Source organism: Pseudomonas sp. GW821-FHT02A08 (assembly GCF_059422045.1).
On sequence record NZ_JBWKWD010000005.1, the window covers coordinates 57,672 to 115,342 of the forward strand.

A 57,671-nucleotide genomic window follows, 5' to 3' on the forward strand; every position below is an offset into this window, starting at 1 on the left:
GCTGCTGCTGACTGTCGTACTGGCGGTGGTTATCCGCATCAACCGCCGCTTGAGCTCGGAAATCGCCCGCCGAGTCGACCTTGAACAGGAACTGCGCAGCAGCGAATACCACTACCGTGGCCTGGTGGAGAGCCTGTCGGCCATCGCCTGGGAAGCAAAAGTCACGGACTTCACCTACAGCTATGTATCGCCCCACGCCGAAGACCTTCTCGGTTATCCCCTGTCCCACTGGCTGATTCCGGGCTTCTGGCGCAACATCATTCACCCCGCCGATCTGACCCGCGCCCAGACCTTCTGCGACCACGAAGTGCTGGCAGGGCGCGACCACCGCCTTGATTACCGAGTAATCACCGCCGACGGCCGTTGCCTTTGGGTGCGCGACATCGTCAGCCTGATTGAACACGGGCATGAACCGGTGTTGCGCGGTTTGATGATCGACATCACCGACGCCAAGCGCACCGAAGAAGCGTTGCGTCTGTCGGAACAGAAATTCGCTTCCGTGTTCCAGCAGTGCCCGGACATTCTGGTGATCGCCCGCCTGAGCGACGGTTGCCTGCTTGAAGTCAACGAAGCGTTCGAAGAACAGATCGGCCTCAAGGCCGAGGACGTCATTGGCCAGACCGCCACCAACCTGAACATCTGGGGAATTCCCGGTGTCGGGCCGGGCCTGCTGCAACGTTTGCAGGCCGGCAGCATCCGCAACCTGGAAATGCCCTTTCGTCGCAGCAACGGCCAGGTGTTTACCGGCCTGATCTCCGCCGAACCGTTCGACCTCGACATGACACCGGCGCTGGTGGTCGTGGTGCGGGACATCACTCCACTCAAAGAAACCCAGCAACAGCTGCAAACGTCTGAAGAGAAATTCGCCAAGGCCTTCCACGCCTCCCCCGACGGTTTGCTGCTGTCGCGCCAAAGCGATGGCTTGCTGTTGGAGGTCAACGAGGGTTTCAGCCGCATCACCGGGTTCAACAGCGCCATGTCGGTGGATCGTTCGGCGCTGGACCTGGGGATCTGGGTCAACCTCAATGAACGCAAGCAAATGCTCGACCTGCTGCACCGCGACGGCTTTGTCCGTGACTTCAGCTGCCATATCCGCCGCAGCGACGGGCAGATCCGCCTCTGTGAAGTATCCAGCCGTCCGCTGCCGATTGGCGATGAGGACTGCATGTTGACCATCGCCCGGGACATCACCGAGCGGCACCTGATGCAGGAAAAACTGCAACAGGCCGCCACCGTGTTCGAAAGCACCGCCGAAGGCGTGCTGATCACCGATACCCAACAGCACATCAGCGCGGTCAACCGTGCATTCAGCGAAATCACTGGTTACAGTGAAAGCGAAGCCCTGGGCCACACGCCACGCCTGCTCGCCTCGGGCCTGCATGACAGCGCGTTCTACGCCGCCATGTGGCACCAATTGACCGCCGAAGGCCACTGGCAAGGTGAAATTTCCAACCGGCGCAAGAATGGCGAGCTGTACCCCAGCTGGTTGACCATCAGTGCCGTGCGCAACCGCGAGAAGTTCATCACCCACTTTGTCGCGGTGTTCGCCGACATTTCCAGCCTCAAGCACGCCCAGGCCAAACTCGACTACCAGGCGCACCACGACCCGCTGACCGGCCTGCCGAACCGCACACTGTTCGAAAGCCGCCTGCTGACGGCGCTTAACAGCCAGCAGGAAAACGGCGGCCAGGGCGCGGTGCTGTTCCTCGACCTCGACCGCTTCAAGCACATCAACGACAGCCTCGGCCACCCGGTCGGCGACCTGTTGCTCAAGGGCATTGCCGTGCGCCTCAAGGAGCAGCTGCGTGACATCGACACCGTGGCGCGCCTGGGGGGTGACGAGTTCATTATCCTGCTGCCGGGCCTGCAACAATCCAGCGATGCCGACCACATCGCCACCAAACTGCTCAATTGTTTCGCCGCGCCGTTCCAGGCCGGCGAACACGAGTTCTTCATCAGTGCCAGCATCGGCACCAGCCTCTATCCGAAGGATGGCTGTGACGTTGCCACACTGATCAAGAACGCCGACGCCGCGATGTACCGCTCCAAGGCCAAGGGCCGCAACCGTGTCGAAAGCTACACCCGCGACCTCACAGCCCAGGCCAGCGAACGCGTGGCGCTGGAACACGAACTGCGCCGCGCCATCGAGCGCAACGAATTGCACCTGTACTACCAACCGAAAATCAGCCTCGAAGACTACAGCCTGGTCGGCGCCGAAGCCCTGATCCGCTGGCGTCATCCGACCTTTGGCGACGTGCCGCGGGAACACTTCATCCCGTTGGCTGAAGAAAACGGCATGATCCTGCAAATCGGCGACTGGGTTCTGGAAACCGCCTGCCGGCAGATGGCCGAATGGCACCGGCTGTACGAAAGTCCCGGCCCGCTGTCGGTCAACCTGGCCGGCGCCCAACTGCGCCAACCCAACCTGGTGGGCCGCATCGAACAGTTACTCAAGGACAACGGCCTCAACCCCGGTTTCCTGCAACTGGAAATCACCGAAAACTTCATCATGAGCCAGGCAGAAGAAGCGCTGGCGGTGCTGCATCAACTCAAACAACTGGGCGTGCAACTGGCCATCGACGACTTCGGCACCGGCTACTCGTCCCTGAGTTACCTCAAGCGCCTGCCGCTGGACATCCTCAAGATCGACCAGTCCTTCGTCCGCGGCCTGCCGGACGATCCCCACGATGCGGCGATCGTACGCGCCATCATCGCGCTCGGGCGCAGCATGCAATTCACCGTGATTGCCGAAGGGGTCGAGACCCTGGCGCAACAGCAATTCCTCGCTGCCGAGGGTTGCGAACAAATCCAGGGCTACATTGTCAGCCTGCCCCTGCCCCCCGACGAATTCGCCGCGACGTTTCTTCGTACAACCGTAATGGCTTTTTCGGATGGCACAGCAGCGAAACCGTCGTTATAATCCGCGACCTACTGAGGGCCTATAGCTCAGTTGGTTAGAGCAGAGGACTCATAATCCTTTGGTCCACGGTTCAAGTCCGTGTGGGCCCACCAAACAAGAAAGCCGCGTTTTTACGCGGCTTTTTCGTATCTGGTCGGTGGGAGCGACTGGAACTCTTCAGCTGGAATAACTACAGCCCCATTTCAAGCCCTTCGGCCCACTTCGTACGCAGCTGGCGCGCCACCAATGAAAAACCGGCCAACTCGCATGTTTTACAGCCTCACATCAATCCAAGTCACATCATCGTCTACATCGGTGATTTCAATGGCAGGAGCTGCAAGCACGCCATCCTGTCGAGCATCGGTCAGCTCCGCCCAAAAGCCATCCGTTGCGAACACCAGGCGCTCGCCTGCAGCCACTGAACGGAAAACAAAATCTGGATCCGGGGAACGGTTGGCCCTATAGCAACGGGTAATCAGATTGCGGGCCGGATCAAGCGCCAGCTCCCGATGTGATCGGTCACGCTTCCAGTTCGCCTTGCAATGCGGCGGTGTGAACCACTCGATTCCAGCCTCCGCGCTGGCAAAGCCACATGAGCAGTCACCCTCATATGCAAGGGTGAGCTGCCCATGAGAAACAACACCGACCAAGTAGCTTGTTGTACCGGTCTGCTTAGCAAAAAGGGGGGGGGTGTAAATCTGTAAGCACAGACCTTAGCAACTGCTCGACGGCACCATGAGTAGAATCTTCAACACCCTGATTGATAAGGGCCTGGTAGGCATCCATCACTGCTTGCACAAATCCATGAGCCAACTGGCCACTACCTGGCTGCGAAGTGCCATCCACGACAACAAACAACCCCCTGACGCCATCGAATACCGCGCCAGCGCAATCATGGTTGGCTTCCCGGGCTCGCCCTTTTACCGATCTGATTTCGTATCTCATGCGAGCAGGCTCAGATCCTTCATACGCTGATGGATGAGCCTGCCACGAGCGGGGTTTGCCCGAACCGAGCCTGAGCTTTGAATCGCATAGTCGATACCACTGAGCCTAAACAGGTCGCCAACTCCCTTGGCGATGAACTGCAGCAATTCAGTCTCCGCCCCTCGGACCTCCTCCAACAGCTCCGGACGTCCATCAATCAGGATAACGATGTCCTCGACATCCTTGTGATAAGGATCGCCTTCTCCGCGCCCACTGAAGGCTTCCAGCTTCGTAGCAAGAAAGTAAGTCGACTTGAAGATCTGTATCTCTAGACCACTGGGCAGCGCGAACTTCACAGCTTGAGCGAGCCCTTCCACGAACCAGCGGTTCGCATAGCCGAGAACAGCCGGATCTGAAGGCATCACGTCGACGATGACATCGTTGAAACGAAATCGACAGTTGACCTCGTCCTCCCCTGTGATTTTGAATTTTTTGGCCGCCAGGCGCTCTGTGAGGCGTTGCCAGGCACTTACACCAGCCAACTCGATTACCAAGTCAACGTCATCAGTAAACCGGATGTCATCCATGACAGCGGTGTCGGTCACCAGCATTGCCGTCGTGCATCCACCAACAAAGGCAACTTCAGCCAATAAATCTTTGCCCAGACCTTCAGCCACGTACTCGATCAGCTCGTAATTGTGGTCAGCATTTGATGCCATCTTATTTCAGACCCATCCCTGCCTTGAGTATGTTGACCGCTACTGCGCACTCTCTCGGTCCACCAACGCGGATCGCATCAACGAGCGCCAAGTAATGATAAAGCGTCCTGTCCTTCTTCACCGCGTCTGGAACGGTTTTGTAGAGCGGCTCAATCGCCTGACCGCGCTCACTCCCAAAAGCATCAGGCCAAACTGGAATGAGCCCACCAGCGCTCTTGAGGTTCTTGGACAGCGCTGGCGCTGCAAAGCCGGTGGGAATGCCGCGAACAATTGCACCTAGCTTTACCGGGTAAAAGTATTTGAGGGCATGCTCCGTGATTTTCACGAGCTCTCGGCGGTTCACCTTCGGGAGAGAGGTGTCGTAGTCGTTGGTGAGCAACCCCGCCTCACGACACCGTGCCATTGAGTTCGAAACCTCACTTTTACTCAGGCCAAGAGATGCCGAGAGTGCACGCAAGGAGTAACTTTCAATCCAGCTTGACACTTGGGGGGACGGAACCGCGTCCGACCACCCCTCCCACTTGTCAGCATCACCCATGGGGGTATCAAGCTCCTGCACGCGATAAACTGTGTCTTCAGGGTCTGGATTGTGAGCAGCCAATGCGCGCCCCACCGGATCGCCAGCCACCATTGATGGACTCACACTGGGTTCCAGTAGCGTTTCAAATAAATCCGCCATTGACTCCGATTCCATTCTTCCAAATAGCTTCTCCTCCTGCGCGTGAAGGCTAGCCATTTTAAAAAGAAGCAAAATATCTTGACTCTTCATGAACTCAAAAAGCCCCACTGTCCACATTCCATAAAACGTGGACACTTATCGCATAAGAAAAGTTTTACAGTCAAGCCATTTTACGACCACCCTGATTATTGTGCTGGTACTCAATGGAGGCTGTACGACCGACCTGGGCTTACACGTCAAACTAAAAGGCCGCATTCAGATGTGGCTTTTTTGCCTGATTGTTTGGTTTTGTTTACTTAAGGTGTCGAAATATCGGATGACGCCTTAGGACCTTGTAGGCAAACTCCGAATCTTGCTTTTGGGCACTTTGCCGCCTTGTTGCGCTTTTCTTTGACGGGATAGTCTCCGGACGTCGCTGACCAATCAGCGATCGGGCTTGGAAACCCGTCGAACCTTAACGCAACAGCGCGCAATCATGACAACAGGCGTTTTTACGCCTGCAATCGTGTGTCATGGCGGCTGTGCGTGGGACGCCTTCGGGCGTGCCGGTTCCTTGGTTCCCGGTTTTCCAACCTGCGTACAGCTGCCACCCATTCGCTTGGAAACGAACGTGACAGCTCCTCGAACCTTGGAGTGACACCATGACTAAAACAGATGCATCTGCAATTTCAGAACTAAAAACCGTCGGCTTCACCCCCTTCCTGTTTCTCTCGGACCAACCACTATTCCACGTCTGCCGCAACGTCCCCATCGCCGACGCCCTGGCCCAAGCCTCCGACCTGCTCTACCTCGCCAAATCCCTGACCGTGGACGCCGCCTACGCCCAAGACTCCGACCGCCACGCCTGGGCCGCGCACTACCTGACGACGATGAGCAAAGCGGTGATTGATGATGTGGTGAAGGTGCTGACGCGCAGACCTGCCGGAGCAAGCAAGTAAGCAAACCAATGAACGTGTAGGAGCGAGCTTGCTCGCGAAAAAACCACTGGCGATGCTGATACCTGGTTTTTCGCGTTATCGTTCACGACCTTCGCGAGCAAGCTCGCTCCTACAATGTATGCACGCGCTGCTCGGGCCAGATCCGCTCAAGCACCTCACCCATCAACACCACCTCATACGTATCCGCCGCCCGCCCCCATTGCTCCACAAGAACCATCCCGTCCACCAGCGCCGCAGCCAATTCGGCAATCGTCTCGGCCTGGTCCTCGATAATTTTTTGCGTCCGCCCCCACACCCGATCAGTCGTCGCTTTAAGCTCCGCCGTTATGCGCTCGCTCGACGCTGGATCGGTATCCGGGTAGACGATGTTGCGCAGCAGATGCTGAAGCTCCCTGATTTTTGCGTAGTCCTGCTCCGCCCCCTGCTCACCTTTGAGGATGGCGGTGGCTTTGGGCTTATCGACGTGTTTTGCGGCTGAAGGTTTTGAGGGGAATGTCTGCGCCATGGCGCCAGCCAGGAGCACCATCATCCGGGCTTCCAGATGTTCCTTCATGGCATCTATCGACGAAATCGGCCGCACCAGGGTAATGGAGGCCCCACCCTGGTGGCGCAAATCCTTGGTCACTGTCAGGGTCACGCCGCCCGTTTCAAAGCCCAGGGCGCGGGCCACCACGTAGTGCCCCATTTCGTGATGGGCGATCTGCAATGCGCGGTCGCGTACAGCGGCAGGCAGGTTCGTCGTCATGTCCATTGCCTCGGATCCTTCGTTCTCGCATTCGACTACGAGTGACGGTCGCTGTCCATCCTGTCGCCCCGCACAATCAATAATGTAGGAGCGAGCTTGCTCGCGATGGACTTGAACACGCCGCGTCCATTCAGACAGCACGCGTTATCGTTAACGTCCATCGCGAGCAAGCTCGCTCCTACGTCACCTTACTTGGGCAAAGCGTAGGCAATCACATAATCCCCACGATCCGTCGACTGACGCGCACCGCCCACCGTCAGCAGGATGTACTGCCTGCCGGTTTTCGGTGAAACGTAGGTCATCGGCCCGGACTGGCTGCCTACCGGCAAGCGCGATTTCCAGATTTCGTTGCCGTTGCCGGTATCGAAGGCGCGCAGGTAGAAGTCCTGGGTGCCGGCGAAGAACAGCAGGCCCGACTGGGTGGCCAGCGATGCGCCGAGGGTCGGCATGCCGATCGGGATCGGCAGGTGCATGCGGATGCCCAGCGGGCCGGTGTCTTGCACGGTGCCGACCGGGACTTGCCACATCAGCTTGTGGGTCTTGAGGTCGATGGCGGACATGGTGCCGAACGGTGGTTTCTGGCACGGGATGCCAACCGCCGAGAGGAAGCGTTCGCGCATGGCGCCGAATGGCGTGCCCTCCTGCGGTACCACGCCCATTTCGATGCCGCTGGCCCCGGCTTTGATCTTGTCGCGCGGGATCATGTAGTTGGCCAGGCCCAGGCGCATGTCGTTGACGAACATGTAGCTGGTGTTCGGATCAACCGAGACACTGCCCCAGTTCATACCACCCAACGAGCCGGGGAACTGCAGGGCGCGGTCCATGCCCGGCGGGGTGTAGACGCCTTCGTGGCGCATGCCTTTGAACTGGATGCGGCACATCAACTGATCAAACGGCGTGGCGCCCCACATGTCGGACTCGGTAAGGGTCTTGTTGCCGATTGACGGCATGTCCACCGAGAACGGCTGGGTTGGCGAGTAGCGTTCGCCAGGAACCTTGCCTTGCGGCACCGGGCGCTCTTCGACCCGGGCAATCGGCACGCCGGTTTCGCGGTTGAGCAGGAAGATCTCGCCCTGTTTGGTGACTTGCGCCAGGGCTGGCTGGGTGCCGCCCTTGTCGTCCGGCACGTCGTACAGCAGCGGTTGCGCCGGCAGGTCGAAGTCCCACAGGTCGTGGTGAGTGGTCTGGAAGTGCCAGCGCACCTGACCGGTTTTCACGTCGATGGCGACGATAGACGAGTTCCACTTGTCGTCGAACTCGGTGCGTTGACCGCCGAAGAAGTCTGGCGTCGCGTTGCCGGTCGGCAGGTACAGCAGACCGAGTGTGGCGTCGTAGGACATGGCCGACCACACGTTCGGCGTGCCACGGGTGTAGGTCTCACCAGCGGGCGGACGTTTGGTGGTGTTCGGATTGCCCGGATCCCACGCCCACACCAGTTCACCGCTGCGCACGTCGTAGGCACGCACCACGCCCGGCGGTTCGCCGGTGGAGTAGTTATCGGCCACGCGGCCGCCGACGATCACCACGTCCCCTGCGACCAATGGGGTCGAGGTTTGCTGGTAGTAACCGGGCTTCACTTCGCCCATGTCAGTGGTCAGGTCAACGGTGCCCTCGTTACCGAATTCTTCGCAGGGCTTGCCGGTGTCGGCATTGATGGCAATCAGACGGGCATCGCCGGTCGGCAGAAACAGACGTTTCGTACAGGCGGTCGGCTGATTGTCCGAAGTCGCCGGGGTTTCGGAATAGCCCAGGCCACGGCAGCGCTGCCAGTTGGGCGCGGTGCCTTGCGGGTCGAACTTCCAGCGCTGAGCGCCGGTGTCGGCATCCAGGGCGAAGACTTTGCCGTAGGCGGTGCAGGTGTAAACCGTGTCACCGATTTGCAGCGGGGTGTTCTGGTCTTCGGCGCCGGCACCGGTACTTTGCGGGATGTCGCCGGTGCGGAAGGTCCAGGCGACCTGCAGCTTGTCGATGTTGCCCTTGGTGATCTGGTCCAGCGCGGCAAAGCGGTTGCCGGCGGTGGTGTTGCCCCAGTGGGCCCAGTCTTTCTGTTCGGTGCCCGGAGTGACCGGCGTTACCGCAGGTACAGTGGTGTTTTTGACCACGTGGGTCGGCACGAACATGTAGGCCATCGTCGCAACGACGCCCACACCCAGAATGCCAGCCAGACCGTAGGCGCCACGTCCGCCGGTCGCGCCCGAAGCGCGGACCAGGGTCGGATAGATCAATGCCACCACCAGACCGATCACGGCGAAGGTCAGCACCCGCGAGACCAGCGGCCAGTATTCGAGACCCGCATCCCAAACAGCCCAGATCGCAGTGAGGAGCAACGCCACACCATACAGCCAGGCGCCGAGCGGCTTGCGCCGGGCAATCATCAACCCGGACGCCAGCATCGCCAGGCCCATCAGCAGGAAATACCAGCTGCCACCCAGCGCAAGCAGATAGCCGCCGCCACCCGCCAGGCCGAGTCCGATCAGTGCAATCAGCACACCCAGCCCCGCCAGCAACCATTTGCTGCCGGCGGCAACCCCAGAATTGTTCATGTCGGACATTTTCCCCATTTGTGACAAGGGCGGAATAATGTACTAACTGGTTACTTATGGCAATTTGTCGCAGGCAGAAATGTCATGAACAGTACTGAGACCAGATCAGGGATCCGTCGCGAGCGTCGTACAGAATCTGCCTGTAACATGCTTGCGCACTGATCCATACCGCTGGAGATAACCCTTTGCCTGACACTCGCCCCCCCGTCCTCGACGAAATCGACCGCCAGTTGATTGCCGCCCTGCAGATCAACGCCCGCGAGAGCGTGGCCATGCTCGCCCGGCAACTGGGCATCGCCCGTACCACCGTCACTTCGCGCCTGGCGCGGCTGGAAAAGGCCAAGGTGATCACCGGTTACGGCGTGCGCCTCGGGCAGCGGGTGGTGGATGGCGGGTTGCAGGCGTACGTGGGGATCACCGTGCAACCGCGCTCCGGCAAGGAGGTGTTGCGGCGCCTGAGTGCGATGGCGCAGGTACAGCAATTGTGTGCGGTGAGTGGCGAATTTGATTATGTGGCGTGGTTGCGCACCGATTCGCCGGAGCAACTGGATCAGTTGCTGGATCAGATTGGCAGTGTGGATGGGGTGGAGAAGACCACGACGTCGATCATCTTGAGCAGCAAGATTGATCGGGGGCAGCCGGTTTGAGTTTGTGCTGATGGTTTGGTGGTGTCTGGTCGGGCCTCTTCGCGGGCAAGCCCGCTCCCACAGTGGGCAGTGTGTACATCGATAACGTCATATTGACCAATAAAATGGCAAAATGACGACACTTTGCGTCTTATTAACGTGTTCTGTGCTCTCTAGAATGGCTGGCATCTTTTCCTATACTCAGATGCGCATTCCGCGTCGGGTCGCCAGCAAGGTCAGCCATGAACAAGAACAATCGCCATCCCGCAGACGGCAAGAAACCAATCACCATTTTCGGTCCGGACTTTCCCTTCGCCTTCGACGACTGGATCGAGCACCCGGCTGGCCTGGGCAGCATTCCCGAGCACAATCATGGTGCCGAGGTGGCGATTGTCGGTGGCGGGATTGCCGGCCTGGTGGCCGCATATGAGCTGATGAAGCTGGGGCTGAAACCGGTCGTCTACGAAGCCTCGAAAATGGGTGGCCGTCTGCGCTCCCAGGCGTTCAATGGCGCCGAAGGCATTGTGGCTGAGCTCGGTGGCATGCGTTTTCCGGTGTCCTCTACCGCGTTTTATCACTACGTCGACAAGCTCGGCCTGGAAACCAAGCCGTTCCCCAACCCGCTGACCCCCGCATCGGGCAGCACGGTGATCGACCTCGAAGGCCAGACTCATTACGCACAGAAGCTGTCGGATCTTCCCGCACTGTTCCAGGACGTGGCTGACGCGTGGGCCGATGCCCTGGAAGCCGGCTCGCAGTTCTCGGATATCCAGCAAGCCATTCGCGACCGCGACGTGCCGCGCCTCAAGGAACTGTGGAACACCCTGGTGCCGCTGTGGGACGACCGCACCTTCTACGACTTCGTCGCCACCTCCAAGGCGTTCGCCAAGCTCTCGTTCCATCACCGTGAAGTGTTCGGCCAGGTCGGTTTCGGCACCGGCGGCTGGGATTCGGACTTCCCGAACTCGATGCTGGAAATCTTCCGCGTGGTGATGACCAACTGCGACGACCACCAACATCTGGTGGTCGGCGGCGTGGAACAGGTGCCGCAGGGCATCTGGCGCCACGTGCCGGAGCGTTGCGCACACTGGCCGGCCGGCACCAGCCTCAGCTCGCTGCACAACGGCGCACCGCGCACCGGCGTGAAGAAAATTGCCCACGCGCCGGGCGGCCGTTTCGCCGTCACCGACAACTGGGGCGACACCCGCGAATATGCGGCCGTGCTGACCACCTGCCAGAGCTGGCTGCTGACCACCCAGATCGAATGCGACGAAACCCTGTTCTCGCAAAAGATGTGGATGGCCCTGGACCGCACCCGCTACATGCAATCGTCGAAGACTTTCGTGATGGTCGACCGCCCGTTCTGGAAGGACAAGGACCCGGAAACCGGTCGCGACCTGATGAGCATGACCCTCACCGATCGCCTGACCCGTGGCACCTATCTGTTCGACAACGGCGACGACAAGCCTGGGGTGATTTGCCTGTCGTACTCGTGGATGAGCGACGCGCTGAAAATGCTGCCGCAGCCGGTGGAAAAACGCGTGAAGCTGGCATTGGATGCGTTGAAGAAGATCTATCCGAAAGTCGACATCGCCGCGCGGATCATCGGCGATCCGATCACCGTTTCGTGGGAAGCCGACCCGCATTTCCTCGGCGCGTTCAAAGGCGCCCTGCCCGGCCACTACCGCTACAACCAGCGCATGTACGCGCACTTCATGCAGGACGACATGCCCGCCGAGCAGCGCGGTATCTTCATCGCCGGCGACGACGTTTCGTGGACGCCGGCCTGGGTTGAGGGCGCGGTACAGACCTCGCTCAACGCGGTGTGGGGCATCATGAAACACTTCGGTGGTGCAACTCACGCCGAGAATCCGGGTCCAGGAGATGTGTTCAACGAGATCGGACCGATCGCCCTTCCCGAGTAAGAGGAATCCGAAATGCGCGTAGCCCTTTACCAATGTCCGCCGCTGCCCCTGGATGTCCCCGGCAACCTGCAGCGCTTGCAGCAGCTCGCGCTGGAGGCCAAAGGCGCTGACTTGCTGGTGCTGCCGGAGATGTTCCTGACTGGCTACAACATCGGCGTCGATGCCGTCAGTGTGTTGGCGGAGGTGTACAACGGTGAATCGGCGCAGCAGATTGCGCGCATTGCCAAGGCGACCGGGATCGCCATCCTGTATGGCTATCCCGAGCGCACCGAGGACGGGCAGATCTACAACGCCGTGCAATTGATCGACGCTAACGGCGAGCGCATCTGCAACTACCGCAAGACCCATCTGTTCGGCGATCTGGATCACTCGATGTTCAGCGCAGGTTCCGACGAGTTTCCCATCGTTGAACTCAACGGCTGGAAGCTCGGTTTCCTGATCTGCTACGACCTGGAATTTCCGGAAAACGCCCGACGCCTGGCCTTGGCCGGTGCCGAGCTGATCCTGGTGCCGACCGCGAACATGATTCCGTTCGATTTCGTCGCCGATGTCACCGTGCGTTCCCGCGCCTTCGAAAACCAATGCTATGTGGCTTACGCCAACTACTGCGGCCATGAAGGCGATATCCACTATTGCGGTCAAAGCAGCATCGCCGCACCGGATGGCAGCCGCATCGCTCAGGCAGGCCTTGATGAAGCATTGATTGTTGGAGAGCTGGATCGTCAGTTGATGATCGACTCCCGCGCCGCCAATCGCTACCTGATCGATCGTCGTCCCGAGCTTTACGGCGAGCTGAACAAGTCCTAATCCGCTAGCATTGGCACTTCACTGTTCTGGAAGTGCCCATGCCCGCGTTGAATCCCCTTCGCCCCCACACTGAAACCCTGGCCAACGGCCTGCGGGTGACGCTGCGTCATGCCCCGAATTTGAAGCGTTGCGCAGCAGCGTTGCGGGTCGCCGCGGGTAGCCATGATGTGCCACTGGCGTGGCCTGGCCTTGCGCACTTTATTGAGCATCTGCTGTTTCTCGGTACCGAGCGCTTTCCTGCCGGGCAAGGGTTGATGGCCTACGTCCGGAGCCATGGTGGCCAGGTAAACGCGCGGACCTGCGAACGCACCACGGACTACTTTTTCGAACTGCCGCCCCAGGCGTTTGCCGGTGGGCTGGAGCGTCTGTCAGACATGCTCGCCCATCCGCGTATGAATCCGGACGACCAGCAGCGGGAACGGGAAGTGTTGCAGGCGGAATTTGTCGCCTGGTCGCAGGATGCCGAGGCGCAGCAGCAGTTTGCGCTGTTCAATGGCCTGGCCGAGGCTCACCCGCTACGGGGTTTTCATGCCGGCAATCGCGGCAGTCTACCGCTGCAACAACCCGAGTTTCAGCAGGCGTTGCAGGATTTTTATCAGCAGTTTTACCAGACCGGGCAAATGACCCTGAGCCTGTCCGGGCCGCAGAGCCTCGATGAATTGAAAGCGATGGCCGAAGCCTTTGGCAGCGTCATTGCCAAAGGCAAAACAGTCACGCAACAAGCGCCGATACCGCTGATGGATGCGCCGGATAAAAGTTATCAACAGGCTGGCGAGCGGCGCCTGAATCTGCTGTTTGCCCTTGAAGCGCTGCCCGACCTTTCTGCACAAGCATTGGCATTCCTGTGCCACTGGCTGAACCTGGCAAAACCCGGCGGCTTGCTGGCGGACCTGCGCGAGCGCGGGCTGGCCGATCACCTGAAAGCCCAGCCGCTGTACCAGTTCGCCGGGCAAGCCTTGCTGCATATCGAATTCACCCTGCCCGCCGCCGACTCGACAACAGGCATCCGCGAACGCCTTCTGGACTGGCTCGGTTTCTTTGCCGAGCAAGACTGGAACCGATTGCGCGAAGAATACGCAACCCTGCTCCAGCGCCAGCAGCAAGTCAGCAGTGCCTTGCAACTGGCCCGACTGGACAGCGAACAGCGCGAAGCCGGGTTGCCCGAGCAGGGCGTTACAGCCCTCAAGCAGATCCTCCAACAAGTGGGAGCTGTGGATAACTTCAGTGGTCCATGGCAATTGCCCGCCCCCAATCCTTTCCTGCGCGGCGAAACACCGGCACCCAACGCCGGATTGATTCGCGGCCAGACCAGCGCCCACCGTGGCCTGCGCACTTTTGCCCAGGATCGCTCGCGCAGCCGTCGTGAACGTTCGCCGATGCAATTCAGCCAGGCATTCCCGGACAACAGTGCCGAAGGTGCGATTTATCTGCGCTGGCGTCTGGACTCGGCTCCAGGCAGCAATCTTCAATCACGACTGGAAAGCCACCTGCAACCGTTACGCGAAGACGCGCACCAGGCCGGCGTGGAGTTTTCCTTCAGCGCGTCGGGCAACGAATGGCTGCTCAAACTGAACGGGCTACAGGAGCCGATGCCCAGCGTCCTGGAGCATGTGCTGAAAGAACTGACAAAACCTGATGCCGCTGTCTTACAAGCCGAATCGACCAGCGTTGCGCCAATACCGATTCGACAACTGCTCAAGGCACTGCCCGAACACTGCCTCGGGAACACCGCGAACTCGGACGACCTGCAGCCACTCTGGTCGAGTGCGCGATGGGATGGGCTGGCCATCGGGTTATCGGCTCAGACTCAAGCAGCTATGGGCCTGACCTTGAGCCGCATACCCGGCACGCCGGACAATCAACTGACGCCGCCCTCTTCGATCCTTTCACAGCACCTGTGGAGCACTGTCGATACCGCCTCCAGCGAACACGCGTTGCTGCTGTTCTGTCCGACAGCCACCCAGGAAATGGCCGACGAAGCTGCGTGGCGTTTGCTCGCGCATGTCTGCCAGACACCCTTCTACCAGCGCCTGCGAGTGGAGTTGCAACTCGGCTATGCGGTGTTCAGCGCCTTGCGGCAGATTCACGGGCAAACCGGGCTGCTGTTCGGCGTGCAATCGCCAAGCGTTGCGCCGGTGGAGTTGCTGCAACACATCGAGCAATTCCTGAATCGATTACCAGAACTGATCCACACGCTCGACGACACCACCTTCAACGCTCAACGCCAGGCCCTGGCGGATCAGTTTTCCAGTGCTGCGCTCACCACGGGGCAAGCGGCCGAATTACTCTGGCAGGGCAAGCTGGCCGGCCGTTCGTCGGAATATCTGACGCAATTGCCCGAGGCCATTTTGCAAACCGACCTAGCCGCTTTACTGGCTGCGGCCCAACGCCTGAATCAGGCCGAAGGCGGCTGGCTGTGCCTTGCCAACAGCGCTGCACAAGGCGAGCCATGGCAAGCGGCAAAATGATCATTACCGGGGCTGCAAGGAGCTTTCTCAAAGTTTCACGGGCAATTTCTTTGAAATTTTGAGTAACATAGCAACCTAACTATCTGGAACATCTCTGTCTTGAGGTGGACTATACCTATAGACAGCGCTGTCCCACCTTACCTGAAGGAGTTCAATTTATGGCCTGGACCAAACCTGCCTACACCGACCTGCGTATTGGCTTTGAAGTCACCATGTACTTCGCAAGCCGCTAATCTCAGCTTTGACAGAGATGCAGCACAACGCCTCGGTTATCCGAGGCGTTTTATTTTCAGCGTTGAAATGATGGAGCGTCCATGTTTGTCCAGATTCTAGGTTCCGCTGCCGGCGGCGGCTTCCCCCAGTGGAACTGCAACTGCGTGAACTGCGCGGGCTTTCGCAACGGCAGCTTGCGGGCCAAGGCGCGGACGCAATCGTCCATCGCGATTTCCGACGACGGCGTGAACTGGGTGCTGTGCAACACTTCCCCGGACATCCGCGCGCAACTCCAGAGCTTCGCCCCGATGCAACCGGGCCGAGCCCTGCGCGATACCGGAATCGGCGCGATCATCCTGATGGACAGCCAGATCGACCACACCACCGGCCTGCTCATGCTGCGTGAAGGATGCCCGCATCAGGTCTGGTGCACCGACATGGTCCACGAAGACCTGAGCAGCGGTTTTCCGCTGTTCACCATGCTCAACCACTGGAATGGCGGGCTGACCTGGAATCGCATCGAGCTCGACCAGAGCTTCAGCGTACCGGCCTGCCCGAACCTGCGCTTTACCCCGCTGCCTTTGCGCAGTGCCGCGCCACCCTACTCACCGCATCGCTTCGACCCACATCCGGGCGACAACATCGGCCTGATCATCGAAGACCTCAACACCGGCGGCAAACTGTTCTACGCACCGGGCCTGGGCAAGGTGGATGATGCGCTTCTGGAAATCATGGCCGGCAGCGATTGCCTGCTGGTGGATGGAACCTTGTGGGATGACGATGAAATGCAGCGGCGCGGCGTCGGCACCCGTACCGGTCGCGAGATGGGCCATCTGGCGCAGAACGGCCCCGGTGGCATGCTCGAAGTGCTGGAGCAACTGCCCGAGCAGCGCAAGGTGCTTATCCACATCAACAACACCAACCCGATTCTCGATGAGGATTCGCCGCAACGTGCGGAGCTGGATCGGCGCCAGGTTGAAGTGGCGTATGACGGCATGAGTATTGTGCTGTAGCTGAGGGCCCCTTCGCGGGCAAGCCCGCTCCCACAGTTGACCGCGTTCCAATGTGGGAGCGGGCTTGCTCGCGAAGGCGTCCGACCAGACACCAAAGATTTCAACGGTTGTTCCCCGGAGAACCGCAATGACCGACACCCCGATGTCCCCCGCCGAATTCGAAGCGGCCCTGCGCGCCAAGGGCGCCTATTACCACATCCATCACCCCTATCACGTGGCGATGTATGAAGGCCGGGCAAGCCGCGAGCAGATCCAGGGCTGGGTCGCCAACCGTTTCTACTACCAGGTGAACATTCCCCTGAAGGACGCGGCGATCCTCGCCAACTGCCCTGACCGCGAGATCCGTCGCGAGTGGATTCAGCGCCTGCTTGACCACGACGGTGCGCCCGGTGAAGACGGCGGCATCGAAGCCTGGCTGCGTCTGGGCCAAGCCGTGGGCCTCGACCCGGACCAACTGCGCTCCCAGGAGCTGGTGTTGCCCGGTGTGCGCTTCGCCGTGGACGCTTATGTCAATTTCGCCCGCCGCGCCAGTTGGCAGGAAGCGGCGAGCAGCTCGCTGACCGAACTGTTCGCCCCGCAGATCCACCAATCGCGCCTGGACAGCTGGCCGCAGCATTACCCGTGGATCGACCCGGCCGGCTACGAGTATTTCCGCACGCGCCTGGGCCAGGCAAGGCGTGATGTCGAGCATGGTCTGGCGATCACGCTGCAGCACTACACCACCCGTGAAGGCCAGGAGCGCATGCTGGAAATTCTCCAGTTCAAACTGGACATTCTTTGGAGCATGCTCGATGCCATGAGCATGGCCTACGAACTGAAACGCCCGCCGTATCACAGCGTGACCGGGGAACGGGTCTGGCACAAAGGAATCACCTTATGAGTTTCGATCGCAGCAAGACCCCGACCTGGCGTCCCGGCTACCGCTTCCAGTACGAACCGGCACAGAAAGGCCACGTGCTGCTGTATCCGGAAGGCATGATCAAGCTCAACGAAAGTGCCGCACTGATCGGTGGCTTGATTGACGGTGAACGGGATGTCGCGGCGATCATCGCCGAACTCGACCAACAGTTCCCCGGCGTACCCGAGCTCGGTGAAGACATCGAGCAGTTCATGGAGGTTGCCCGTGCGCAGCACTGGATCGAACTTGCCTGATTCATCAAGGCGAGTACCGCCCAAACCCGAGGTCGGCCTGCCGCTGTGGCTGCTCGCCGAGCTGACCTATCGCTGCCCGCTGCAATGCCCGTACTGCTCCAATCCGCTGGATTTCGCCGAGCAAGGCAAAGAGCTGAGCACCGAACAGTGGATCAAGGTATTTCGCGAAGCGAGGGAAATGGGCGCGGCGCAACTGGGCTTTTCCGGTGGCGAACCCTTGGTGCGTCAGGACCTCGCCGAGCTGATTGCCGAAGCCCGCAAACTGGGTTTCTACACCAACCTGATCACCTCCGGCATCGGCCTCACCGAGCAGAAAATCAGCGACTTCAAGAAGGCCGGTCTCGATCACATCCAGATCAGTTTCCAGGCCAGCGACGAGCAGGTGAACAACCTGCTGGCCGGCTCGAAAAAGGCCTTCGCCCAGAAGCTGGAAATGGCCCGGGCGGTGAAAGCCCATGGTTATCCGATGGTGCTGAACTTCGTCACCCATCGACACAACATCGACCAGATCGACCGCATCATCGAGCTGTGCATCGCACTGGAAGCGGACTTCGTCGAGCTCGCCACGTGCCAGTTCTACGGTTGGGCGCAGCTCAATCGTGTCGGGCTTTTGCCGACCCAGGAGCAACTGGTGCGCGCCGAACGTATCACTAACGAATACCGCGCCAGACTGGAAGCCGAAGGGCATCCGTGCAAGCTGATTTTCGTCACGCCGGACTATTACGAAGAACGCCCAAAAGCCTGCATGAATGGCTGGGGCAGTATTTTTCTGACAGTCACGCCAGACGGAACCGCCCTGCCCTGTCACGGTGCCCGACAGATGCCGGTGCAGTTTCCCAACGTACGCGACCACAGCATGCAGCACATCTGGTACGAGTCGTTCGGCTTCAACCGCTTTCGTGGCTACGACTGGATGCCCGAGCCGTGTCGCTCCTGTGACGAGAAAGAAAAGGACTTCGGCGGCTGCCGCTGCCAGGCGTTCATGCTCACCGGTGATGCCAGCAACGCCGACCCGGTGTGCAGCAAGTCTCCACAACACGGCGTGATCCTCAAGGCTCGCGAAGAAGCCGAACACGCGACCCAGACCATCGACCAACTGGCCTTTCGCAATGAACGAAACTCACGCCTCATCGCCAAAAGCTGAACCTTTCAGCGCTGCCAAAGCCGTGGCCGCCGGTATCGACTTTGCCGAATTGCAGGTCGGGCGGCAGGGCCTGTTCTGGAACGAGTACCGCCCCGAAGATGCGGCGTGCCGGATCTGGCATTGGCGTGATGGTGCAGCGAAATGCCTGACACCACCGGGGTTCAGCGTGCGCAGTCGGGTGTACGAATATGGCGGCGGCGCGTTTTGTCTGACGGACGACGGCATTGTTTTCGTCAACGAGGCAGACCAGCAGTTGTATCGGCAGTCACTGCAAGACGAAACACCCGAAAGGCTGACGTTCGATGCGTGCCGTTATGGCGATCTGCAGTTCGCCAACGGGCAAGTGCTGGCGGTCGAGGAGCATCGCAATCAACACCGACTGGTGGCGATCGATTTGCTCAATGGCGCACGTCACTTGCTGGCCGAAGGTGCCGATTTCTACGCGGCACCTACGCTGAGCCCTGATGCCCGGCGCCTGGCCTGGATCGAGTGGAGTCGCCCGGATCAGCCATGGACAGCGACCCGCTTGATGGTTGCCGAACGCCTCGCCAACGACGGCTTTGCCGAGGCCCGTTGTGTGGCGGGCGACGGCGTTCAAGAGTCTGTGCAACAACCGCGGTTTGATGCCAGCGGTCGCTTGTATTGCCTGACGGATCGCGCAGGTTACTGGCAGCCATGGAAAGAATCCGGAAAAGGCTTGAGCCCAATGCCAAGTGCCAGCGCCGACCATGGCCCCGCGCCGTGGCAACTCGGCGGCAGCACCTGGTTGCCGCTGAGCGACGACAGTTATCTGGCCAGTTGGACCGAGGGCGGGTTTGGCCGATTGGGCATAGTCGGTGATTCCAGCGCCGACTTCGCCGGCGACTACAGCCGCTTTCGCCATCTCGCCGTGGATGAACAATTCATCTATTGCATCGCGGCGTCGCCCGTCAGTTCAACCGCCGTCATTGCTGTCGATCGCCTTTCTCGACAAGTAAAAGTGCTGGCCGGGGGCATTGCCCCTTTGCCCGCCGAACAAATCAGCCGCCCGCAAACCTTGTGCTACCCAAGTGGCTCAGGCGAAGCACACGGCTTTTTCTACCCGGCGATGACCGGCGAGACGAAACCGCCATTGGTGGTGTTCGTCCATGGTGGCCCGACATCGGCGTGCTACCCGATGCTCGATCCGCGTATCCAGTACTGGGCACAGCGGGGTTTCGCCGTGGCCGACCTCAACTATCGCGGCAGCAGCGGTTATGGCCGGGCCTATCGCCAGGCTCTGCATCTGAGTTGGGGAGATGTGGATGTCGAAGACGCTTGCGCGGTGGTCAGCCATCTCGCCGAGCGTGGCTTGATCGATGGCGACAAAGCGTTCATCCGCGGCGGCAGTGCCGGCGGCTACACCACATTGTGCGCGCTGGCCTTCCACAACGTTTTCCGGGCCGGGGCGAGCCTTTATGGCGTTAGCGATCCCGTCGCATTGGGCCGGGCGACCCACAAGTTCGAGGGCGATTATCTGGACTGGCTGATCGGCGATCCGCAACTGGATGCCGAACGTTACGCCGCCCGCACACCGCTGCTGCATGCCGGCAACATCCGCGTGCCGATGATCTTCTTTCAAGGAGAACTGGATGCCGTGGTCGTCCCCCAGCAGACCCGCGACATGGTCGAGGCCCTGCAGAACAACGGCATCCTGGTCGAAGCGCATTACTACGCGGACGAACGCCATGGCTTTCGCAAGGCCGGTAACCAGGCCCATGCGCTGGAGCAGGAGTGGTTGTTTTATCGGCGGGTCATGGATTCAGTGGACTGAAGCCCGCGCTCATTGCCGAAACGGTGGCGTCCCCTTCGCGGGCAAGCCCGCTCCCACAGATTTTGTGCACACCACAGAACCTGTGGGAGCGGGCTTGCCCGCGAAAGCGATTGGTCCAGCGCCGCAGATTCAGCGCTTGGCGATGATGTAAACCGCATGCACGATCCCAGGAATGTAACCGCACAACGTCAGCAGAATATTCAGCCAGAACGCCCCGCCGAATCCTACTTGCAGAAACACACCCAGTGGCGGCAACAGGATGGCGATGATGATGCGAATAAAGTCCATGGGGCAGCTCCTGATTGGGGTGGACTCGTTCGAGCCCTACAGCTAATCGACCTGTACCGCTTGTCAGGGTTCAGTCACTCTACTCCCAAGCTCCGCCCCTTCGTTGAATTTCGCAGGCAAAAAAACGCCCCACGCCAAAAGTGTCGGGCGTGAGGCGTGCGTATTACCGCGAGACGGTTCGGGAATGTGTGCAGGGCGCGTCGGATCAGACGGCAATCCCTTTGCGGCACTGCAATTGCGCGGTGCGTACTCGGGAGAAGGCGCGCGCCAAGCGCAGGAGCATTTCGTCGATGTTGGCGATGCTGACATTGAGCGCCGGGGTAAAGCGCAGGCAGTCGGGTTGCGGGGCGTTGAGCAGCAGGCCTTCGTACAGCGCGGCCTTGACCACAGCGTCGGCGGAATCGTCCGACAGCGTCAGCCCCCAAAGCAGCCCTTGTCCGCGCAACTCGCCTTGGCCGTAACGATGGGCCAGACGCGCCAATCCTTCACGCAGGTGCTGACCGGCCTCTGAGATGTGTTTGAGGAAAGCCTTGTCCTGCACGGTATCGAGCACCGAAAGTCCCGCTGCGGTCATCAACGCATTACCGTGATGAGTGCCTGTCACCTCGCCAAGGTCGAAACAGCAAGCCTTGCCCCGCGCCAGCAGCGCGGCCAATGGCACGCCGCCGCCCAAGCCTTTGCCGAGCACGACGATATCCGCCGTGACGCCGCAGGACTGTTCCGCAAGCAAGGTGCCACAACGGCCGATGCCGGTTTGCACTTCATCAAGGATCAGCAAAATGCCAAGTTCACGGCACAAGCGTTCGACGCCCTTGAGGTAGTGTGCGGTGGCCGGGATCACGCCGGCTTCACTCTGGATCGGCTCGAGCATGATCGCTACGGTCCGTTCATCCACGGCCGCATGCAGCGCTGGCAGGTCATTGAACGGAACACGACTGAAGCCTGGCAGTTGCGGCTCGAATCGGTTGATCAATGTCGAACTGTCCGACGCCGAAATCGTCCCCAGGCTCCGGCCATGGCATCCGTTGTTGGCCACAATGATTCGCGACGCACCGCCGCGATGCCGTTGACCCCATTTGCGTGCCAGTTTTATCGCTGCCTCGCAGGCTTCGCTGCCGGTATTGAGCAGACAGGCCTGATCACTGCCGGTGCTGGCACATAGGTGTTCGGCGAGGCTGAGCATACCGCGGTTATGCAGGCCGAAGCCCGGATTGATCAGCGACTGAGCCTGGGCAGTGATTGCGTTGACCAGTACCGAAGGGCTATGACCGAGGCTGTTGGCCCCACCGCCTTGGGAAAAATCCAGGTACGCACGGTCATCGCTGTCCCATAACCATGAACCCTGGCCACGCACAAACAATTGTTTCGGCCGCTCGACACTGGGCATCAAGTACTCGCTGGGAAGGTTTACGCCTTGGGATGACAGGGAGACGTCCATGACCAGATCATCAAGACTGGGAAGACTGCGGCGCAGACTGAACAGGTTCATCTGAAAAAAACCCTTTTGAGGTTTTTTGCCTTACCTATGTAAACACCATCGAAGCAAAGGGTACTCATCGCTCTCTGTAGCCCCGTAAGTCCTGTGAATGCGGTTAGACTAGGCTCAGGCGAGGCGTTCAGCCATTTCGATTTCCCAGCATTTTCGATAAGCAACACTTATGGATTTCAAGCAACTGCGTTATTTCGTCGCGGTCTATGAAGAAGGTCACGTGGGCCGGGCCGCCGAGCGCCTGTCCATCTCCCAGCCAGCGCTGTCCCAGCAGATCCGCCAGCTTGAACAAAACCTTGATGTGAGCCTGTTCGAGCGCAGCAGCAAACGCCTGTTGCCGACCCTCGCGGCCCATACGCTGTACAACCACGCCCTGCCTTTGCTCGATGGTCTGCAACGGGCACGGGAAGCGCTCGGCAACTTCAAGGGTCAGGCGCTGCGCACCTTGGCCATTGGTGTGTTGCAGACCGTGCATACCAGCCTCGTTCCACAGATGCTCGAACGCGTGCGCAAGGCGCAGCCGCATCTGGTGGTGCAGATCTATGAACTGACCGGCCTGGAAATCGAGCGGCGACTGCTCAACGGTTCTCTGGATATCGGCATCAGCTACCTGCCGCCCCGCCAGCCCGGCTTGCATGGCGTGATGCTGTACGAAGATGAACTGACCCTGGTCATCCCGGCAGAGCACCCGCTGCGTGAATTCAAGAAAGTGTCCATGAGTCAGGCCGCCGAACTGCCGATGTTGCTGCTGGGCGAGGAATTTCAGATCAGGCAGATCTGGCAGGCACAGCTGACAAGCCTGGGACGTCGTCCACAGGTGCAAGCCGAATTGAACAACATGGCCGGCATCCTCGACAGCCTGCCCCACACGCGCCTGGCGACGGTGCTGCCCGGACGCTCGCAAAAGACCCATGGCAACCACGAACTGCTGTGGAAACCCCTGAGCGAACCCCGAGTGCCGCTGAAAGTCGGCTTGGTGTGTCGGGATGTGCAACGGCAGCAGGCCTCGCTGGCCTTGCTGCGGACATTGCTGGAAGAAGTGATAAATGGCCCGGCTGAACGTTTGAACAGCCCGCAGGCCCTGGACGGGCTGAGCTAGAAACTTTTCTTCGGGCAAAAGAAAACCCCGCCGAAGCGGGGCTTTGCAGACTGTTTCCCTGACATCCATTTCACTCCGCCGTCCTGGCAGAATCCTACGTGTCCCTGTTGTTGCTTTGCGCTTCCTGCGCTACGTCCATGTGAAGTAGATTAGCTCTGGATCCAATTTGCATCTATGGGAGAACAGCAGCACGTTATGTAAGAGAATGCTTACAAAATACTACTTCCTCAGAATTGTCCTGCATCCAGCAGGAACAACGATTCACTACCGGCCTTCACCGACGCGCTCAACGAGTGAATGCGCGGCAACAGACGGGCGAAATAGAACCGCGCCGTGCCCAGTTTGCTGGCGTAGAAATCGTCTTGCGCTTCCTTGCCAAAAGCCGCTTTTGCCATCAGGGCCCACATGTAGGCGTAGGCCGTGTAACCAAACACTTGCAGATACTCGACCGACGCCGCGCCGATTTCGTTCGGATTGGTTTTAGCACGGTCAAGTAACCACGCGGTCAGCTCATCGAGGGTGGTCACGGCGTCGTTCAATGGCTTGGTGAACTCGGCGAGGTCCGCGCTGGCGGTCGCCGTGAAGTGACGAATTTCGTCGGCGAACAGGTTGTAGAACGCCCCGCCGCTGCCGACGATCTTGCGCCCGACCAGGTCCAGCGCCTGAATGCCGTTGGTGCCTTCATAGATCTGCGTGATGCGCACATCACGCACCAGTTGCTCCTGGCCCCATTCACGGATGTAACCGTGGCCGCCAAAGACTTGCTGGCCGTGTACGGTGGTTTCCAGGCCGAGGTCGGTCAGGAACGCCTTGGCCACCGGGGTCAGCAACGCCACCAGGTCTTCCGCGCGCTTGCGGGTGGTTGCATCTTCGCTGAACTTGGCGGTGTCCAGTTGCATCGCCACGTAGGTGGAGAACGCGCGGCCCCCTTCGTTCGAGGCTTTCATGGTCAGCAGCATGCGACGCACGTCCGGGTGGACGATGATCGGGTCAGCCACTTTGTCCTTGTTCTGCGCACCCGTTGGCGAACGGCTTTGCAGACGGTCGCGGGCGTATTCCACGGCGTTCTGGTACGAGCGCTCGCCCGTGGCCAGGCCCTGGATACCGACGCCCAGTCGCTCGTAGTTCATCATGGTGAACATCGCCGCCAGGCCTTTGTTCGGCTCGCCGACCAGATAACCCACGGCTTCATCGAAGTTCATCACGCAGGTCGCGGACGCCTGGATGCCCATCTTGTGTTCGATCGAACCGCAATTCGCCGGGTTGCGCGCGCCCAGGCTGCCATCGGCATTGACCATGAACTTCGGCACCAGGAACAGCGAAATGCCTTTCGGTCCCGCCGGTGCATCCGGCAGCTTGGCCAGTACCAGGTGGATGATGTTTTCGGTCAGGTCGTGTTCGCCACCAGTGATGAAGATCTTGGTGCCGCTGACCTTGTAGGAACCGTCGGCCTGAGGCTCGGCCTTGGTGCGAATGATCCCCAGGTCTGTACCGGCGTGCGGCTCGGTCAGGCACATGGAACCGGCCCAGATGCCGGCGTACATGTTCGGCAGGTACGCGGCCTTCAGTTCTTCGCTGGCGTGGGCGTTGATCGACAGGCAAGCGCCGGCGGTCAGCATCGGGTACAGGCCGAACGACAGGCTGGCGGAGTTGACCATTTCTTCGACCTGGGCCGAAACGGCTTTGGGCATGCCCATGCCGCCGTAGGACGGATCGCCACCGACACCGACCCAGCCGCCTTCAGCGTAGGTCTGATAAGCCTGTGGGAAACCTGCCGGCGTGGTGACGGCACCGTCCGCCCAATGGCAACCTTCTTCGTCAGCGGCACGGCTCAGCGGTGCGATGCTTTTGCTGGTGACTTTGCCAGCTTCTTCCAGGATGGCTTCGACCGTTTCTGCATCCACAGTCTCGGCCAGTGCAGGCAGTTCGGCCCAGAGTTTGGCGACCTCGAAAACTTCATTGAGGACGAAGCGCATATCGCGCAGGGGCGCTTTGTAGTCAGCCATGGCAAACCTCGCAAGATCTATACAGGTGATTCACAGGAAGAGTGTTTTCGTTGGTTCGGAGTGTACCTCAACAACTTTTGCGACACATAGGGTCAACTCATGACTATTTTGTTATTTCTAGTCACCAACAAAAAAGCCCGCGCAAGGCGAGCTTCTTTGTAACGGATTTATATGACTAAAGCGCAAACAACTCCGCCGGCAGCTGCATCAGGCAATCGCTACCCGCCTCTATGGCCGCCCGATGAGCGGCAGTGCGTGGCAACAGACGCTTGAAGTAAAACTCGCTGGTCGCCAGTTTGCCCCGGCAGAAGTCGCCATCACCGCTGCCCGCATCGAGTTGCGCCTGAGCCACCAACGCCATGCGCAACCACAGGTAGCCGAGGATGATGTAACCGCTGTACATCAGGTAATCCACCGACGCGGCACCGACTTCGTCCGGGTTTTTCATCGCCGCCATGCCGACCTTGGTGGTCAACTCACCCCACTGCTGATTCAGTTGATTGAGCTGCGCCACATACACGGCCAATTGTGGATGTTCGGCGTTCGCCGCGCAGAACTTGTGGACGATTTTGGTGAAACCGCGCAGCAACTTGCCCTGGCTGCCGAGCACCTTGCGCCCGAGCAGGTCCAGCGCCTGAATGCCGTTGGTGCCCTCATAGATTGGCGCGATCCGGCAGTCGCGTACCAGTTGCTCCATGCCCCATTCGCGAATGAACCCGTGGCCGCCAAACACCTGCATGCCGTGGTTGGTCACCTCCAGCCCGGTGTCGGTCATGAAGGCTTTGCAGATCGGCGTGAGGAACGCCAACAAGTCTTCGGCATCCTGACGCGCCGTTTCATCCGGGCTCAGGTGTGCAACGTCGAGCAACTGCGCGGTGAAGTAGGTCAGCGCGCGGTTGCCTTCGTTGAAGGCCTTCATGGTCAGCAACATCCGCCGCACATCAGGGTGCACGATAATCGGGTCGGCGGCCTTTTCCGGCGCTTTCGGGCCGGTCAGCGAGCGCATCTGCAAACGGTCGTTGGCGTATTTGATCGCGCCCTGAAAGCTCGCCTCCCCCAGACACAGCCCTTGCATGCCGGTGCCCAGCCGCGCGTGGTTCATCATGGTGAACATGCAGTTGAGGCCCTTGTTCGGCTCGCCGATCAAAAAGCCCTTGGCCTCGTCGAAGTTCAGCACGCAAGTGGCCGAGGCCTTGATGCCCATTTTGTGTTCGATCGAGCCGCAGGACACGCCGTTGCGCGCGCCCGCTTCGCCCGCCGCATCGGGCAGGAACTTGGGCACGATGAACAGCGAAATGCCCTTGGTCCCGGCTGGTGCGTCCGGCAATTTGGCCAGCACCAGGTGAATGATGTTGGCGCTCATATCGTGCTCGCCGGCGGAGATGAAGATCTTGCTGCCGGAGATCGCGTAGCTGCCATCGGCCGCAGGCACGGCGCGGGTCTTGATGATGCCCAGGTCGGTGCCGCAATGGGCTTCTGTCAGGCACATGGTGCCGGTCCATTGGCCGGCGGTGAGCTTCTTCAAATAGGTCTGCTTTTGTTCCTCGGTGCCATGGGCGTGGATCGCCGACATCGCACCGTGGGTCAGGCCGGGGTACATGCCCCAAGAGGTGTTGCTGGAGGCCACCATCTCGCTGATCACCAGGCCCAGAGAGATCGGCAACCCTTGACCGCCGTAAACCGGATCCGCCGCCAGGCCATGCCAGCCGCCCTCGACATATTGAGCGAATGCCTGTTTGAAACCCGCGGGTGTGGTGACCACGCCATTGTCGAAATGGCAGCCTTCTTCATCGCCACTGCGGTTGAGCGGCGACAGTACGTTTTCGCAGAACTTCGCCCCTTCCTCGAGGATCGCATTGACCATGTCCGGGCTGGCATCGGTGGCCCCCAACGCGGCGTAGTTGCGGTGAAAGTCGAAGACGTGGTCGATCAGAAAGCGCATGTCGCGCAAGGGAGCTTTGTACTCGGGCATGGTCATTCTCCGTCGGCAGATTTCTCCAACCTACTGCTGCCGACCATGCCTCACAATCACTTTGCGCTCGCTGAATGCGCCATCATCACTCAACCGTAGCGGCGTCCATGCGCACGGCGCCACGACGGTTCTGCCCGAACGCCATCACGCAGTTGCGTCCGGCGCCCTTGGCGCTGTAGAGCGCCTGGTCGGCGGACTTGAGCACCTCCTCCGGGGTGCGTTGATCGATGCGTTCGGCAACACCGATACTGACCGTCACCGACACACTCGATGCAGCGGAACCGGCGCGCCGCTGGCGCCCCTGATGATCGTCCTGCGGGCGGTTTTCCTGATTGCGCAACTGAATGTTGTATGTGGCGATGGACTCGCGGATGACTTCCAGGTGCGGCATGCACTCTTCGAGGGTCTTGCCTGCGAACACCAAGGCAAATTCCTCGCCGCCATAGCGATACGCCTTACCGCCACCGCCGATTTTCGACAGCTTGCTGGCCACCAGCCGCAGTACCTGGTCGCCGACATCGTGGCCATGGGTATCGTTGAATTTCTTGAAGTGGTCGACGTCGCTCATGGCCAACACGTAGTTGCGCCCCAACCGTTGCAGGCGTTCATTCAGCGCACGACGGCCCGGCAGCCCGGTCAGTTCGTCGCGGAAGGCCATTTGATAGGCTTCGTGGGCAACGGCGGCGGCGATCATCAGCATCACCTGGCTGCACATGATGTTCAGCGTGAACGGCAGGATGAAGGTTTTCGGCAACATCCAGAACAACCCGAGCAGCCCCACCAACTGCGCGGCATGCAGCGGTCGCGGGTTGCGCCAGTACTGCCAGGCCAGCAGCAGGAACGCAGCGATGAACACCGGGTAGGACAACTGGATCAGGCTCATCCAGGCGCCATGCAAGGCAGGCCAGCGAATCTCCGACAGCCAGATCAGCAGCGCATGTGGATAACTTTGCTCAAGCCCCAGCGCCACGCTGCCCACCGCGAGCAAGACCGCGAAGCGCGCCACCATGTCCTGGAACAGATGGGTGCGCTCCTGCCACGCCGCGAACACGCAAAACAGCAGCGGCAGCAGCAGGCAACACAAATGAAAGACCACGGCGGCATCGTCACGTACCTTGCCGTTGTCGCGGTAATAATCGGTCTGGGTGTCGAGCAGGGCGTAGGCGATGTACACCGTGACCATCAGAAACAGTTCACGCTGGCGTCGGTACACCGCGCAATAGGCGCCACCGAGCAACAGCACCAGGGTGGGCAGCACGTTGAACAGCGACGTGAAGAAGACGTTCAGATCCTTGATGTAAGCAGCCGCAAGCCCCGCCAGTAACAGCACTAATGACGGCAGGAAATGACTGAAACGTACAGCAGATGAGCGCGGCAAGGGTAAAGCTCCGACCCGTCAATTCAATAGATGGCAATGTGCCCACTACTGTAACGGCAGGTAGCCCGAGTTACTGAGTGAATTAGTGAGGTATTTTTAAAGGGCGTTACAAACACTTGTTCCACAGGCAGCCCTTAAAGCAAAAAAGCCGCTGTTCCCGAAGGAGCAGCGGCTTTTTCAAGTACTTCGTTAAGGCTTAGTAGCCCAGGTCGAAGTTCTCTTCTTTCATGTCCATCAGGTTGTTGGCGCCCGACAGCATGGTTGCAACGTGAGTGCGGGTACGCGGCAGGATGCGCTGGAAGTAGAAACGCGCAGTCTGCAGCTTGGCGGTGTAGAACGCCTCTTCGGATGTGCCGGCAGCCAGTTTCTCGGCAGCCAGGCGCGCCATGTCAGCCCAGAAGTAGGCCAGGCAGGCGTAACCGGAGTACATCAGGTAGTCCACGGAGGCCGCGCCGACTTCTTCGCGATCTTTCATGGCAGCCATACCGACCTTCATGGTCAGCTCGCCCCATTCCTTGTTCAGTGCAGCCAGCGGAGCGACGAACTCTTGAACCGCTTCGTTGCCTTCGTTGGTCTGGCAGAACTTGTGGACGATCTTGGTGAAGCCCTTCAGAGCCTCGCCTTGGGTCATCAGCACTTTACGGCCCAGCAGGTCGAGAGCCTGGATACCGGTGGTGCCTTCGTACAGCATCGAGATGCGGCTGTCGCGGACGTTCTGCTCCATGCCCCACTCGGCGATGAAGCCGTGGCCGCCGTAGATCTGCACGCCGTGGTTGGCCGACTCGAAACCGACTTCGGTCATGAAGGCTTTGGCGATTGGAGTCATGAACGCCAACAGTGCGTCGGCTTTTTTCTTCTCTTCTTCGTCCACGCCGTACTTGACGATGTCGACCTGCTTGGCGGTGAAGTAGACCATCGCACGGTTGCCTTCGGCGAATGCCTTCATGGTCAACAGCATGCGGCGTACGTCAGGGTGCACGATGATCGGGTCAGCGGCTTTGTCCGGCGCTTTCGGGCCAGTCAGCGAGCGCATCTGCAGACGGTCGCGAGCGTATTTCAGGCCGCCCTGGAAACCGACTTCAGCGTGGGCCAGGCCTTGCAGCGCTGTACCCAGGCGTGCGGTGTTCATGAAGGTGAACATGCAGTTCAGGCCTTTGTTCGCCGGGCCGATCAGGAAACCGGTGGCACCGTCGAAGTTCATCACGCAGGTGGCGTTGCCGTGGATGCCCATCTTGTGTTCCAGGGAACCGCAGGACACGGCATTGCGCGCGCCAACCGAACCATCGGCGTTCGGCATGAACTTCGGCACGATGAACAGGGAGATGCCTTTGGTGCCGGCCGGTGCATCCGGCAGGCGGGCCAGTACGATGTGGACGATGTTGTCGGCCATGTCGTGTTCACCGGCCGAGATGAAGATCTTGGTGCCGGAAACCTTGTAGGAACCGTCGGCCTGAGGCTCGGCCTTGGTGCGCAGCATGCCAAGGTCGGTGCCGCAGTGCGGTTCGGTCAGGCACATGGTGCCGGTCCACTCGCCGGAAACCAGCTTGGTCAGGTAAGCCTCTTGCTGCTCAGGGGTGCCGTGCTCGGAGATGGTATTCATCGCACCGTGCGACAGGCCTGGGTACATGCCCCACGACCAGTTGGACTCACCAACCATTTCGCTGATGGCCAGACCCAGAGACTCCGGCAGGCCTTGGCCACCGTGCTCTACGTCGTGAGCCAGGCTCGGCCAGCCACCTTCGACGAATTGCTTGTAGGCTTCTTTGAAGCCAGTCGGAGTCTTGACGCCGGACTCGCTCCAGGTGCAACCCTCGATGTCGCCCACGCGGTTCAGCGGAGCCAGTACCTGCTCACAAAACTTGGCGCCTTCCTCGAGAATGGCGTCAACCATGTCCGGAGTTGCGTCGGCACAAGCCGGAAGGCTCTGATAGTGCGCTTCGTAGCCGAGCAGCTCGTCACGAACGAAGCGAATATCACGCAAGGGGGCCTTGTAGTCAGGCATAGCGATAAACCTCTGCTGATGTAACCGGGAATGAACGACCGCATTGATTTGTTGTTGCGATCAAACAGTTGTTTGAAACATACGTTTACGCCCAAATCTTGTCAAGCGTCGATCATTTGCCGTTCGTCATCGCAGGATTGGACACACAGGCACACGACAACGCAGCCGCGCTTGCGAAGCAGCCCGCCATACCGAAAAGATTAGTTGAACAAGAAAGGCTTACGCAGAAAAACGCCGCGAACAGGCGCGGCGCTGGAGGGTACAAATTCTTTAGAGAATCAAGCGTAGGTATCGATCAACGTTCCAAGCACTTCGTCGGCTGCCTTGGCGACTGTCACGCCCAGCTCCGCCTGAATCTTGCCTTGGGCCATGTCGATCACGTTGCTGGCGAGGTCCGATTGCCGGCTGCGATCAACCGATCGCAGACGATCGACTTGCACCTCGGAGGACTGGCTGGTGACCGAACGCTCGATCGTGGTGTTGGCGATCTGTCCGGCGGCTTGATCGACACGGTTCTGCCCTGTCTGAAGGGTACTCAGACCGGCATAAAAAGCGGTGTTTCCTGAGATTTCCATGGGAGAACTCGTCCTTTCAAAGGATCAACAGCGGCCATTGAAGCAGAGTGGCCGGCAAAACACCCGACAAAAACACTAATAGCACAGTGCCTTATCATAGGCAAAGCCCGCATTGCGAAAACTTCAGTCCAACAGGTCCAGTTGCAAGTGCTCGGCCACTGCCTCGGCCGTGACGGCCTTGAGTTTAGGCACACGCCCCAGGCACGGTGCCGGGAGGCGCTCGGCAAGGGTAGCCAGGTTTTCTTCCAGCCGCGAGGTCTTCGGGTCGATGATGTTGGCCACCCATCCCGCCAGTTGCAAACCGTCCCGGGCAATCGCTTCGGCGGTCAACAAGGCATGGCTGATACAGCCCAGGCGTACACCGACCACCAGGATCACCGGCAGCTTCAATGCGATGGCCAGGTCCGACAGATTGTCCTGATCCGCCAAGGGTACGCGCCAGCCGCCAGCGCCTTCGATCAGGGTGAAGTCCGCCTGCATGCTCAGAATCTGCCGCATCGGCGTCAGCAACGACTGCACCGTCAGCGCCACGCCCGCTTCTCGCGCCGCCAGATGCGGGGCAATGGCCGGTTCGAAGGCCATCGGATTGACCTGTGCATAGGTCAGCGGCAGCGAACACTCCGCCAGCAAGGCCAGCGCATCGGCGTTGCGCAAGCCTTTGGGTGTCACATCGCAACCGGACGCGACCGGCTTGCCCGCCGCCGTGCTCAATCCCGCCGAGCGCGCCGCATGCAGCAACCCGGCAGCGACCGTGGTTTTACCGACATCGGTATCTGTGCCGGCGATGAAATAGGCTGCGCTCATAAGGGTTTCTCCAAAACGGCGTACACCACTTGATAAGTCGCCGGCAGGCCCTGGGCCTGACGAAACTGTTCGTAAGCCTCGATCAGACCCAAAATCCGCGCCCGGCCGGTCAAGCCACCTGGCCGCCCGGGATTGAGATTGTGCGCACCCAACGCCTTGAGTTCATGGGTCAGGCTACGAACATCCGGGTAATGCAGCACGTGCGCAAGGTTTTGCAGACTGACTGTCCTCAAGCCGCTGGCCGTACACAACCGCTGATAAACACCAAACTCCCGGAAGCGGTTGACGTGCACCATGCCGTCGACTTCGCGCCAGCTGTCACGCAATTCGAACAACGTCCCTACACACAGACTAGCAAACGCGAAAATGCCGCCCGGTTTCAGCACCCGAAAGGCTTCACTGAGCACCGAGTCGAAGTCCGCGCACCACTGCACCGCCAGGCTGGAGAAGATCAGGTCGCAGGTCGAATCCCGCAGTGGCAACCGCTCGGCATCGCCGGCCACGAAGTGCGTGGCACCGCCCAATGGCCGGGCGTGGTTGAGCATGCCCTCGGCGATGTCCAGCGCCACACCGTGACTGCCCGGAAATTGCTCGTCCAGGGCACGACTGAAATGCCCGGTGCCACAGCCCAGGTCCAGCCAGCGCTGCGGTACGAAGTCCTGCGGCAAGCGCCCGAGCAATTGGCTGCCAACATCGCGCTGCAACTCGGCCACGCTGTCGTAGCTTTCCGCCGCGCGGGAGAATGATGCTGCAACCTGGCGCTTGTCAGGTAACGCGCCGGGCAGGTTGGGAAAGGATAGATCAGTCATCGCCGGACTCATGCAAAAAGGCCTGGATCGCCCCCGCCACACCGTGGGGATCCTCCAGGAGAAACCCGTGGCCGGCCTGTTCAATCAGACCGATTTCGACATCCGGCAGCAATGCCAGCAACTCGCCCGCCGCTTGCGCCGGCACCAGCCCGTCGAGGCCGGCGAACAGATGCAGTTGCGGGCCACGGAACGATTGCAGTGCCTGTCGGGTATCCAGTTGCGCGAGCACTTGCAGACCACTGAGCAGCACCGGCGCGGCGGTGTTTGGTGCGCCACCGAGCAACAACCGCGACAATCCGCGCGGGTCTTCGGCGCCCTGGGCGCAGAGCAGTGAAAAGCGTTTCAACGTCGCGCGCGGATCGGCTTCGCATCCCGCCAGAAACGCATCGAAGGTTTCCCCGGGCATGGCGCTTGACCATTGATCATGGGCGACAAAAGAAGCGTTGCTGGCCAGGGTGAACACGCCACAACAGCGATCGCCACGCCGGGCCGCCAACTCGCAGGCAAGCATGCCGCCCAATGACCAACCGCCAAGCCAGACGTCTTGCGGCAAGGTCGAATCAAGCTCATCGAGCCACTCTTCAAGATCGCTCGACTCCAGCTCCGGCAACGGCTCAATCTCGACGCGCAGGTGCTCATCCAGACCACGCAAGGCCGCCGCCAAAGGCTCCAGCGGTGAAACGCCAAGGCCCCAGCCGGGCAGCAGAATCAGACGATCACGCATGGCTTGGCTCCGGCTTCAGTTGCTGAAAACAATCGGCCAGTCCGTTTAACAATAGCTGTACCTGGGCCTCGCTGTGGGCGGCCGTCAGCGTGACCCGCAGCCGGGCGCTGCCGGCGGGTACGGTCGGTGGGCGAATCGCGGTCACCATCAACCCGCGTTCGCGCAGCATCTGCGAAAGACGCACTGCGCGCCCCGCGTCACCGACCATGATCGGCTGGATTGGCGTGAAGCTGTCCATGAGTTCCAGGCCAATCTGTTCGGCACCGTGGCGGAACTGGCGGATCAGCGTCTGCAAATGCTCGCGGCGCCAGTGTTCGCTGCGCAGCAGTTCCAGGCTTTTCAACGTGGCGCACGCCAGCGCAGGCGGCTGGCTGGTGGTGTAGATGTAGGGACGGGCGAACTGGATCAGGCTTTCGATCAGCTCTTCGCTGCCGGCGACAAAGGCACCCGCCGTACCGAACGCCTTGCCGAGGGTGCCAACCAGCACCGGAACGTCATCCTGGCTCAAGCCGAAGTGTTCGACGATGCCGCCACCGTTGGTACCCAGCGGTCCAAAACCGTGAGCATCGTCGACCATCAACCAGGCACCTTTGGCCTTGGCCTCTCGAGCCAGCGCAGGCAAGTCGGCGATATCACCGTCCATGCTGAACACGCCGTCGGTGACCACCAACGTATTGCCGGTGGCTTTTTCCAGGCGTTTGGCCAGGCTCATCGGGTCGTTGTGCAGGTAGCGATTGAACCGCGCGCCGGACAACAGCCCCGCGTCGAGCAGCGACGCATGATTGAGCCGGTCTTCAAGCACCGTATCACCCTGCCCCACCAGCGCCGTGACTGCACCGAGGTTGGCCATGTAGCCGGTGGTGAACAGCAACGCGCGCGGGCGACCGGTCAGGTCGGCCAACGCCTCTTCCAGGGCATGGTGCGGGGAGCTATGGCCAATGACCAGATGTGATGCCCCTCCACCCACCCCCCACTTCGAAGCGCCAGCGCGCCAGGCTTCGATCACTTGCGGATGATTGGCCAGGCCCAGGTAGTCGTTGTTACAGAACGCCAGCAACGGCTGGCCATCGACCACCACTTGCGGCCCCTGCGGGCTTTCGAGCAGCGGGCGCTGGCGGTAGAGGTTTTCGGCACGACGGGCGGCAAGGCGTGCGGCGAGATCGAAAGACATGCAGGCCTCAGACAGTCAGATCACATAAATCAGAATTGAACCCAATCTAATGTGGGAGCGGGCTTGCTCGCGAAAGCGGTGTGCCAGTCGACATCAATGCTGAATGTCAGTCCGCATTCGCGAGCAAGCCCGCTCCCACAGTGTTTTGCATTCCTTCAGAGGAATCGGGCGAAGACTCAAACCGCCGCGTTATAGAACTGCTCGCTGCTCTTCTGCTCCACCAGCGCCTGCTCGATCGCCGCCTGATGCACTTCATCGGCGTGCTCTTCGCGGGCTTCCGGCAGGATCCCTAAGCGCCCGAACAGCTGCATGTCCTTGTCGGCCTGCGGGTTGGCGGTGGTCAGCAGTTTTTCGCCGTAGAAAATCGAGTTGGCACCAGCGAAGAACGCCAGGGCCTGCATCTGCTCGTTCATGGCTTCGCGGCCGGCGGACAGGCGCACGTGGGATTGCGGCATCAGGATGCGCGCGACCGCGAGCATGCGGATGAAGTCGAACGGGTCGACGTCGTCGGCATTTTCCAGCGGCGTACCGGCGACTTTCACCAACATGTTGATCGGCACCGACTCCGGATGCTCCGGCAGGTTGGCCAGCTGGATCAGCAGGTTGGCGCGGTCGTCCAGCGACTCGCCCATGCCGAGGATGCCACCGGAACAGATCTTCATCCCCGACTCACGCACATAGGCCAGGGTTTGCAGGCGCTCGCTGTAGGTGCGGGTGGTGATGATGCTGCCGTAGAACTCCGGCGACGTATCGAGGTTGTGGTTGTAGTAGTCGAGACCGGCCTTGGCCAGCGCTTCGGTCTGGTCCTGATCCAGGCGGCCGAGGGTCATGCAGGTTTCCAGGCCAAGGGCTTTCACCCCTTCAACCATCTTCAGCACGTAGGGCATGTCCTTGGCCGACGGATGCTTCCACGCCGCGCCCATGCAGAAACGGGTCGAACCGATGGCCTTGGCGCGAGCGGCCTCTTCGAGGACCTTCTGCACTTCCATCAGTTTTTCTTTTTCCAGGCCAGTGTTGTAGTGACCGGACTGCGGACAATATTTGCAATCTTCCGGGCAGGCGCCGGTTTTGATCGACAGCAGGGTCGACACCTGGACGCGGTTGGCGTCGAAATGCGCACGGTGCACCGTCTGCGCCTGGAACAACAGGTCATTGAATGGCTGAACGAAGAGTGCTTTGACTTCGGCCAAAGTCCAGTCATGACGCAGGGTTGCAGTGGTGCTGGCACTCATGGGCGTTTCCTTTGAATTATGCTTTGGCAGGCGGCTGGCTAATGGAATTTCACAGTCGCTTCACAGATGTTTCGGCATATTTAAGGAAGAGCGATGCGCTGTCAACCACGATACGAAGGACCGGTTTACATCTGGTTAAAAAACAAACAATCATGTCTTTTGTGCGATGGACCGGCCGACGGCGCCCCACCTGTCTGCACGGCCTGCGAAATCGAACTGCCCTGGCTCGGCGATCACTGTCTGACCTGCGCCCTGCCGCTTCCGGCCACGGGCCTCACCTGCGGCCATTGCCTGAAGCAGCCACCGTCCTTCGAACAAGTGATTGCGCCCTGGACCTACAGCTTTCCGGTAGACAGCCTGATTACCCGCTTCAAACACAACGCAAAATGGCCGTTTGGCCGCCTGCTCGCCGAACTTCTCGCTCAATACCTGCAACATCGCTTCGAAGACGATCTGCTGCGCCCCGATGCGCTGATCCCGGTGCCGCTGGCCACCAGACGCCTGCGCCAACGCGGGTTCAATCAGGCTGCGATGCTGGCTCACTGGTTAAGTGCGAGTCTCGATATACCTTGCGACGAACGGTTGCTGCTACGCACCCAGGACACCGACGCCCAACAGGCCTTGAACGCCCAAGCCCGCCGAAAAAACCTGCGCAATGCTTTCGCCCTGGCACCCGGCACCGTCGTCAAAGGCCAGCATCTGGCCCTGGTCGACGACGTACTGACCACCGGCGCCACGGCCCAGGCCCTGGCTCGCCTGCTGATGGACGCCGGTGCGGCGAGGGTCGACGTCTATTGCCTGGCCCGTACGCCCAAACCCGGCGAGACACCCTGACTTGACTCGCGCGGCCCAAGCGGCCAACGTCCTCACCATCGTCACCACCCAAAGCGACTTGTCATGTCTTTGCCAACCTTGCTGTCCCAGCACATTGTCCGCCGTCCGCAGCGCATCGCCCTGTTGCAGCACATCGCCGAACAAGGCTCGATCACCCGCGCAGCCAAAAGCGCGGGCCTGAGCTACAAGGCCGCCTGGGATGCGATCGATGAGCTGAACAACCTGGCGCAGAAGCCGTTGGTGGAGCGGATTGTCGGCGGCAAGGGCGGCGGTGGCGCGCGCCTGTCCAACGAAGGTGAGCGGGTGTTGCGCCTGTACCAGAAGCTGCAAGCCTTGCAGGCCCAGGTGCTGGAAGCTGCTGAAGACGCGAGCGACCTGGATCTGCTCGGGCGCCTGATGCTGCGCACCAGCGCGCGCAATCAGTTGCATGGCAAGGTGGTGGCGATCGAACCTCAGGGGCGCAACGACCTGATTCGCCTCGAAGTCGCCAAAGGCTTGATCATCGATGCGCAAATCACCCACGACAGCACCGAGCGCCTGGAACTGCAAATCGGCACCGAAGTCGTGGCATTGATCAAGGCCGGCTGGCTTGATGTGCTGGAAATTGATTCCGACGAAACGCCTGGAAACAATTGCTTGAAAGGCACCATCGAGAAGATTCTCGACGCCGACGACAGCCCCAGCGAAGTGCGCATCACCCTGCCCAACGGTCTGACCCTGTGCGCCTTGGCCGAACCGAGTCATCTGCAAGCATCGGGGCTGACCTGCGGCAAACCGGTGCGCGTCGAGTTCTCGCCGTCCCGGGTTCTGCTGGGAACACCACTGTAAGCAGAACTGCAACAAAAGGTTCATTACTCATCTTTAAGGTGTCTGCAAAATCCGCAGGGAGCCTGAAATGAGCCTATTAGAAGAAAACCAATCCACCGACCTCGAAACCATGGTCGGCCTCAGCCGTCGCGGCTTCATCAGCGCGGGTGCCCTGTGCGGCGCTGCGATGTTCCTCGGCGGCAATCTGCTGAGCCGCAGCGTGATGGCCGCCAGTGTCAGCGCCGGCAACAGCCAGTTGCTGGGCTTCGACAGCATTGCCGCCGCCACCAGCGACACAATCACCCTGCCACCGGGCTACAAGTCCTCGGTGCTCATCAGCTGGGGCCAGCCTCTGCACAAGGACGGTCCGGCGTTCGACCCGAGCGGCAACGGCAGCGCCGAACATCAGGAAGTCCAGTTCGGCGACAACAACGACGGCATGAGCCTGTTCGAATTTCCGGGCGAAAAGGACCGGGCGCTGATGGCGATCAACAACGAATACACCAACTACCGCTACCTCTACGCCCACGGCGGCATGCCGCAATCGGCGCAAGAAGTGCGCAAGGCGCTGGCCAGTGAAGGTGTGTCGGTGATTGAAGTGCAGCGCAAGAACGGCCAATGGCAATTCGTCCAGGGCTCGCGCTACAACCGCCGCATTCATGGCAACGCCCCCATCACCCTGAGCGGCCCGGCCGCCGGGCATGCCCTGCTCAAAACCAGCGCCGATCCCCACGGCAAGAACGTCCTGGGCACGTTCCAGAACTGCGCCAACGGCAAGACGCCATGGGGCACCTACCTGACCTGTGAAGAGAACTTCACCGACTGCTTCGGCAGCAGCAACGCCGAGCAGAAATTCGACCCCGCGCAAAAACGCTATGGCGTGGTGGCCACCAGCAAAGAGATTAACTGGCACCCGCACGACGAGCGCTTCGACATGGCCAAGAACCCCAACGAGCTCAACCGTCACGGCTGGGTGGTGGAGATCGATCCGTTCGATCCGAAATCGACGCCGGTCAAACGCACGGCCCTGGGCCGCTTCAAACACGAAAACGCCGCACTGGCCGAAACCGCCGACGGTCATGCCGTGGTGTACATGGGCGACGATGAGCGCGGTGAGTTCATCTACAAATTCGTCAGTCGCGACAAGATCGACCACAAGAACCCCAAGGCCAACCGCGACATTCTCGACCACGGCACCCTGTACGTGGCGCGTTTCGATGCCGGTGACGGCAACGTCGATCACCCGAAAGGCCAGGGTGAGTGGATCGAACTGACCCACGGTAAAAACGGCATCGACGCCAGCAGCGGTTTTGCCGATCAGGCCGAAGTGCTGATCCACGCCCGTCTCGCCGCCAGTGTGGTGAAGGCCACGCGCATGGACCGCCCGGAATGGATCGTGGTCAGCCCCAAGGATGGCCAGGTCTACTGCACGCTGACCAACAACGCCAAACGCGGCGAAGACGGGCAACCGGTGGGCGGGCCGAACCCACGCGAGAAGAACGTCTACGGGCAGATCCTGCGCTGGCGCACCGAGCGTGACGATCACGGCTCGAAAACCTTTGCCTGGGACCTGTTCGTCGTCGCCGGCAATCCGGGGGTTCACGCCGGCACACCAAAAGGCGGATCGTCGAACATCACGCCGCAGAACATGTTCAACAGCCCGGACGGCCTGGGCTTCGACAAGGCCGGACGCTTGTGGATTCTCACCGACGGCGATTCGAGCAATGCCGGAGACTTTGCCGGCATGGGCAACAACCAGATGCTCTGTGCCGACCCGACAACCGGCGAGATTCGCCGCTTCATGGTTGGCCCGGTAGGTTGTGAAGTGACGGGGATCAGCTTCGCGCCGGACCAGAAAACTCTGTTTGTCGGGATTCAGCATCCGGGTGAAAACGGCGGCTCGACCTTTCCCGAGCATCTGCCCAATGGCAAGCCGCGGTCTTCGGTGATGGCGATTTCGCGGGAAGATGGCGGGATCGTCGGCGCCTGATCCGGCCTCTTCGCGGGCAAGCCCGCTCCCACAGGATTTGCGCTGATTTGGAACCTGCGCATAACCCTGTGGGAGCGGGCTTGCCCGCGAAGGCGTCAGCCCAGACACCGCCCATCTCAAGCCCACCCCCTAAAGCCCTGCCGTCTGCGTTACCATGCCTGGCCGGACGCAGCAGCCTGCTGCGCGCAGGAGTCAGCATGGCCCACCCGTTTGAAACCCTCACGCCAGACCTCGTGCTCGATGCCGTTGAAAGCATCGGCTTTCTAAGCGACGCACGCATCCTGGCCCTCAACAGCTACGAGAACCGCGTCTATCAGGTCGGCATCGAAGACGCCGAACCGCTGATCGCCAAGTTCTACCGGCCGCAACGCTGGAGCAACGAAGCGATTCTGGAAGAGCACCAGTTCACCGCCGAACTCGCCGACTGCGAGGTGCCGGTCGTGGCGCCGTTGATCCACAACGGTGAAACCCTGCACGAGCACAACGGTTTCCGTTTCACCCTGTTCCCCCGCCGTGGTGGCCGCGCGCCGGAGCCGGGCAACCTTGATCAGCTGTATCGCCTTGGCCAGTTGCTCGGGCGCCTGCATGCGGTCGGCTCGACCCGGCCGTTCGAGCACCGTGAAGCGCTGGCGGTGAAAAACTTCGGCCATGACTCGCTGGCCACGTTGCTCGACGGCAATTTCATCCCCCGCAGCCTGCTACCGGCCTACGAATCGGTGGCCCGCGATCTGCTCAAGCGTGTGGAAGATGCCTACAGCAACACCCCGCACCAGAACATCCGCATGCACGGTGACTGCCACCCCGGCAACATGATGTGCCGTGACGAGATGTTCCACATCGTCGACCTCGACGACTGCCGCATGGGTCCGGCGGTGCAGGACATCTGGATGATGCTCGCCGGCGATCGTCAGGATTGCCTGAGCCAGTTGTCGGAACTGATGGACGGCTACAACGAGTTCCACGACTTCGACCCCCGTGAACTGGCCTTGATCGAACCGTTGCGCGCCTTGCGCCTGATGCACTACAGCGCCTGGCTCGCCCGCCGCTGGGACGACCCGGCCTTCCCCCGCAGTTTCCCGTGGTTCGGCACCGAGCGTTATTGGGGGGATCAAGTGCTGGCATTGCGCGAGCAGTTGGCCGCGCTCAATGAAGAGCCACTGAAACTCTTCTGACAAACACAGACCCCATGTGGGAGCGGGCTTGCTCGCGAAGGCGGTCTATCAGTTGAAACATGAAGTGACTGACACCACGCATTCGCGAGCAAGCCCGCTCCCACAGCTACTGTGTTCACAAATGACCTACCTATTCAGTCAGGACATTCGCAGACAATTCTCCTTACAATCCCCTCTTTGTTAGCTGCCTAAGCAAGGATTCTGCATGCAAGCCGCCAACCCGCGTCGCGGGTACATTCTGGGCCTGAGTGCCTACATCATCTGGGGACTTTTCCCCCTCTACTTCAAAGCCATCGCCAGCGTGCCCGCCGTGGAAATCATCATCCACCGGGTGCTGTGGTCGGCGTTGTTCGGCGCCTTGTTGCTGTTGGTCTGGAAGCATCCCGGCTGGTGGCGCGAGCTGCGGGAAAACCCGCGACGCCTGGCGATCCTGGCCCTGAGCGGTGCGCTGATCGCGGCCAACTGGCTGACCTACGTCTGGTCGGTGAACAACGGCCGCATGCTGGAGGCCAGCCTCGGTTACTACATCAACCCGTTGGTGAACGTATTGCTGGGCATGCTGATCCTCGGCGAACGGCTGCGGCGCATGCAATGGATTGCCGTCGGTCTGGCGGCTGTCGGTGTGGCCCAACAGGTCTGGCAGGTCGGCAGCCTGCCGTGGGTGTCGCTGGTGCTGGCACTGACCTTCGGTTTCTATGGCCTGATTCGCAAGCAGGCGCCGGTCAAGGCGCTGCCAGGGCTGGTGGTGGAAACCTGGATGCTGGTACCGATTGCCCTCGGCTGGTTGCTGCTCAATCCGACGGCCAGCAGCGCCCAGGTCGAATTCTGGACCACGTCCCAGGCCTGGTGGCTGGTCGCCGCCGGTCCGATCACGCTGGTGCCGCTGGTCTGCTTCAACGCTGCTGCACGGCATTTGCCCTACACGACACTGGGGTTCCTTCAGTACCTGGCGCCAACCCTGGTTCTGCTGCAAGCAGTCCTGCTGTTTGGTGAGCACCTGTCGTCCAGCACCTTGGTAGCGTTCATGTTTATCTGGGCCGGCCTGGCGGTTTACAGCGTCGATGCGTGGATAAGTTTGCGCCGCCGCAGCTGATCAAAAAACGCACAAAACCCTACAGGCCACGTCTCCCGTGGCCTGCAACATTCCTTCCCAAGGTTATCCACAGCGTGATCCCCGTCGTTTGTGCGCAAGTGGCTGAAACTGCTGGTTTTTTGATCAGAACCTGAATAGCCCCGGTCGGCGTGGCCTGGCGGAGTGTCTCTACAGGTTATCCACAGGCCGGTGCACGTTTAACTTGGATAACCTGATCAGGGTTCACTGCGCAGCACCAATTCGACCATCAGGTCGTCAGCCAGGGTTTCCAGGCGCGATTGCAGTACGTCCAGCGACAGCGTCAGCGGGACCGCGAGAATCGCTTCGGCATGGAACAACGGCTCGCTGCTCATCGGTGCCGGGCGCACTTCGGTGACCAGCCGTTCAAGACTCACCCCCTGCTCGCTCAACAAGCGCGTGATGTCACGCACGATCCCCGGGCGATCATTGCCCACCAGTTCCATGGCGATCGGTTTCCAGGTACAGGATTGTTCGATGCTGCTTTCGGCGATCAACACGCGAATACCCAGGGTGGACAAGCCTTGCAGGGCATCGACCAATTCGTCATAGGCCTCGGCCGGCACCCCCACTCGAAGAATCCCGGCGAATTGTCCGGCCATGCGTGACATGCGGCTTTCCAGCCAGTTGCCGCCGTGCTCGGCAATGCACTGGGCGATGCGCTCGACTTGCCCGGGCTTGTCCGGCGCAAATACGGTGAGTACGAGGTGATCCATGGCACAGCCCTCTGGTCATGATTTTTGTTACAGAGAACCAAGTATAGGCAAGGGTTGGAAGGTACCTGGGCAGATCCGGAATCAAAGGTGAATCGACTGCCCTCTTCGCGAGCAAGCCCGCTTCCACAGGGTCATGCGCAGTCCTTGTGGGAGCGGGCTTGCTCGCGAATGGATGCACCGCCGATCTGACCGACCAAACAAATCGTGTACAACTTTTTATATTTAACTGGAACAATCCAATGGTTTTTTGAGAACATCCTGCTCCGCGCCGTGACCGCAATGCGTCATGGGGTCGCAGAACGACGTAATTAGTCTAATTTTCACAACCGCAATTCATCATGTAGTATGCCGCAGCGCGCACTACATAACGTTGGATCGATGTCTGCCGCAGGCACGTTCGCAACCCTGAAAGCCCTGTCAGCAAGGCCCCAAGCCGTTGATTGGTCCCAACCCAGCCGCCCGTCATGGGCATGTACTGGCAGAGGGGTTTGTGGTTTAAATGGCCAAAGGCTTCATTGTTAAATTGAAGAGCTGAAAAGCGAAATAGCTGAGCAGAGTGAGGCAAGCAATGACTGAACACGTTCAAGTCGGTGGCCTGCAGGTCGCCAAAGTCCTGTTCGACTTCGTGAACAACGAAGCCATTCCCGGTACCGGCCTCACCGCCGATAAGTTCTGGGCCGGTGCCGACAAGGTCATCCATGACCTGGCGCCGAAGAACAAAGCCCTACTCGCCAAACGCGATGATTTCCAGGCTCAAATCGATTCCTGGCATCAGGAACGCGCAGGTCGGGCGCACGACGCCGTGGCCTATAAAGCCTTCCTGCAAGAGATCGGTTATCTGCTGCCAGAAGCGGCCGATTTCCAGGCAACGACGCAAAACGTCGACGAAGAAATCGCCCGCATGGCCGGCCCGCAGCTTGTAGTGCCGGTGATGAATGCCCGTTTCGCCCTCAACGCCTCGAACGCCCGTTGGGGTTCGCTGTACGACGCGCTCTACGGCACCGACGCCATCAGCGAAGCCGACGGCGCGGAAAAAGGCAAAGGCTACAACAAGGTGCGCGGTGACAAGGTCATCGCCTTCGCCCGCGCCTTCCTCGACGAAGCGGCGCCTTTGGCCGCCGGCTCCCACGTCGACTCCACCGGCTACAAGATCGTCGACGGCAAACTGGTGGTCGCCCTTAAAGGCGGCAGCAACACCGGCCTGCGCAACGATGCGCAACTGATCGGCTTCCAGGGCGATGCCGCTGCACCGACCGCGATCCTGCTGAAAAACAACGGCCTGCATTTCGAAATCCAGGTCGACGCCAGCACCCCGGTCGGCCAGACCGACGCGGCCGGCGTCAAAGACATCCTGATGGAAGCCGCACTGACCACCATCATGGACTGCGAAGACTCGGTTGCCGCCGTCGACGCCGATGACAAAGTGGTGATCTACCGCAACTGGCTCGGCCTGATGAAGGGCGACCTGTCGGAAGAAGTCGCCAAGGGCGGCCAGACTTTTACCCGCACCATGAACGCCGACCGCACCTACACCGCTGTCGATGGCAGTGAACTGAGCCTGCACGGTCGTTCATTGCTGTTCGTGCGCAACGTTGGCCACCTGATGACCATCGATGCGATTCTGGACAAAGACGGTAACGAAGTGCCGGAAGGCATTCTCGATGGCCTGGTGACTTGCCTGGCATCGATGCACAACCTGAACGGCAACACCTCGCGCAAAAACACCCGCACCGGCTCGATCTACATCGTGAAGCCGAAAATGCATGGCCCGGAAGAAGCGGCGTTCACCAACGAGCTGTTCGGTCGCATCGAAGACGTGCTGGGCTTGCCGCGCAACACCCTCAAAGTCGGGATCATGGACGAGGAGCGTCGTACCACGATCAACCTCAAGGCCTGCATCAAGGCGGCGAGCGAGCGAGTGGTGTTCATCAACACCGGTTTCCTCGACCGCACGGGCGATGAAATCCACACCTCCATGGAAGCCGGCCCGATGGTGCGCAAGGCGGACATGAAGGCGGAAAAATGGATCGGCGCCTACGAGAACTCCAACGTCGATATCGGCCTGAGCACCGGCCTGCAAGGTCGCGCACAGATCGGTAAAGGCATGTGGGCCATGCCTGACCTGATGGCGGCGATGCTCGAACAGAAAATCGCCCACCCGATGGCCGGTGCCAACACCGCCTGGGTACCATCGCCGACCGCTGCCGCTCTGCACGCGCTGCACTACCACAAGGTTGACGTGTTCGCCCGTCAGGCCGAACTGGCCAAGCGTGCCCACGCTTCGGTGGACGACATCCTGACCATCCCGCTGGCGGTGAACCCGCAGTGGACCGCCGAACAGATCAAGAACGAACTGGACAACAACAGCCAGGGCATTCTCGGTTACGTGGTGCGCTGGATCGACCAAGGCGTTGGCTGTTCGAAAGTGCCGGACATCAACGATGTCGGCTTGATGGAAGACCGTGCCACGCTGCGTATTTCCAGCCAGCACATCGCCAACTGGCTGCGTCACGGTATCGTCACCGAAGAACAAGTGATGGAAAGCCTCAAGCGCATGGCGCCGGTGGTTGACCGTCAGAACGCCGGCGACGCGCTGTACCGTCCGCTGGCCCCCAACTTCGACAGCAACATCGCCTTCCAGGCGGCGGTCGAACTGGTGGTTGAAGGCACGAAGCAGCCGAACGGCTACACCGAGCCGGTCCTGCACCGTCGTCGTCGCGAGTTCAAGGCTGCCAATGGCCTGTAACTGAGCATCTGCGCCGGACATGAAAAAGCCCTGATCGAAAGATCAGGGCTTTTTTGTTTGCATGATTTGTTGCTCTTTGTGGGAGCGGGCTTGCTCGCGGAAGCGGTGCATCTACCAAAAAATACTCGACTGACACTACGTATTCGCGAGCAAGCCCGCTCCCACTGGGATTGTGCAGGGTTTACCGGCTTGGACTAAGGCTCCATCCCAAGCTCATGCTTGACCAACTCCAGCAGCTTGCCGGCATCGATCGGCTTGAGCAGAAAGTCCACCACACTCAAATGCATCGCGGCGATCGCATCTTTTACGTCGGCATCGCCCGATACGATGATGACCGGCAACGCCGCCCGTACCGACTCGCGTACCTGCCGGATCAGCTCCAGCCCGTCGACGTGCCCCATGCGCAGGTCGGTAATCACCAGTCCGATCGACGGTTTCTCCTCCAGCATCTTGAGTGCCGATTCGCCACTGGCCGCGGTCAGGCAGCGAATACCGTCCAGCGCCAGGATCTCTGACAGCAGGTCCCGGGCGTCTTTATCGTCATCGACGATCAGCACCCGTTGCGGTGGCAGGTCAGGTTCCAGCATGACGGCACTTAGCGCTTCGCGCTCGGCGTCGCTCAAAATATCGTGGTCGGACATGACTTTCCCTATATGTTCAATACCATTCCCTGGCACAGCAGTGAGGCATCCCTAAGCAGATCATCAATGTGCACCTCGTCGGAGAATAGTCCAATAGGGCAACAGAGAGGTTTTTCGCACAATTGCGTAGGACTCTTCCGACATTTCAGCGCGCTAACCGCCTACCTAGACTTACGTCCAATGGGCACCCCGACCGCAGGGGTCGACCATATCCATGTCATCCGACTACAACAATTCAAAAAAAGACTGCGGTAATGGTTATGAGTAAAGCGGACGCCTTCACACAGGCAGGGAAAACCGCGGTGTTGCAGAACATCCAGGGCACGTTGCAATTCCTTCAGCGCTTCCCGCCCTTCAACCAGATGGAACACGCTCACCTGGCGTACCTGGTCGAGCAATGTCAGCTGCGTTTTTACGCCCCCGGCGAGAGCATCATCAAACCCGCCGACGGGCCGGTCGAGCACTTCTATATCGTCAAGCAAGGCCGGGTCGTGGGCGAGCGTCCGCATACGGCAAAAGGTGGCACCGAAACGGTCTTCGAGATCACCACCGGCGAGTGTTTCCCCCTCGCGGCGTTGCTGGGTGAACGGGCGACCCGCACCGAGCACCTGGCCGGCGAGGACACCTTCTGCCTGCAATTGAACAAACCGGCGTTCATCCGCCTGTTTTCACTGTCGGACACCTTCCGTAACTTCGCCCTGCGCTGTGTCAGCAGCCTGCTGGATCAGGTCAACCAGCAAGTACAGCAAAAAGCCGTGGAAACCCTGGGCACCCAATATTCGCTCAATACCCGACTGGGCGAATTGGCCATGCGCCACCCCGTAACGTGCGACCCGCTGACGCCATTGCGTGAAGCCGTGACATTGATGCACGAACAACAGGTCGGCAGCATCGTGGTGGTCGATGAATTCAAGGCACCACTGGGGATTTTCACCCTGCGCGACTTGCGTCAGACCGTGGCCAACGGGAGCAGTGATTTCAACGAAGCCATCGAAGGGCACATGACCCGGGCGCCGTTTTTCCTGTCGCCGGATCACAGTGCATTCGACGCGGCGATTGCCATGACCGAACGCCACATCGCCCATGTCTGCCTGGTCAAGGACCAACGTTTGTGCGGCGTGGTTTCCGAGCGCGATCTGTTTTCCCTGCAACGGGTCGACCTGGTGCACCTGGCGCGCACTATCCGCAATGCCCAGAAAGTGGAAAACCTGGTAGCACTGCGGGGCGAAATCGGTCAACTGGTCGAGCGCATGCTGGCCCACGGCGCGTCTTCGACGCAGATCACCCACATCATCACCTTGCTCAACGATCACACCGTGTGCCGGGTGATCGAACTGACCCTCGCCGAAAAAGGTGATCCCGGCGTGCCATTCAGCTGGCTGTGTTTCGGCAGTGAAGGCCGTCGCGAGCAGACCCTGCACACCGATCAGGACAACGGCATTCTGTTCGAAGCCAGGGATGCAGCCCATGCCGCCGAGATTCGCGGCAAGCTGTTGCCCATTGCCCAGCAGATCAACCAGAGTCTGGCGCTGTGCGGCTTCACCTTGTGCAAGGGCAATATCATGGCCGGCAACCCCGAGCTGTGCCTGTCCCGGGCCGAATGGGCGCGGCGCTTTGCGGCGTTCATCCGCGAGGCAACCCCGGAGAACCTGCTGGGTTCGAGCATCTATTTCGATTTGCGCGTGGTCTGGGGCAGCGAGCAAGGCTGCGAGCAGTTGCGCCGGGGCATTCTCGATCAGGTCGGCGACAACCGTTTGTTCCAGCGCATGATGGCCGAGAATGCATTGCGCAATCGCCCGCCCGTAGGACGTTTCCGCGAGTTCGTGCTGGCGCGCAAAAATGGTGAGAAGGCCACCCTGGACCTTAAGATCCAGGGCCTGGCACCCTTTGTCGACGGCGCCCGGTTGCTGGCCCTGGTCCACGGTATCGAAGCGAACAACACGCTGGAGCGTTTTCGCCAGCTGATCGACAAGGAGGTCATCGATCCCCTGGACGGCGCCGCGTACGAAGAGGCCTATCACTTCATTCAGCAAACCCGCATGCAGCAACACCAACTACAGACCCGGGAGAATTTTCCCTATTCCAATCGGGTCGATCCCGACAGCCTCAATCATCTGGACCGGCGCATCCTGCGTGAGTCCCTGCGCCAGGCACAGCGCCTGCAAAGCAGCCTGGCCTTGCGGTATCAGTTATGAGCCTGTTTTCGTGGCTGCGCCCGCCGAGCCCCACCCTGCCCGCCGACCTGCAACATCGCCTGGAACGCTTGCCGGCCGCTGCCCTGGGCGAATGCAGCCTGCGTGAGCAGCGCTGGGTGGTGCTCGATCTGGAAACCACCGGGCTGAACCTGAACAAGGACCATGTGTTGTCGATTGGCGCGGTAGCGATCGAGGACGGGGCCATCGACTTTCGCCAGCAGTTCGAACGCACCCTGCAATATCCGCAAGTAAAACTCGGCCCCAGCGTGCTGATCCACGGCATTGGCCCCAGCGCCATTGCAGCGGGCAGCGACCCGGCAGAAGCGCTGCTCGACCTGATGGAGTACCTCGGTGACAGTCCGGTGCTGGCCTTCCACGCGCCATTTGACCAGCACATGCTCGGCCGTGCGCTGAAAGATCATCTGGGTTTCAAGTTGCAGCATCCGTTTCTGGACGTGGCGGACATTGCACCGCTGCTATGCCCCCAGGCGCACATTCGCGAGGCCGGGCTGGACGACTGGATCGACTGGTTCAAGCTCGAAGTCTTCGAACGCCACCACGCCAGCGCCGACGCCCTGGCCACCGCTGAACTGATGCTGATTCTGTTCAGCCGCGCGCGGCAACAGCAGATTCATAGCCCGCTGAATCTGCAACAGCGCTTGAGTCAGTGGAAACGGCGCCAACAAACACCTTCCTTCTAGTCTTCGGCGCCTGCTCCCGCTGCATCGCGGGCAAGCCCGCTCCCACAGGAGTACCGAAATCCCTGTGGGAGCGGGCTTGCCCGCGATGAACGATGACGCGGTCTCCGACCAACGCCAATTGCTTACCTCCCTCGCCTCTGCCACAATCGCGAACAATTCTCGTTAGTTAATATTTCCCAATCGGTGATGCTGCGTGTCGTCAGTTCCAAGCCCTCAAAGTGAGCTCGTCGGTGCGTTATATCGCGACCATCGCGGTTGGCTATTGGCCTGGCTTCGACGCAACGTCGCCTGCCCGCAGCGGGCCGAAGACCTGAGCCAGGACACGTTCGTACGTTTGCTGGGCCGTGAGGAACTGAAGGTCCCGCGCGAGCCCCGGGCGTTCCTGGTGGCGATAGCCAAGGGCCTGCTGTTCGATTATTTCCGTCGCGCCGCGCTGGAACAGGCCTACCTCACCGAACTGATGCTGATCCCGGAAGCCGAACAACCTTCGGTGGAAGAACAGCAAATGATCCTCGAAGACCTGAAAAACATCGACCGCTTGCTCGGCAAGCTATCCAGCAAGGCCCGGGCGGCGTTCCTCTACAACCGCCTCGACGGCCTCGGCCACGCAGAAATCGCCGAGCGCCTCGGTGTGTCGGTGCCGCGGGTGCGCCAGTACCTGGCCCAAGGCATTCGCCAGTGCTACATCGCGCTGTATGGTGAGCCGACATGAACCCGGTCAGCTCAAAACCGGTATCGGCCAGCGTACTGGACGCGGCGATTGCCTGGCAGCTATCCATGGACTCCGCCAACCCGATAGAACGCGAAGAGTTCGCCAAGTGGCACGCGGCCCACGAAGAGCACGCCCGCGCCTGGCGCCAATTGGGCATGCTCGACCAGCGTTTCAACGTGGCCAGCGGCCCTGCCCGCACGGCCTTGCTGCAATCGCGCGCAGGCATTCGCCGGCGAGTGCGCAAGCTTGGCAACGGTGTCGCCAGTATCGCTGCCGTGATTGGCCTGGCCCTGTTCGCCGGGGATCGTTACCTGCCGATCGACTATTGGCTGGCCGACCAGCGCACCGCCGTTGGCGAGCAGCGCACCCTGCGTCTGGCTGACGGCACGCTGATCAATCTAAATACCCACAGCGCGCTGGATCTGCGTTTCGATGAAAAGCAGCGGCGCATCGTGCTTCAGGAAGGCGAAATCCTGGTTGAAACCGGCCATGGCGATCCCCGGCCGTTCATCGTCGAAACCCGCGAAGGCAGCATGCGTGCGCTGGGTACGCGGTTTCTGGTCAAGCGCGAGGAAGACGGAACGCGCTTGAGCGTATTGCAGTCGGCGGTGGCGGTTCACCCTGAGTCCAATCCTGACGAACAGATTCTGCGCGAAGGCCAACAGGTGCTGATCCGCAACAACGGCCTGGGCCCGGTTCTGGCCGTCAACCTCGGCGCGGATGCCTGGACCCGTGGCATGCTGGTGGTGGACAACACGCGGCTGGAAGATCTGGTGCATGAAATCGGCCGCTATCGAAACGGATACGTCGGGGTCGCGCCGGAAGTGGCCGACCTGCGCATCACCGGCAGCTTCCCGCTGCGCGACACCGACCTGGCACTCAATGCCCTGCTGCCGACCTTGCCGGTGCAGATCGAACAGCACACGCCATGGTGGGTGAAGGTGGTGGCCAAGGCCGACAACAAACCCTGAAATCGTAGCGCCAGACAGTCCGCCTTCGCGGGCAAGCCCGCACCCACAGGGGACCGCATTCAACTGTAGGAGCGAGCCTGCTCGCGATGGCGGCGTTCGACTCTCCGCAAAAACCGGTTTTACCCAACACCCGCTGCAACCTAGTTCTGAATCGAAATTATTTTCATCCAGCCCTATCACTTTTTGATTTTCGTTCGGCACACAGGCAATTGAGAAATGTTTCCATTCAGGAGCCGCTGTATGCCTCGTTCGCTAGACTCCCTGTTGCGCCACAGTTTGCTGGCGATCGCCATTGCCCTTTGCACCCCGTTGGCCAGCAGCCAACTGGTCGCCGCTGAACAGGCGTCCAGCGTCCGCGCCTACAACCTGCCGGCCGCGCCGCTGTCCAGCACCCTGAACCAGATCGCCAGCCAGGCCGGTTTGGCCCTGTCGCTGAATCCATCCCTGGCGGCGGGCAAGACCTCGGCGCCGGTCAAAGGCCAATTCGACGCAGCCGGCGCCCTGCGCGAAGCCCTGCGTGGCACCGGGCTGCAATTGGAACAGAGCAATGCGGGCACCTACAGCCTGATGGCCGTGCCCGAGGGTGTGATGGACTTGCCGGCAACCAGCGTGATCGGCGTGCAAGACACTGAAAGCGCCTGGGGCCCGGTACAGGGCTACCTGGCCAGGCGCACCGCCGCCGGCACCAAGACCGACACCGCGCTGGTCGAGGCGCCACGTTCGATTTCGGTCGTCACTCGTGAGCAGATGGATGACCGCAACGCGCACACCCTCGATGATGCCGTGCGCTACTTGCCGGGTATCACCTCCAGCAGCTTCGGCAGCGACACCCGCGCCGACTGGTTGCGCGTGCGGGGGTTCGAGCCAACTCAATTCCTCGACGGCCTGCCACTGCCAAAAGGTGTGTACTCCAACCCGAAACAGGAAACCTGGAACCTCGACCGCCTGGCGCTGCTGCGCGGCCCGGCCTCCTCGGTGTACGGCCAAACCCCGCCGGGCGGCCTGCTGGACATGGTCAGCCGTCGCCCAAGCGCTGAAGCCAACAGCGAGATCCAGTTGCAATACGGCAGCGACAATCATCGCCAGATCAACTTCGCCAGCACCGGCAAGATCGACGACGAAGGCCAGTTCCTGTACAGCCTCAGCGGCGTACTGCGCGACGGCGGTACGCCCATCGACCACATTGATGACAAGCGCTACAACATTGCACCGAGCCTGACCTGGAACATCGACGAAGACACCAAATTCACCCTGCTCACGCAGTTCACCCGTGACGATACCGGTATCACCAGCCAGTTCTATCCGATCCAGGGCACCAAGATCGACATGCCGTTCGGCGATATCTCCCACCACAAGAACCTGGGTGACCCGAACTATGACTTCTACGACCGCACCTACTACGCGCTGGGTTATGCCTTCGAACACCGCCTGAACGATGTCTGGCAGTTTCGGCAGAACCTGCGCTACACCAAGTCGGAGCTGTCGTTCCAGGCCGTGACCGTCAACAGTTACGGCCCCTCTTACGGGTCTATTGTTGACGATCAAGGCAACACCGGCCGTGGCACCACCAATGTCGACGAAGACATCGCCCAATTCGCCGTGGACAACAACTTCCAGGGCGACTTCGTCACCGGCGACGTCAGTCACACCTTGCTGATCGGCCTGGACCACCAGCGCAACACCACCAACTACCTCTCGATCTTCGGCACCGCGCCAGACATCAACGTCAACGACCCGGTCTATGGTTTGCCGATCACCCGTCCGCCACGCTCCACGGCGTTCTACGACTACGAACAGAAGACCCAGCAGACCGGCCTGTACATCCAGGACCAGATGGCCCTCGACCAATGGCGCCTGACCCTCGGCGGCCGTGAAGACTGGGTCCACACCGGTACCACGTTCTTCAACAAGGGCGATGCCACCAACACCGAACGCGACAAGAACTTCAGCGGCAACGCGGCGATCAGCTACGTGTTCGACTCGGGCTTCGTGCCCTACCTGTCCTACGCCGAATCGTTCCAGCCGACCAGCAATGCGGTCGCCTCGCCGACCGAGTCGTTCAAGCCGACCGAAGGCAAGCAATGGGAACTGGGGATCAAGTACCAGCCACCGGGCAGCAACACCCTGTTGACGGCGGCTGTGTATGACCTGACCCAGAAAAACGTTTCCGTCACCAACAACGTGGGCAACGTGACAGTCACCAGCCAGACCGGCGAAGTGAAAGTCAAAGGCCTGGAGCTGGAAGCCGTTTCCGACGTGACCGAAAACCTCAAGGTCACCGCAGCCTACACCCTGGCCAAATCCGAAGTGCAAGAGGGCATCTACAAGGGCAATCGCCTGCAACTGATGCCTAACCAGCAAGCTTCGGTGTGGGGTGACTACACCTGGCACAACGGCGTGCTGGATGGCTTCGGCATCGGCGCCGGCGCGCGCTATACCGGCAATACCTATGGCGACCAGGCCAACACCTGGCTGGGCAAAGCCGATGCCTACACGGTGTTCGACGCGGTGGTTCACTACGACCTCGGTCGCCTGGGCAACAGCCTCAAAGGCGCTTCGCTGGCCGTTAACGCAACCAACCTGCTCGACAAGGAATACATCTCGACTTGCGACAGCTACTACTGCTACTACGGCGACCAGCGCAGTGTCGTCGCAAGTGCAACCTACAAGTGGTAACGCGTTGAGCTGACACGCCCAATGACCAGGCCGTCCTTCGTGGACGGCCTTGGTTTTTCTGAAGGCTATGAAATGAAAAGTAAAACAATTCGCCGCTGGTCCGCTGTTCATACCTGGACCAGCCTGATTTGTACGGTGTTCCTGTTGCTGCTGGCACTGACCGGCCTGCCGTTGATCTTCCACCACGAGATCGACCACTTGCTGGGCGATGCGCCGCAAGTGAAGGCAATGCCGGCGGACACCCCGCACCTGAATTTGCAGCAGTTGGTGCAGGCCGCCGAGCAACATCGCCCCGGTGAAGTCATGCAGTATTTTGGTTTCGAGGACGATGAGCCCAACGCGGTGCTGACCATCATGGCCGCGACCGCGGGCACCGAGCCGAATTCGTCCCACACCTTCATGCTCGACGCCCGTACCGGCGAAGCACTGGAGACGCCATCGGCCAACGGCGGTTTCATGATGACCATGCTGCGCCTGCACGTGGACATGTTCGCCGGCTTGCCAGGCAAGTTGCTGCTGGCGTTCATGGGCATTCTGTTCGTGGTGGCGATTGTTTCCGGTACGGTGCTGTACCTGCCATTCATGCGCCGCCTGAAGTTCGCCACCGTGCGCCAGGACAAATCCACGCGCCTGCGCTGGCTCGACCTGCATAACCTGATCGGCGTGGTGACGTTGACCTGGGCCCTGGTGGTCGGCATGACGGGCGTGATCAGCGCCTGCGCCGACCTGATCATTGCCGCCTGGCGCAACGACAGCCTGAGCGCGATGGTCGCGCCGTACCGCGATGCGCCACCGCTGACGCAACTCGCGCCCGCGACCCGTTTGCTCGATATCGCCAAGGAAGTCGCGCCGGGCATGCAGCCGGACTTCATCGCCTTCCCCGGCACGCGTTTTTCCAGTGAGCATCATTACGCAGTGTTCATGAAGGGCAGCACACACCTGACCTCGCACCTGCTGACGCCGGTACTGATCGACGCCAGCACCCTGCAAGTCACCGCCGTGGCCGAACGACCGTGGTACATGGACGCCATGGGCATGTCACAACCGCTGCACTTCGGTGACTACGGCGGCATGCCGATGCAGATACTCTGGGCGACCCTGGATGTGCTGACCATTATCGTGCTGGGCAGCGGGGTCTACCTGTGGGTGGTGCGGCGCAAGGCGGCCAGGCCGGTACCGGAAAAAGCGGAGAGCGTGGCATGAAGCCCCGGCAGTCGAATTTCTGGAAGGTCTTCTCGACACCCACGGTAATCGCCCTGTTCAGTGCAGCCGGATTGTTTGCCGCACTACTTGGCGATGGAATCTGGGACGCCCTGAGCTGGCTGGGACTGGGAATTCCAGCCATCCTCGCCCTGCGCGGCCTCCTGCAACCCCGATAACCTGTAGCAGCTGCCGAGCCTGCGAGGCTGCGTTCGACTGCGCAGCAGTCGTAAAACCTGCAATCGTGTTCTTTCAGGAGAACCGCATCCTCTGTATTACGACTGCTGCGCAGTCGAACGCAGCCTCGCAGGCTCGGCAGCTGCTACGAAATCAATACGCCTCGAAATCGGGTTGCCCAGTGCCTCTTGAGCTCCCGGACCAACGCGCTATGCTGCCCGTCACTGCCACCGATCGAGACGCTGCCATGTCCGCCCCGAGCATGACCCTGTATCACAACCCGCTCTCTCCCTTCGTTCGCAAAGTCATGGTGCTGCTGCACGAAACCGGTCAACAGGACCGCGTGGCGCTGCAGACCAGCGTCCTCACCCCGGTTACCCCGGACCCGGCCCTGATCGACGACAACCCCCTGAGCAAAATTCCGGCGTTGCGCCTGGCGGACGGCAATGTCATCCATGACAGCCGGGTCATCCTCGACTACCTCGATCAACAACACGTCGGCAACCCGCTGATCCCCCGCGAAGGCTCGGCCCGCTGGCGGCGCCTGACCCTCGCTTCCCTTGCCGACGGGATCATGGACGCGGCCGTGCTGGTGCGCTACGAAGTCGCCCTGCGTGCCCCGGAGAAACACTGGGACGAATGGCTCGACGGCCAGCGCGACAAGATCCGCCGCGCCCTGGCCCTGCTGGAAAAGGACGCGATTGCCGAGCTGACCTGCCACTTCGACGTGGCCGCGATCAGCGTGGCCTGTGCACTGGGTTACCTGGACCTGCGCCATCCGGACCTGGATTGGCGCGAAGCCAATCCGCAGCTGGCGGCGTGGTATTTCGAGGTGAGTCAGCGGCCTTCGATGATTGCGACGATGCCGAAGGTTTAGATCTTCGCTGACTGCTCCCCCCCTTCGCGAGCAGGCTCGCTCCCACCTTTGACTGCGGTCCCATGTGGGAGCGAGCCTGCTCGCGATGGCAGTACAACGAATCTGGCTCAAACAACCCGGCAATCAGCGTCGCCAACACCCTCCCCTCTCGCTGGTCTTCCCGCAACCCCACCGACCGGCTCATTGCACCGCTCCAATATCGAAGTCCAAAGGTTTCGGCGTTTTTTGCCCAACCCCATACCAGTCCAGCTTGCGGGTCAGCACCATGAACACGCCCAGCAAGCCGAACAGCAGCAACGAGCCCATCAACAACGCGTAATCCTCAGCACTCAACAACCCGTAGAGCAGCCCATACAACGCCGCCAATCCTGCGGAAAAGCTCAGCCCGTGTCGCACGCTGCGCAACACGTGGCAAACGTAGAACCCGATCAACAACACACAACCGCTGGCTGACAACAGGTACGCCAGGGCAAAGCCGATGTGCTCGGACAACGACAGCAACAACAGGTAGAAGAACGCCAGTGCCACCCCCACCAACGCGTATTGCACCGGGTGCACCGCGAGGCTTTTCAGCACTTCGAACAGGAAGAACCCGGCGAAGGTCAGGACAATGAACAGCAACGCGTATTTAATCGCCCGATCGCTTTTCAGGTACTGGTCCACCGGGTCGATGAAGCTCACCCCGAAGCTGCGGCCGGACAACGCCTCACAACCGCCGCGGGACACGCAGCTGTTCAAGGTTTCTTGCAGGTTGGTGGAGAAAAATGAGGTCTGCCAATGGGCGGTAAAACCTTGATCAGTGATCTCGCGCCGGGCAGGCAGGTAGTTGCCGATGAAGCTTGGATGCGGCCAGTTGGCATTGACCGAAACTTTGCTGGTCTTGCCCACCGGCAGGATCTGTAACTGACCGGTGCCTTGCAGCTTCAGGTCAAAACCGAAGGCAAACTCCATGGCCTGCTTTGTCTCCAACGCCGGCAGGGGCACGTGTACGCCTTCACCCAGCCAGCCCACCTGGCTACCCGGAATGAAATCCAGTTTTTGGCCGTTGAGTTCAAGCTTCAAAGCGTTTTCGATACCCCGAATGTCGCTGATACCAACGGCGAGGAACGGCTGGTCGAATCGGTAATCGGCGAAATCTTCCTTGATGCCCAGTTGAACCGGCAGGGAAAAGTGGCCGCTGATGCGGTTGTCGGCATGGAACAGCCGCGCCTGGTAGATACCTCGGGAACGCAGTTCGGTCTGAACGTTTGCGTCGAGTTCGAAGCGCTCCGGCAGAAAATACAAACGACCGCGCTCCTCACCGATCTCCTGATAACGCTTGTTGGTTTTTTCGTGGATCTTCCAGGTGCGCACGACTTTACGATACGGCACCACCATCAGCGGCCCGCTCAATTGCTGGCTGTAACTGGAACTGCGGGCAATGTCTTCGAGCACGCCGTCGCGCAGTTGCTGGCGGTCCTGGATCACGCCGTTGATCATCAGCAGTGGAACCAGCAATAACAGAATCAACAGGGCAATTGCCCCGAATTTTAGGGCCAGGCTACGGTTCATGGGACTCTCCCTGTTTTGGATGGGGAAAGTCTGGGTTGGCTGTGTGAGGAATGAATGGAGGGAATGTGGAGACTTTGTGGAGACTGAGCCGCCCCTAAGGCAAGTGCACGGTCACTTCCACACCGCCGTCGACATTCCCGATGCTTAGGGTACCGCCGTGCAGCTTGACCACTTCCTCGACAAAGTTCAGCCCAAGCCCGGTGCTTTTGCGCCCGCTGTCCGGTCTCGGCAGCGAGTAGAAACGCTCGCTCAGCCTTGGCAACGCATAGTCCGGAATGGCCTCGGCCTGATTGAACAATTTGAACTCGACCTGCTCGCCAATTCGCCGGGCACCGAGGCGCAGCACGCCTTTGGCCGGGGTGAAATCCAGCGCGTTTTCCAACAGATTGCCCAGTGCCTGGCGCAGTAAAAACGGCTCGCCACTGAGCATCAGATCCGCTGCAATGCTTTGTTCCACC

At 60.4% G+C, this 57,671-nt stretch carries 48 protein-coding genes and 1 tRNA gene (2 of these 49 cut by a window edge); 29 read left to right on the forward strand and 20 right to left on the reverse strand.

All coding sequences use genetic code 11. The features are described from left to right. The 3 genes from AC07W4_RS05500 to AC07W4_RS05510 all read left to right on the forward strand — a co-directional run. On the forward strand, positions 1-2,920 hold the 3' portion of the coding sequence (locus tag AC07W4_RS05500) for a bifunctional diguanylate cyclase/phosphodiesterase (protein WP_495031767.1). Its footprint begins 827 nt before the window's first position; 2,920 of the gene's 3,747 nt are visible here — the last part of the coding sequence; its start codon lies off the left edge, out of view; it ends in the stop codon at positions 2,918-2,920. A gap of 15 nt (positions 2,921-2,935) precedes the next feature. Further along, a tRNA-Ile gene (locus tag AC07W4_RS05505) sits at positions 2,936-3,012 on the forward strand. Continuing rightward, the gene (locus AC07W4_RS05510; protein ID WP_495031768.1) at positions 3,001-3,321 is read left to right on the forward strand and encodes a hypothetical protein; all 321 of its coding nucleotides are present in this window, start codon (positions 3,001-3,003) and stop codon (positions 3,319-3,321) included. Before AC07W4_RS05505 ends, AC07W4_RS05510 begins: the two co-directional genes overlap by 12 nt. Before the next feature lie 519 nt (positions 3,322-3,840). Here the strand turns inward: AC07W4_RS05510 and AC07W4_RS05515 are convergent. Beyond that, entirely contained in the window at positions 3,841-4,542 is a 702-nt protein-coding gene (locus tag AC07W4_RS05515; protein ID WP_495031769.1) for a hypothetical protein, read from the reverse strand. Between the two features lies 1 nt (position 4,543). After that, positions 4,544-5,338, reverse strand: a complete 795-nt coding sequence (locus tag AC07W4_RS05520; RefSeq protein ID WP_495031852.1) for a MarR family transcriptional regulator — start codon at positions 5,336-5,338, stop codon at positions 4,544-4,546. Between the two features lie 524 nt (positions 5,339-5,862). On the opposite strand from AC07W4_RS05520, the gene AC07W4_RS05525 reads away from it, so the two are divergent. Then, positions 5,863-6,159 carry a DUF3077 domain-containing protein gene (locus AC07W4_RS05525; RefSeq protein ID WP_495031770.1) on the forward strand — a complete coding sequence of 99 codons (297 nt, stop codon included), beginning with the start codon at positions 5,863-5,865 and terminating at the stop codon, positions 6,157-6,159. 109 nt (positions 6,160-6,268) lie between these two features. On the opposite strand, the gene AC07W4_RS05530 is transcribed toward AC07W4_RS05525, so the two are convergent. Next, entirely contained in the window at positions 6,269-6,904 is a 636-nt protein-coding gene (locus tag AC07W4_RS05530) for a zinc metalloprotease (protein WP_495031853.1), read from the reverse strand. A gap of 188 nt (positions 6,905-7,092) precedes the next feature. Beyond that, positions 7,093-9,447: a glucose/quinate/shikimate family membrane-bound PQQ-dependent dehydrogenase gene (locus AC07W4_RS05535; protein WP_495031771.1), complete on the reverse strand. Its 2,355-nt coding sequence runs from the start codon at positions 9,445-9,447 to the stop codon at positions 7,093-7,095. A gap of 185 nt (positions 9,448-9,632) precedes the next feature. Between AC07W4_RS05535 and AC07W4_RS05540 the strand changes: the two genes are divergently transcribed. The 10 genes from AC07W4_RS05540 (at position 9,633) to AC07W4_RS05585 (ending at position 20,587) form a co-directional block, all read left to right on the forward strand. Continuing rightward, the gene (locus AC07W4_RS05540) at positions 9,633-10,094 is read left to right on the forward strand and encodes an Lrp/AsnC family transcriptional regulator (RefSeq protein ID WP_007980298.1); all 462 of its coding nucleotides are present in this window, start codon (positions 9,633-9,635) and stop codon (positions 10,092-10,094) included. A gap of 221 nt (positions 10,095-10,315) precedes the next feature. Further along, positions 10,316-11,998: a flavin monoamine oxidase family protein gene (locus AC07W4_RS05545; RefSeq protein ID WP_495031772.1), complete on the forward strand. Its 1,683-nt coding sequence runs from the start codon at positions 10,316-10,318 to the stop codon at positions 11,996-11,998. A 12-nt stretch (positions 11,999-12,010) separates the two neighbouring features. Next, the gene (locus AC07W4_RS05550; RefSeq protein WP_495031773.1) at positions 12,011-12,805 is read left to right on the forward strand and encodes a carbon-nitrogen hydrolase family protein; all 795 of its coding nucleotides are present in this window, start codon (positions 12,011-12,013) and stop codon (positions 12,803-12,805) included. Positions 12,806-12,843: 38 nt separating this feature from the next. Beyond that, positions 12,844-15,273 carry a pyrroloquinoline quinone biosynthesis protein PqqF gene (gene pqqF / locus AC07W4_RS05555; RefSeq protein WP_495031774.1) on the forward strand — a complete coding sequence of 810 codons (2,430 nt, stop codon included), beginning with the start codon at positions 12,844-12,846 and terminating at the stop codon, positions 15,271-15,273. Between the two features lie 158 nt (positions 15,274-15,431). Further along, on the forward strand, positions 15,432-15,506 hold the full coding sequence (pqqA, locus tag AC07W4_RS05560; RefSeq protein WP_003444522.1) for a pyrroloquinoline quinone precursor peptide PqqA: 75 nt from the start codon (positions 15,432-15,434) through the stop codon (positions 15,504-15,506). Positions 15,507-15,587: 81 nt separating this feature from the next. Beyond that, positions 15,588-16,499: a pyrroloquinoline quinone biosynthesis protein PqqB gene (pqqB, locus tag AC07W4_RS05565; protein WP_008051585.1), complete on the forward strand. Its 912-nt coding sequence runs from the start codon at positions 15,588-15,590 to the stop codon at positions 16,497-16,499. Positions 16,500-16,626: 127 nt separating this feature from the next. Then, a complete protein-coding gene (gene pqqC, locus AC07W4_RS05570; RefSeq protein ID WP_008051584.1) occupies positions 16,627-17,379 on the forward strand; it encodes a pyrroloquinoline-quinone synthase PqqC in 753 nt (250 codons plus the stop codon). Next, a complete protein-coding gene (pqqD, locus tag AC07W4_RS05575) occupies positions 17,376-17,651 on the forward strand; it encodes a pyrroloquinoline quinone biosynthesis peptide chaperone PqqD (protein WP_495031775.1) in 276 nt (91 codons plus the stop codon). Before pqqC ends, pqqD begins: the two co-directional genes overlap by 4 nt. Next, a complete protein-coding gene (gene pqqE / locus AC07W4_RS05580) occupies positions 17,623-18,795 on the forward strand; it encodes a pyrroloquinoline quinone biosynthesis protein PqqE (RefSeq protein WP_495031776.1) in 1,173 nt (390 codons plus the stop codon). The genes pqqD and pqqE overlap by 29 nt, the downstream gene beginning before the upstream one ends. After that, complete coding sequence (locus tag AC07W4_RS05585) at positions 18,761-20,587, forward strand: S9 family peptidase (protein WP_495031777.1); 1,827 nt, start codon at positions 18,761-18,763, stop codon at positions 20,585-20,587. Before pqqE ends, AC07W4_RS05585 begins: the two co-directional genes overlap by 35 nt. A gap of 129 nt (positions 20,588-20,716) precedes the next feature. On the opposite strand, the gene AC07W4_RS05590 is transcribed toward AC07W4_RS05585, so the two are convergent. Then, positions 20,717-20,875 carry a YqaE/Pmp3 family membrane protein gene (locus AC07W4_RS05590; protein WP_003228885.1) on the reverse strand — a complete coding sequence of 53 codons (159 nt, stop codon included), beginning with the start codon at positions 20,873-20,875 and terminating at the stop codon, positions 20,717-20,719. Between the two features lie 205 nt (positions 20,876-21,080). After that, positions 21,081-22,364 carry an aspartate aminotransferase family protein gene (locus tag AC07W4_RS05595; RefSeq protein ID WP_495031778.1) on the reverse strand — a complete coding sequence of 428 codons (1,284 nt, stop codon included), beginning with the start codon at positions 22,362-22,364 and terminating at the stop codon, positions 21,081-21,083. Between the two features lie 169 nt (positions 22,365-22,533). Here AC07W4_RS05595 and AC07W4_RS05600 point away from each other — a divergent pair, with 169 nt between their 5' ends. Beyond that, complete coding sequence (locus AC07W4_RS05600) at positions 22,534-23,463, forward strand: LysR family transcriptional regulator (RefSeq protein WP_495031779.1); 930 nt, start codon at positions 22,534-22,536, stop codon at positions 23,461-23,463. A gap of 227 nt (positions 23,464-23,690) precedes the next feature. Here AC07W4_RS05600 and AC07W4_RS05605 read toward each other — a convergent pair whose 3' ends face one another. From AC07W4_RS05605 to bioB, 10 genes are all read right to left on the reverse strand, one after another. Next, on the reverse strand, positions 23,691-25,469 hold the full coding sequence (locus AC07W4_RS05605) for an acyl-CoA dehydrogenase C-terminal domain-containing protein (protein WP_008051577.1): 1,779 nt from the start codon (positions 25,467-25,469) through the stop codon (positions 23,691-23,693). Between the two features lie 175 nt (positions 25,470-25,644). Beyond that, entirely contained in the window at positions 25,645-27,441 is a 1,797-nt protein-coding gene (locus AC07W4_RS05610; protein WP_495031780.1) for an acyl-CoA dehydrogenase C-terminal domain-containing protein, read from the reverse strand. Positions 27,442-27,526: 85 nt separating this feature from the next. Beyond that, positions 27,527-28,819, reverse strand: a complete 1,293-nt coding sequence (locus AC07W4_RS05615) for a GGDEF domain-containing protein (RefSeq protein ID WP_495031781.1) — start codon at positions 28,817-28,819, stop codon at positions 27,527-27,529. Between the two features lie 196 nt (positions 28,820-29,015). Further along, the gene (locus AC07W4_RS05620) at positions 29,016-30,821 is read right to left on the reverse strand and encodes a phenylacyl-CoA dehydrogenase (protein ID WP_008051571.1); all 1,806 of its coding nucleotides are present in this window, start codon (positions 30,819-30,821) and stop codon (positions 29,016-29,018) included. A gap of 278 nt (positions 30,822-31,099) precedes the next feature. Beyond that, positions 31,100-31,396: a pyrroloquinoline quinone biosynthesis protein PqqE gene (locus tag AC07W4_RS05625; protein ID WP_495031782.1), complete on the reverse strand. Its 297-nt coding sequence runs from the start codon at positions 31,394-31,396 to the stop codon at positions 31,100-31,102. A gap of 123 nt (positions 31,397-31,519) precedes the next feature. Beyond that, positions 31,520-32,200 carry a dethiobiotin synthase gene (gene bioD, locus AC07W4_RS05630; protein WP_495031783.1) on the reverse strand — a complete coding sequence of 227 codons (681 nt, stop codon included), beginning with the start codon at positions 32,198-32,200 and terminating at the stop codon, positions 31,520-31,522. Beyond that, a complete protein-coding gene (gene bioC, locus AC07W4_RS05635; protein ID WP_495031784.1) occupies positions 32,197-33,009 on the reverse strand; it encodes a malonyl-ACP O-methyltransferase BioC in 813 nt (270 codons plus the stop codon). The genes bioD and bioC overlap by 4 nt, the downstream gene beginning before the upstream one ends. Beyond that, positions 33,002-33,733 (reverse strand): alpha/beta fold hydrolase, encoded by a 732-nt coding sequence (locus AC07W4_RS05640; RefSeq protein WP_495031785.1) that lies wholly within the window; start codon positions 33,731-33,733, stop codon positions 33,002-33,004. The genes bioC and AC07W4_RS05640 overlap by 8 nt, the downstream gene beginning before the upstream one ends. After that, the gene (gene bioF, locus AC07W4_RS05645) at positions 33,726-34,904 is read right to left on the reverse strand and encodes an 8-amino-7-oxononanoate synthase (protein ID WP_495031786.1); all 1,179 of its coding nucleotides are present in this window, start codon (positions 34,902-34,904) and stop codon (positions 33,726-33,728) included. The genes AC07W4_RS05640 and bioF overlap by 8 nt, the downstream gene beginning before the upstream one ends. 176 nt (positions 34,905-35,080) lie before the next feature. After that, positions 35,081-36,136 (reverse strand): biotin synthase BioB, encoded by a 1,056-nt coding sequence (gene bioB / locus AC07W4_RS05650; protein WP_008054312.1) that lies wholly within the window; start codon positions 36,134-36,136, stop codon positions 35,081-35,083. Positions 36,137-36,229: 93 nt separating this feature from the next. Here bioB and AC07W4_RS05655 point away from each other — a divergent pair, with 93 nt between their 5' ends. From AC07W4_RS05655 to rarD, 5 genes are all read left to right on the forward strand, one after another. Beyond that, positions 36,230-36,970 (forward strand): ComFC family protein, encoded by a 741-nt coding sequence (locus AC07W4_RS05655; RefSeq protein ID WP_495031787.1) that lies wholly within the window; start codon positions 36,230-36,232, stop codon positions 36,968-36,970. Between the two features lie 63 nt (positions 36,971-37,033). Further along, positions 37,034-37,798, forward strand: coding sequence for a TOBE domain-containing protein (locus tag AC07W4_RS05660; RefSeq protein ID WP_495031788.1), 765 nt, complete (start codon positions 37,034-37,036; stop codon positions 37,796-37,798). Between the two features lie 67 nt (positions 37,799-37,865). Further along, positions 37,866-39,767: a PhoX family protein gene (locus tag AC07W4_RS05665; RefSeq protein ID WP_495031789.1), complete on the forward strand. Its 1,902-nt coding sequence runs from the start codon at positions 37,866-37,868 to the stop codon at positions 39,765-39,767. Positions 39,768-39,964: 197 nt separating this feature from the next. Continuing rightward, positions 39,965-40,939, forward strand: a complete 975-nt coding sequence (locus AC07W4_RS05670; protein WP_008048240.1) for a serine/threonine protein kinase — start codon at positions 39,965-39,967, stop codon at positions 40,937-40,939. Positions 40,940-41,144: 205 nt separating this feature from the next. Continuing rightward, on the forward strand, positions 41,145-42,032 hold the full coding sequence (gene rarD / locus AC07W4_RS05675) for an EamA family transporter RarD (protein ID WP_495031790.1): 888 nt from the start codon (positions 41,145-41,147) through the stop codon (positions 42,030-42,032). Between the two features lie 215 nt (positions 42,033-42,247). On the opposite strand, the gene AC07W4_RS05680 is transcribed toward rarD, so the two are convergent. Next, positions 42,248-42,766 (reverse strand): glycine cleavage system transcriptional repressor, encoded by a 519-nt coding sequence (locus tag AC07W4_RS05680; RefSeq protein ID WP_008048231.1) that lies wholly within the window; start codon positions 42,764-42,766, stop codon positions 42,248-42,250. A gap of 568 nt (positions 42,767-43,334) precedes the next feature. On the opposite strand from AC07W4_RS05680, the gene AC07W4_RS05685 reads away from it, so the two are divergent. Continuing rightward, positions 43,335-45,512: a malate synthase G gene (locus tag AC07W4_RS05685; protein ID WP_495031791.1), complete on the forward strand. Its 2,178-nt coding sequence runs from the start codon at positions 43,335-43,337 to the stop codon at positions 45,510-45,512. A 194-nt stretch (positions 45,513-45,706) separates the two neighbouring features. On the opposite strand, the gene AC07W4_RS05690 is transcribed toward AC07W4_RS05685, so the two are convergent. Further along, a complete protein-coding gene (locus tag AC07W4_RS05690; protein ID WP_495031792.1) occupies positions 45,707-46,153 on the reverse strand; it encodes a response regulator in 447 nt (148 codons plus the stop codon). A gap of 254 nt (positions 46,154-46,407) precedes the next feature. Between AC07W4_RS05690 and AC07W4_RS05695 the strand changes: the two genes are divergently transcribed. The 8 genes from AC07W4_RS05695 to AC07W4_RS05730 all read left to right on the forward strand — a co-directional run bounded on the left by AC07W4_RS05695 (position 46,408) and on the right by AC07W4_RS05730 (position 55,662). Beyond that, positions 46,408-48,348, forward strand: coding sequence for a putative nucleotidyltransferase substrate binding domain-containing protein (locus AC07W4_RS05695; protein ID WP_495031793.1), 1,941 nt, complete (start codon positions 46,408-46,410; stop codon positions 48,346-48,348). Continuing rightward, on the forward strand, positions 48,345-49,049 hold the full coding sequence (locus tag AC07W4_RS05700; RefSeq protein WP_495031794.1) for a 3'-5' exonuclease: 705 nt from the start codon (positions 48,345-48,347) through the stop codon (positions 49,047-49,049). Before AC07W4_RS05695 ends, AC07W4_RS05700 begins: the two co-directional genes overlap by 4 nt. 193 nt (positions 49,050-49,242) lie before the next feature. Continuing rightward, positions 49,243-49,761, forward strand: coding sequence for an RNA polymerase sigma factor (locus tag AC07W4_RS05705; RefSeq protein ID WP_008048225.1), 519 nt, complete (start codon positions 49,243-49,245; stop codon positions 49,759-49,761). Beyond that, entirely contained in the window at positions 49,758-50,732 is a 975-nt protein-coding gene (locus tag AC07W4_RS05710; protein WP_495031795.1) for a FecR family protein, read from the forward strand. Before AC07W4_RS05705 ends, AC07W4_RS05710 begins: the two co-directional genes overlap by 4 nt. 240 nt (positions 50,733-50,972) lie before the next feature. Next, positions 50,973-53,408, forward strand: a complete 2,436-nt coding sequence (locus tag AC07W4_RS05715) for a TonB-dependent siderophore receptor (RefSeq protein ID WP_495031796.1) — start codon at positions 50,973-50,975, stop codon at positions 53,406-53,408. Positions 53,409-53,480: 72 nt separating this feature from the next. Beyond that, on the forward strand, positions 53,481-54,611 hold the full coding sequence (locus tag AC07W4_RS05720; protein ID WP_495031797.1) for a PepSY-associated TM helix domain-containing protein: 1,131 nt from the start codon (positions 53,481-53,483) through the stop codon (positions 54,609-54,611). Next, positions 54,608-54,787 carry a hypothetical protein gene (locus tag AC07W4_RS05725; RefSeq protein WP_204930865.1) on the forward strand — a complete coding sequence of 60 codons (180 nt, stop codon included), beginning with the start codon at positions 54,608-54,610 and terminating at the stop codon, positions 54,785-54,787. Before AC07W4_RS05720 ends, AC07W4_RS05725 begins: the two co-directional genes overlap by 4 nt. 245 nt (positions 54,788-55,032) lie before the next feature. Continuing rightward, positions 55,033-55,662 (forward strand): glutathione S-transferase, encoded by a 630-nt coding sequence (locus AC07W4_RS05730; RefSeq protein WP_495031798.1) that lies wholly within the window; start codon positions 55,033-55,035, stop codon positions 55,660-55,662. 180 nt (positions 55,663-55,842) lie between these two features. Here AC07W4_RS05730 and creD read toward each other — a convergent pair whose 3' ends face one another. Both creD and creC read right to left on the reverse strand, forming a co-directional pair. Next, complete coding sequence (gene creD / locus AC07W4_RS05735; RefSeq protein ID WP_495031799.1) at positions 55,843-57,213, reverse strand: cell envelope integrity protein CreD; 1,371 nt, start codon at positions 57,211-57,213, stop codon at positions 55,843-55,845. 94 nt (positions 57,214-57,307) lie between these two features. Next, positions 57,308-57,671: the 3' portion of a two-component system sensor histidine kinase CreC gene (gene creC / locus AC07W4_RS05740; RefSeq protein WP_495031800.1), read on the reverse strand. It continues 1,055 nt past the right edge of the window; only the last 364 of its 1,419 coding nucleotides appear in the window; its start codon lies beyond the right edge, outside the window — the gene reads right to left on this strand; its stop codon occupies positions 57,308-57,310.

Bases quoted from the DNA above. Each gene is read 5' to 3' on its own strand.
- AC07W4_RS05515 (WP_495031769.1), bottom strand. From the start codon at position 4,542: ATGGCATCAAATGCTGACCACAATTACGAGCTGATCGAGTACGTGGCT.
- AC07W4_RS05520 (WP_495031852.1), bottom strand. From the start codon at position 5,338: ATGTGGACAGTGGGGCTTTTTGAGTTCATGAAGAGTCAAGATATTTTG.
- AC07W4_RS05525 (WP_495031770.1), top strand. From the start codon at position 5,863: ATGACTAAAACAGATGCATCTGCAATTTCAGAACTAAAAACCGTCGGC.
- AC07W4_RS05530 (WP_495031853.1), bottom strand. From the start codon at position 6,904: ATGACGACGAACCTGCCTGCCGCTGTACGCGACCGCGCATTGCAGATC.
- AC07W4_RS05535 (WP_495031771.1), bottom strand. From the start codon at position 9,447: ATGAACAATTCTGGGGTTGCCGCCGGCAGCAAATGGTTGCTGGCGGGG.
- AC07W4_RS05545 (WP_495031772.1), top strand. From the start codon at position 10,316: ATGAACAAGAACAATCGCCATCCCGCAGACGGCAAGAAACCAATCACC.
- AC07W4_RS05550 (WP_495031773.1), top strand. From the start codon at position 12,011: ATGCGCGTAGCCCTTTACCAATGTCCGCCGCTGCCCCTGGATGTCCCC.
- pqqF (WP_495031774.1), top strand. From the start codon at position 12,844: ATGCCCGCGTTGAATCCCCTTCGCCCCCACACTGAAACCCTGGCCAAC.
- pqqB (WP_008051585.1), top strand. From the start codon at position 15,588: ATGTTTGTCCAGATTCTAGGTTCCGCTGCCGGCGGCGGCTTCCCCCAG.
- pqqC (WP_008051584.1), top strand. From the start codon at position 16,627: ATGACCGACACCCCGATGTCCCCCGCCGAATTCGAAGCGGCCCTGCGC.
- pqqD (WP_495031775.1), top strand. From the start codon at position 17,376: ATGAGTTTCGATCGCAGCAAGACCCCGACCTGGCGTCCCGGCTACCGC.
- AC07W4_RS05585 (WP_495031777.1), top strand. From the start codon at position 18,761: ATGAACGAAACTCACGCCTCATCGCCAAAAGCTGAACCTTTCAGCGCT.
- AC07W4_RS05590 (WP_003228885.1), bottom strand. From the start codon at position 20,875: ATGGACTTTATTCGCATCATCATCGCCATCCTGTTGCCGCCACTGGGT.
- AC07W4_RS05595 (WP_495031778.1), bottom strand. From the start codon at position 22,364: ATGAACCTGTTCAGTCTGCGCCGCAGTCTTCCCAGTCTTGATGATCTG.
- AC07W4_RS05600 (WP_495031779.1), top strand. From the start codon at position 22,534: ATGGATTTCAAGCAACTGCGTTATTTCGTCGCGGTCTATGAAGAAGGT.
- AC07W4_RS05605 (WP_008051577.1), bottom strand. From the start codon at position 25,469: ATGGCTGACTACAAAGCGCCCCTGCGCGATATGCGCTTCGTCCTCAAT.
- AC07W4_RS05610 (WP_495031780.1), bottom strand. From the start codon at position 27,441: ATGCCCGAGTACAAAGCTCCCTTGCGCGACATGCGCTTTCTGATCGAC.
- AC07W4_RS05620 (WP_008051571.1), bottom strand. From the start codon at position 30,821: ATGCCTGACTACAAGGCCCCCTTGCGTGATATTCGCTTCGTTCGTGAC.
- AC07W4_RS05625 (WP_495031782.1), bottom strand. From the start codon at position 31,396: ATGGAAATCTCAGGAAACACCGCTTTTTATGCCGGTCTGAGTACCCTT.
- bioD (WP_495031783.1), bottom strand. From the start codon at position 32,200: ATGAGCGCAGCCTATTTCATCGCCGGCACAGATACCGATGTCGGTAAA.
- bioC (WP_495031784.1), bottom strand. From the start codon at position 33,009: ATGACTGATCTATCCTTTCCCAACCTGCCCGGCGCGTTACCTGACAAG.
- AC07W4_RS05640 (WP_495031785.1), bottom strand. From the start codon at position 33,733: ATGCGTGATCGTCTGATTCTGCTGCCCGGCTGGGGCCTTGGCGTTTCA.
- bioF (WP_495031786.1), bottom strand. From the start codon at position 34,904: ATGTCTTTCGATCTCGCCGCACGCCTTGCCGCCCGTCGTGCCGAAAAC.
- bioB (WP_008054312.1), bottom strand. From the start codon at position 36,136: ATGAGTGCCAGCACCACTGCAACCCTGCGTCATGACTGGACTTTGGCC.
- AC07W4_RS05655 (WP_495031787.1), top strand. From the start codon at position 36,230: ATGCGCTGTCAACCACGATACGAAGGACCGGTTTACATCTGGTTAAAA.
- AC07W4_RS05660 (WP_495031788.1), top strand. From the start codon at position 37,034: ATGTCTTTGCCAACCTTGCTGTCCCAGCACATTGTCCGCCGTCCGCAG.
- AC07W4_RS05665 (WP_495031789.1), top strand. From the start codon at position 37,866: ATGAGCCTATTAGAAGAAAACCAATCCACCGACCTCGAAACCATGGTC.
- AC07W4_RS05670 (WP_008048240.1), top strand. From the start codon at position 39,965: ATGGCCCACCCGTTTGAAACCCTCACGCCAGACCTCGTGCTCGATGCC.
- rarD (WP_495031790.1), top strand. From the start codon at position 41,145: ATGCAAGCCGCCAACCCGCGTCGCGGGTACATTCTGGGCCTGAGTGCC.
- AC07W4_RS05680 (WP_008048231.1), bottom strand. From the start codon at position 42,766: ATGGATCACCTCGTACTCACCGTATTTGCGCCGGACAAGCCCGGGCAA.
- AC07W4_RS05685 (WP_495031791.1), top strand. From the start codon at position 43,335: ATGACTGAACACGTTCAAGTCGGTGGCCTGCAGGTCGCCAAAGTCCTG.
- AC07W4_RS05690 (WP_495031792.1), bottom strand. From the start codon at position 46,153: ATGTCCGACCACGATATTTTGAGCGACGCCGAGCGCGAAGCGCTAAGT.
- AC07W4_RS05695 (WP_495031793.1), top strand. From the start codon at position 46,408: ATGGTTATGAGTAAAGCGGACGCCTTCACACAGGCAGGGAAAACCGCG.
- AC07W4_RS05700 (WP_495031794.1), top strand. From the start codon at position 48,345: ATGAGCCTGTTTTCGTGGCTGCGCCCGCCGAGCCCCACCCTGCCCGCC.
- AC07W4_RS05710 (WP_495031795.1), top strand. From the start codon at position 49,758: ATGAACCCGGTCAGCTCAAAACCGGTATCGGCCAGCGTACTGGACGCG.
- AC07W4_RS05715 (WP_495031796.1), top strand. From the start codon at position 50,973: ATGCCTCGTTCGCTAGACTCCCTGTTGCGCCACAGTTTGCTGGCGATC.
- AC07W4_RS05720 (WP_495031797.1), top strand. From the start codon at position 53,481: ATGAAAAGTAAAACAATTCGCCGCTGGTCCGCTGTTCATACCTGGACC.
- AC07W4_RS05725 (WP_204930865.1), top strand. From the start codon at position 54,608: ATGAAGCCCCGGCAGTCGAATTTCTGGAAGGTCTTCTCGACACCCACG.
- AC07W4_RS05730 (WP_495031798.1), top strand. From the start codon at position 55,033: ATGTCCGCCCCGAGCATGACCCTGTATCACAACCCGCTCTCTCCCTTC.
- creD (WP_495031799.1), bottom strand. From the start codon at position 57,213: ATGAACCGTAGCCTGGCCCTAAAATTCGGGGCAATTGCCCTGTTGATT.